At 42.8% G+C, this 57,671-nt stretch carries 61 protein-coding genes (1 of these 61 running past the window's edge); 56 read left to right on the plus strand and 5 right to left on the minus strand.

The window, feature by feature from the left end:
- The 5 genes from R2B72_RS14245 to R2B72_RS14265 all read left to right on the plus strand — a co-directional run.
- On the plus strand, positions 1–956 hold a 956-nt coding region (locus R2B72_RS14245), incomplete at its 5' end, for a transposase (RefSeq protein WP_318617311.1).
- A 171-nt stretch (positions 957–1,127) separates the two neighbouring features.
- A complete protein-coding gene (locus R2B72_RS14250; protein WP_318617312.1) occupies positions 1,128–2,564 on the plus strand; it encodes an ATP-dependent DNA helicase RecQ in 1,437 nt (478 codons plus the stop codon).
- 78 nt (positions 2,565–2,642) lie between these two features.
- Positions 2,643–3,254 carry a LysM peptidoglycan-binding domain-containing protein gene (locus R2B72_RS14255; protein ID WP_318617313.1) on the plus strand — a complete coding sequence of 204 codons (612 nt, stop codon included), beginning with the start codon at positions 2,643–2,645 and terminating at the stop codon, positions 3,252–3,254.
- 59 nt (positions 3,255–3,313) lie between these two features.
- Entirely contained in the window at positions 3,314–4,111 is a 798-nt protein-coding gene (locus R2B72_RS14260; RefSeq protein ID WP_318617314.1) for a metallophosphoesterase, read from the plus strand.
- 8 nt (positions 4,112–4,119) lie between these two features.
- Positions 4,120–5,094: a YpdA family putative bacillithiol disulfide reductase gene (locus tag R2B72_RS14265; protein ID WP_318617384.1), complete on the plus strand. Its 975-nt coding sequence runs from the start codon at positions 4,120–4,122 to the stop codon at positions 5,092–5,094.
- Between the two features lie 68 nt (positions 5,095–5,162).
- On the opposite strand, the gene R2B72_RS14270 is transcribed toward R2B72_RS14265, so the two are convergent.
- The gene (locus R2B72_RS14270; RefSeq protein WP_318617315.1) at positions 5,163–6,101 is read right to left on the minus strand and encodes an asparaginase; all 939 of its coding nucleotides are present in this window, start codon (positions 6,099–6,101) and stop codon (positions 5,163–5,165) included.
- A gap of 59 nt (positions 6,102–6,160) precedes the next feature.
- Between R2B72_RS14270 and prsW the strand changes: the two genes are divergently transcribed.
- The 34 genes from prsW to R2B72_RS14440 all read left to right on the plus strand — a co-directional run bounded on the left by prsW (position 6,161) and on the right by R2B72_RS14440 (position 36,149).
- Positions 6,161–6,844 carry a glutamic-type intramembrane protease PrsW gene (gene prsW, locus R2B72_RS14275; RefSeq protein ID WP_318617316.1) on the plus strand — a complete coding sequence of 228 codons (684 nt, stop codon included), beginning with the start codon at positions 6,161–6,163 and terminating at the stop codon, positions 6,842–6,844.
- Between the two features lie 84 nt (positions 6,845–6,928).
- Complete coding sequence (gene sleB / locus R2B72_RS14280; RefSeq protein ID WP_318617317.1) at positions 6,929–7,720, plus strand: spore cortex-lytic enzyme; 792 nt, start codon at positions 6,929–6,931, stop codon at positions 7,718–7,720.
- A gap of 35 nt (positions 7,721–7,755) precedes the next feature.
- Positions 7,756–9,042, plus strand: a complete 1,287-nt coding sequence (locus R2B72_RS14285) for a PepSY1/2 domain-containing protein (protein WP_318617319.1) — start codon at positions 7,756–7,758, stop codon at positions 9,040–9,042.
- A gap of 106 nt (positions 9,043–9,148) precedes the next feature.
- On the plus strand, positions 9,149–9,787 hold the full coding sequence (locus tag R2B72_RS14290; protein WP_318617320.1) for a flagellar brake protein: 639 nt from the start codon (positions 9,149–9,151) through the stop codon (positions 9,785–9,787).
- 90 nt (positions 9,788–9,877) lie between these two features.
- Positions 9,878–10,555, plus strand: a complete 678-nt coding sequence (gene cmk, locus R2B72_RS14295; RefSeq protein WP_318617321.1) for a (d)CMP kinase — start codon at positions 9,878–9,880, stop codon at positions 10,553–10,555.
- Positions 10,552–11,136 (plus strand): lysophospholipid acyltransferase family protein, encoded by a 585-nt coding sequence (locus R2B72_RS14300; RefSeq protein WP_318617322.1) that lies wholly within the window; start codon positions 10,552–10,554, stop codon positions 11,134–11,136. The genes cmk and R2B72_RS14300 overlap by 4 nt, the downstream gene beginning before the upstream one ends.
- Before the next feature lie 78 nt (positions 11,137–11,214).
- Complete coding sequence (gene rpsA / locus R2B72_RS14305) at positions 11,215–12,363, plus strand: 30S ribosomal protein S1 (RefSeq protein ID WP_318617323.1); 1,149 nt, start codon at positions 11,215–11,217, stop codon at positions 12,361–12,363.
- 126 nt (positions 12,364–12,489) lie between these two features.
- A complete protein-coding gene (gene der / locus R2B72_RS14310) occupies positions 12,490–13,800 on the plus strand; it encodes a ribosome biogenesis GTPase Der (protein WP_318617324.1) in 1,311 nt (436 codons plus the stop codon).
- A 183-nt stretch (positions 13,801–13,983) separates the two neighbouring features.
- Positions 13,984–15,006, plus strand: a complete 1,023-nt coding sequence (locus R2B72_RS14315; RefSeq protein ID WP_318617325.1) for an NAD(P)H-dependent glycerol-3-phosphate dehydrogenase — start codon at positions 13,984–13,986, stop codon at positions 15,004–15,006.
- Positions 15,007–15,089: 83 nt separating this feature from the next.
- Positions 15,090–15,284, plus strand: a complete 195-nt coding sequence (locus R2B72_RS14320; RefSeq protein ID WP_412177860.1) for a DUF2768 domain-containing protein — start codon at positions 15,090–15,092, stop codon at positions 15,282–15,284.
- On the plus strand, positions 15,284–15,997 hold the full coding sequence (locus R2B72_RS14325) for a hypothetical protein (RefSeq protein ID WP_318617327.1): 714 nt from the start codon (positions 15,284–15,286) through the stop codon (positions 15,995–15,997). The genes R2B72_RS14320 and R2B72_RS14325 overlap by 1 nt, the downstream gene beginning before the upstream one ends.
- A gap of 212 nt (positions 15,998–16,209) precedes the next feature.
- On the plus strand, positions 16,210–17,688 hold the full coding sequence (spoIVA, locus tag R2B72_RS14330) for a stage IV sporulation protein A (RefSeq protein ID WP_318617328.1): 1,479 nt from the start codon (positions 16,210–16,212) through the stop codon (positions 17,686–17,688).
- Positions 17,689–17,850: 162 nt separating this feature from the next.
- The gene (locus R2B72_RS14335; RefSeq protein WP_318617329.1) at positions 17,851–18,123 is read left to right on the plus strand and encodes an HU family DNA-binding protein; all 273 of its coding nucleotides are present in this window, start codon (positions 17,851–17,853) and stop codon (positions 18,121–18,123) included.
- A gap of 426 nt (positions 18,124–18,549) precedes the next feature.
- Entirely contained in the window at positions 18,550–19,122 is a 573-nt protein-coding gene (gene folE, locus R2B72_RS14340; RefSeq protein ID WP_318617330.1) for a GTP cyclohydrolase I FolE, read from the plus strand.
- Positions 19,123–19,189: 67 nt separating this feature from the next.
- Positions 19,190–19,411, plus strand: a complete 222-nt coding sequence (gene mtrB, locus R2B72_RS14345; protein ID WP_318617331.1) for a trp RNA-binding attenuation protein MtrB — start codon at positions 19,190–19,192, stop codon at positions 19,409–19,411.
- A 50-nt stretch (positions 19,412–19,461) separates the two neighbouring features.
- Positions 19,462–20,163: a heptaprenyl diphosphate synthase component 1 gene (locus tag R2B72_RS14350; protein ID WP_318617332.1), complete on the plus strand. Its 702-nt coding sequence runs from the start codon at positions 19,462–19,464 to the stop codon at positions 20,161–20,163.
- Positions 20,164–20,173: 10 nt separating this feature from the next.
- Positions 20,174–20,872, plus strand: coding sequence for a demethylmenaquinone methyltransferase (locus R2B72_RS14355; RefSeq protein ID WP_318617334.1), 699 nt, complete (start codon positions 20,174–20,176; stop codon positions 20,870–20,872).
- A gap of 24 nt (positions 20,873–20,896) precedes the next feature.
- A complete protein-coding gene (locus tag R2B72_RS14360) occupies positions 20,897–21,871 on the plus strand; it encodes a polyprenyl synthetase family protein (protein WP_318617336.1) in 975 nt (324 codons plus the stop codon).
- Positions 21,872–21,955: 84 nt separating this feature from the next.
- Entirely contained in the window at positions 21,956–22,402 is a 447-nt protein-coding gene (gene ndk / locus R2B72_RS14365; RefSeq protein WP_318617338.1) for a nucleoside-diphosphate kinase, read from the plus strand.
- A 112-nt stretch (positions 22,403–22,514) separates the two neighbouring features.
- Complete coding sequence (locus R2B72_RS14370) at positions 22,515–23,285, plus strand: protein-glutamate O-methyltransferase CheR (protein ID WP_318617339.1); 771 nt, start codon at positions 22,515–22,517, stop codon at positions 23,283–23,285.
- Between the two features lie 260 nt (positions 23,286–23,545).
- On the plus strand, positions 23,546–24,727 hold the full coding sequence (gene aroC / locus R2B72_RS14375) for a chorismate synthase (protein WP_318617341.1): 1,182 nt from the start codon (positions 23,546–23,548) through the stop codon (positions 24,725–24,727).
- 2 nt (positions 24,728–24,729) lie between these two features.
- Complete coding sequence (gene aroB, locus R2B72_RS14380) at positions 24,730–25,836, plus strand: 3-dehydroquinate synthase (protein ID WP_318617342.1); 1,107 nt, start codon at positions 24,730–24,732, stop codon at positions 25,834–25,836.
- Positions 25,836–26,198: a chorismate mutase gene (aroH, locus tag R2B72_RS14385; protein WP_318617343.1), complete on the plus strand. Its 363-nt coding sequence runs from the start codon at positions 25,836–25,838 to the stop codon at positions 26,196–26,198. Before aroB ends, aroH begins: the two co-directional genes overlap by 1 nt.
- A 22-nt stretch (positions 26,199–26,220) precedes the next feature.
- Complete coding sequence (gene hisC / locus R2B72_RS14390) at positions 26,221–27,321, plus strand: histidinol-phosphate transaminase (RefSeq protein WP_318617344.1); 1,101 nt, start codon at positions 26,221–26,223, stop codon at positions 27,319–27,321.
- Positions 27,318–28,418 carry a prephenate dehydrogenase gene (locus R2B72_RS14395; protein ID WP_318617345.1) on the plus strand — a complete coding sequence of 367 codons (1,101 nt, stop codon included), beginning with the start codon at positions 27,318–27,320 and terminating at the stop codon, positions 28,416–28,418. Before hisC ends, R2B72_RS14395 begins: the two co-directional genes overlap by 4 nt.
- A gap of 20 nt (positions 28,419–28,438) precedes the next feature.
- A complete protein-coding gene (gene aroA / locus R2B72_RS14400; protein WP_412177861.1) occupies positions 28,439–29,731 on the plus strand; it encodes a 3-phosphoshikimate 1-carboxyvinyltransferase in 1,293 nt (430 codons plus the stop codon).
- Between the two features lie 189 nt (positions 29,732–29,920).
- Complete coding sequence (locus R2B72_RS14405) at positions 29,921–31,186, plus strand: tetratricopeptide repeat protein (RefSeq protein ID WP_318617346.1); 1,266 nt, start codon at positions 29,921–29,923, stop codon at positions 31,184–31,186.
- A gap of 1 nt (position 31,187) precedes the next feature.
- Positions 31,188–31,739: a ReoY family proteolytic degradation factor gene (locus R2B72_RS14410; protein ID WP_318617347.1), complete on the plus strand. Its 552-nt coding sequence runs from the start codon at positions 31,188–31,190 to the stop codon at positions 31,737–31,739.
- 59 nt (positions 31,740–31,798) lie between these two features.
- Positions 31,799–32,245 carry a DUF2487 family protein gene (locus R2B72_RS14415; RefSeq protein WP_318617348.1) on the plus strand — a complete coding sequence of 149 codons (447 nt, stop codon included), beginning with the start codon at positions 31,799–31,801 and terminating at the stop codon, positions 32,243–32,245.
- 264 nt (positions 32,246–32,509) lie between these two features.
- Positions 32,510–33,016 carry a ubiquinol-cytochrome c reductase iron-sulfur subunit gene (locus R2B72_RS14420; protein ID WP_318617349.1) on the plus strand — a complete coding sequence of 169 codons (507 nt, stop codon included), beginning with the start codon at positions 32,510–32,512 and terminating at the stop codon, positions 33,014–33,016.
- A 23-nt stretch (positions 33,017–33,039) separates the two neighbouring features.
- Complete coding sequence (gene qcrB / locus R2B72_RS14425) at positions 33,040–33,714, plus strand: menaquinol-cytochrome c reductase cytochrome b subunit (RefSeq protein WP_041074536.1); 675 nt, start codon at positions 33,040–33,042, stop codon at positions 33,712–33,714.
- A gap of 42 nt (positions 33,715–33,756) precedes the next feature.
- The gene (locus tag R2B72_RS14430; RefSeq protein WP_318617350.1) at positions 33,757–34,524 is read left to right on the plus strand and encodes a menaquinol-cytochrome c reductase cytochrome b/c subunit; all 768 of its coding nucleotides are present in this window, start codon (positions 33,757–33,759) and stop codon (positions 34,522–34,524) included.
- A 75-nt stretch (positions 34,525–34,599) separates the two neighbouring features.
- Entirely contained in the window at positions 34,600–35,199 is a 600-nt protein-coding gene (locus R2B72_RS14435; protein ID WP_318617351.1) for a DUF1405 domain-containing protein, read from the plus strand.
- Positions 35,200–35,480: 281 nt separating this feature from the next.
- Positions 35,481–36,149: a zinc metallopeptidase gene (locus R2B72_RS14440; RefSeq protein ID WP_318617353.1), complete on the plus strand. Its 669-nt coding sequence runs from the start codon at positions 35,481–35,483 to the stop codon at positions 36,147–36,149.
- A gap of 54 nt (positions 36,150–36,203) precedes the next feature.
- Here the strand turns inward: R2B72_RS14440 and R2B72_RS14445 are convergent, their stop codons facing one another.
- Positions 36,204–37,076 carry a YitT family protein gene (locus R2B72_RS14445; protein WP_318617355.1) on the minus strand — a complete coding sequence of 291 codons (873 nt, stop codon included), beginning with the start codon at positions 37,074–37,076 and terminating at the stop codon, positions 36,204–36,206.
- Positions 37,077–37,184: 108 nt separating this feature from the next.
- Here R2B72_RS14445 and R2B72_RS14450 point away from each other — a divergent pair, with 108 nt between their 5' ends.
- The 15 genes from R2B72_RS14450 (at position 37,185) to R2B72_RS14520 (ending at position 52,087) form a co-directional block, all read left to right on the plus strand.
- A complete protein-coding gene (locus R2B72_RS14450) occupies positions 37,185–37,520 on the plus strand; it encodes a nucleotide pyrophosphohydrolase (protein WP_318617357.1) in 336 nt (111 codons plus the stop codon).
- Complete coding sequence (gene dapB, locus R2B72_RS14455) at positions 37,517–38,317, plus strand: 4-hydroxy-tetrahydrodipicolinate reductase (RefSeq protein ID WP_318617359.1); 801 nt, start codon at positions 37,517–37,519, stop codon at positions 38,315–38,317. Before R2B72_RS14450 ends, dapB begins: the two co-directional genes overlap by 4 nt.
- Positions 38,318–38,358: 41 nt before the next feature.
- Positions 38,359–39,501, plus strand: a complete 1,143-nt coding sequence (gene bshA / locus R2B72_RS14460; RefSeq protein ID WP_318617361.1) for an N-acetyl-alpha-D-glucosaminyl L-malate synthase BshA — start codon at positions 38,359–38,361, stop codon at positions 39,499–39,501.
- Positions 39,498–40,688 carry a CCA tRNA nucleotidyltransferase gene (locus R2B72_RS14465; protein WP_318617363.1) on the plus strand — a complete coding sequence of 397 codons (1,191 nt, stop codon included), beginning with the start codon at positions 39,498–39,500 and terminating at the stop codon, positions 40,686–40,688. Before bshA ends, R2B72_RS14465 begins: the two co-directional genes overlap by 4 nt.
- Entirely contained in the window at positions 40,666–41,649 is a 984-nt protein-coding gene (locus R2B72_RS14470; protein WP_318617365.1) for a biotin--[acetyl-CoA-carboxylase] ligase, read from the plus strand. The genes R2B72_RS14465 and R2B72_RS14470 overlap by 23 nt, the downstream gene beginning before the upstream one ends.
- A gap of 257 nt (positions 41,650–41,906) precedes the next feature.
- Positions 41,907–42,752 carry a 3-methyl-2-oxobutanoate hydroxymethyltransferase gene (gene panB / locus R2B72_RS14475; RefSeq protein WP_318617366.1) on the plus strand — a complete coding sequence of 282 codons (846 nt, stop codon included), beginning with the start codon at positions 41,907–41,909 and terminating at the stop codon, positions 42,750–42,752.
- A gap of 1 nt (position 42,753) precedes the next feature.
- Complete coding sequence (panC, locus tag R2B72_RS14480; RefSeq protein ID WP_318617368.1) at positions 42,754–43,611, plus strand: pantoate--beta-alanine ligase; 858 nt, start codon at positions 42,754–42,756, stop codon at positions 43,609–43,611.
- Positions 43,612–43,616: 5 nt separating this feature from the next.
- Positions 43,617–44,000, plus strand: coding sequence for an aspartate 1-decarboxylase (gene panD, locus R2B72_RS14485; RefSeq protein WP_318617369.1), 384 nt, complete (start codon positions 43,617–43,619; stop codon positions 43,998–44,000).
- Positions 44,001–44,309: 309 nt separating this feature from the next.
- Positions 44,310–47,087, plus strand: a complete 2,778-nt coding sequence (dinG, locus tag R2B72_RS14490) for an ATP-dependent DNA helicase DinG (RefSeq protein ID WP_318617370.1) — start codon at positions 44,310–44,312, stop codon at positions 47,085–47,087.
- Positions 47,088–47,150: 63 nt separating this feature from the next.
- A complete protein-coding gene (locus R2B72_RS14495; protein ID WP_318617371.1) occupies positions 47,151–47,630 on the plus strand; it encodes a DUF5590 domain-containing protein in 480 nt (159 codons plus the stop codon).
- A gap of 13 nt (positions 47,631–47,643) precedes the next feature.
- Complete coding sequence (locus tag R2B72_RS14500) at positions 47,644–48,837, plus strand: pyridoxal phosphate-dependent aminotransferase (RefSeq protein WP_318617372.1); 1,194 nt, start codon at positions 47,644–47,646, stop codon at positions 48,835–48,837.
- Positions 48,838–48,868: 31 nt separating this feature from the next.
- Positions 48,869–50,164: an asparagine--tRNA ligase gene (asnS, locus tag R2B72_RS14505; RefSeq protein ID WP_318617373.1), complete on the plus strand. Its 1,296-nt coding sequence runs from the start codon at positions 48,869–48,871 to the stop codon at positions 50,162–50,164.
- A gap of 206 nt (positions 50,165–50,370) precedes the next feature.
- Positions 50,371–51,084, plus strand: coding sequence for a DnaD domain-containing protein (locus R2B72_RS14510; protein WP_318617374.1), 714 nt, complete (start codon positions 50,371–50,373; stop codon positions 51,082–51,084).
- A 12-nt stretch (positions 51,085–51,096) separates the two neighbouring features.
- Entirely contained in the window at positions 51,097–51,750 is a 654-nt protein-coding gene (nth, locus tag R2B72_RS14515; protein WP_318617375.1) for an endonuclease III, read from the plus strand.
- Positions 51,740–52,087: a YpoC family protein gene (locus R2B72_RS14520; RefSeq protein WP_318617376.1), complete on the plus strand. Its 348-nt coding sequence runs from the start codon at positions 51,740–51,742 to the stop codon at positions 52,085–52,087. Before nth ends, R2B72_RS14520 begins: the two co-directional genes overlap by 11 nt.
- Before the next feature lie 51 nt (positions 52,088–52,138).
- Here the strand turns inward: R2B72_RS14520 and R2B72_RS14525 are convergent, their stop codons facing one another.
- From R2B72_RS14525 to R2B72_RS14535, 3 genes are all read right to left on the minus strand, one after another.
- Positions 52,139–54,802 (minus strand): PBP1A family penicillin-binding protein, encoded by a 2,664-nt coding sequence (locus R2B72_RS14525; protein ID WP_318617377.1) that lies wholly within the window; start codon positions 54,800–54,802, stop codon positions 52,139–52,141.
- A gap of 15 nt (positions 54,803–54,817) precedes the next feature.
- Positions 54,818–55,423: a Holliday junction resolvase RecU gene (gene recU / locus R2B72_RS14530; protein ID WP_318617378.1), complete on the minus strand. Its 606-nt coding sequence runs from the start codon at positions 55,421–55,423 to the stop codon at positions 54,818–54,820.
- Positions 55,424–55,960: 537 nt separating this feature from the next.
- Entirely contained in the window at positions 55,961–56,809 is an 849-nt protein-coding gene (locus tag R2B72_RS14535; protein WP_318617379.1) for a DegV family protein, read from the minus strand.
- Positions 56,810–57,185: 376 nt separating this feature from the next.
- On the opposite strand from R2B72_RS14535, the gene R2B72_RS14540 reads away from it, so the two are divergent.
- Positions 57,186–57,557, plus strand: a complete 372-nt coding sequence (locus R2B72_RS14540; RefSeq protein ID WP_318617381.1) for a YppE family protein — start codon at positions 57,186–57,188, stop codon at positions 57,555–57,557.
- On the plus strand, positions 57,554–57,671 hold part of the coding region annotated (locus tag R2B72_RS14545; protein WP_318617383.1) for a DEAD/DEAH box helicase (this coding region is incomplete at its 3' end). 1,879 nt of the annotated region lie beyond the right edge of the window; 118 of 1,997 annotated nt are visible. The genes R2B72_RS14540 and R2B72_RS14545, both read left to right, overlap by 4 nt.

Below are 57,671 nucleotides of genomic sequence, written 5' to 3' on the forward strand. Positions count from 1 at the left end.
AGCAAGCGATAAAAGATGCTTGCGGTGCCTACAAAAAATTCTTCAATGGGAAAGCGAAGCATCCAACATTCAAATCGAAAAGAGGAACCGTGCCAAGTTTTTACCAGGATCCATTGAAAATCCGGTTTACAGCAACGCATGTAAAAGTGGAAGGATTTGCTGAAAACAAGCGGAAAAATAAGCAACAGATAAACTGGATTCGACTCGTTGAAAAGGATTGGATTCCTACCGGGAAAGGTGTGAAATATATCAATCCTCGCATTAGGTTCGATGGTTTACATTGGTGGATTTCTGTAGGTGTCATCGTTTACACCTGTCATGAATACCCGAAGAACGAAGGTATTGGGATTGACTTAGGTCTTACCAACTTAGGAATTCGCTCGGATGGCGCTGTCTATCCGAACATTAACAAAACGAAAAAAGCGAGAAAACTGGAAAAGAGAAAGCGGCGGTTACAGCGCAAGGTATCTCGAAAATACCAATACAATATGGAGGGAGAACGTTATAAGAAAACATGTAACATTATAAAAAGCGAGCAACAACTTTTAACCATTTCAAGACAACTAACGAATATTCGTCAAAACTACTTGCATCACATTACTTCTGAAATCGTGAACCGAAAACCAAAGTTTATCGTGTTAGAAGATTTGAATGTAAGTGGGATGATGAAAAACAAACATCTGGCCAAGGCAGTCCAACAACAGAAATTCCGTGAATTTAGAAGACAAGTGGCGTATAAAAGTGAGCGGAATGGCGTTCGATTCATACTTGCGGATAGGTGGTATCCCTCTTCTAAATTATGTTTTCATTGCGGGCAGTTGAAAAAAGATTTAAAGCTGTCCGACCGTCTATACATTTGTCCATGTGGGAACAGGGTAGATCGAGACGTTCAAGCAGCATTAAATCTAAAACGCTACGGTGAAAAGAGTACACCATGTCTGCAAATAGGCATGTGAATACTTGTAGGATATGTACCGATTCGTTAGTCGGGAATGGAAGGCTTTGGAGAGTTATCTCAAATGCAAGTAGCGAAAAAGCGGCGAAAGCAGATTCGATGAAGAAGCAATGAAACGTAAAAGTTAGGTGTTTTATAACTTTTTATAAGTTTTCTGTAACGGAGAGAACTAATGGATATTGATAAAATATTGCATGAAAAGTTTGGTTTTGAACAATTTAGACCGGGGCAAGAAGCGGTGATTCGTGATGTCATTACTGGCAAGGACACGCTTGCCATTTTGCCAACAGGAGTGGGAAAGTCGCTGTGCTACCAGCTGCCGGCCTATGTATTGCCTGGCACAGTGTTAATCGTTTCTCCACTCGTTGCGTTAATGGAAGACCAAGTAGCAATTATGAAAAAGAATGGTGAAAAACGTGTTGTTGCGTTGAACTCATTTCTATCATTTTCAAACAAGAAACGGATTTTGGCTGAACTAGGACGTTATAAATTCATCTTTATTTCACCTGAAATGCTGTTGCGTAAAAATATGGTCATGCTTCTGCGAACGTTGGAATTATCGTTAATTGTCGTCGATGAGGCGCATTGTATTTCGCAATGGGGCTTTGATTTTAGGCCAGATTATTTACGGATAGGCGAGTTGTTTGGACAACTGAATCGTCCAAGCGTTCTTGCACTGACAGCGACAGCGGATGATAAAGTTGTAGCTGACATCATTCAGTATTTGCAGCTCCAATCTCCGGCCATTCATCGCCAGTCGTTGGATCGCCCGAATATTTCCTATTCGATTATTAAAGTGGATAATGAAACTTTGAAAACTGAGTGGATTAAGGAACGAGTGACAGAGACAGTCGGTCCAGGCATCATTTATGTGGCGTCGCGAAAACGTGCAGATGAACTGGCTGTCACTCTTCGGGAGTTGGGGGTATCTGTTGCCTCTTATCATGCGGGGAAGGAACAGGAAGACCGCGCGTTTATCCAAGAGCAATTCATTACAGGGGAAATGAGTTGGATTTGTGCGACCAATGCATTTGGGATGGGTATACATAAAGACGATATTCGTCAGGTTATTCATGAGCATGTCCCTCAAGCAATTGCTGGTTATATTCAGGAGGTAGGTCGGGCGGGACGTGATGGCGAACAATCGGCAGCAACATTACTTTTTACACCGGATGATGAAGGAAGGATGCGTTTCATTGTCCAGGATGATATTCCGCAAGAATGGGAAATTAGGCATTATGAAAGCTGTATCGCAGAAAATATTCCGGCTGAAGAAGCGGCGGAAAGGGCTCAGATTAGCGAAACAGGCAAACGTGTCATAGACTATTATAGAGAACGGATGCCAATCGAAGAGGTTATTCAGCGTATGGCAGAATTAATTCAAGATAAAGAGGTACAACTACAAAAGATATTGCGTTTAGTTCGTTCGGAAAGATGTATTCGGGAAGAAATATTGTTGTTTTTCGGTGAATATTGTGATAGTTCTCCGGAGTTTTGCTGCTCCGTCTGTGGTACAGCCGATGGATTATGGTTAGAGCGACAAAAACCAATTGTTTCAGACAAACCGAAGTTAGATTGGGAGAAAAGACTTACTAAGCTACTAGGTTAACGGGTCTGTTAGCCGTTGATTTTTACGACAAAATTCGTCATAATGAAGGAATAGCACGATGTGATAGGAGAATGTGGTATGAAAAAAGATGATTATAAAACTGAATTTGAAGAACATAGGCAGGAAATTGATCAGGATGGTGATAGTCTTCCTTCGCGTGCCGAGGTGCATAGGAGAGGCCGTAAGTCGAAAAAGAAGCCCAGCCATTTACTGATTAATGTCATCCTAGGATTATTTACACTCATTCCAGTTATTATTTTGGTGTACGTTGTGTCTGATTTTTATAATCCAGGCAGTAACCCGGCAGCGAAAGATGGAGATACGGATGTGCGCTATGAAGAAACAGCAAATAATAAAGCTGATGTACAAAAAGATAATCTTGATAAGGATATAGCTTTGGGTGAGGATGACGAGGAAAAAAGCAAAGATGACGTTGGATCGAAGCCAGAACCTGAAAAAAAACCGGAAACTAAGCCAGTGGTGAACGTCAATCCTACTCCAGAAAAGAAACCAGAAGAAAAACCGCAACAACAGTCAACCGTAAAAACACATAAAGTGGCTAACGGCGAAACGCTTTACCGAATTTCTATCAATTACTACGGTTCGGATGTAGGAGTTGAAAAAATTAAAAGCGCGAATGGTTTATCATCGAATGACATTATGGTCGGGCAGACGCTCAAGATTCCTTGATTAAATACAAAATACAAAAAGGCAAAGGATCCTTTGCCTTTTTCTTATGGGAGGAGGGCATGGTTACGGTCAATAAAATGGTATGGATAGCCCTTTCAATGATGAGTGGATTTTTGGCATTTATGTTTATGAATGCAAGACAAAGAAACGTCATCTACCATGAAATGAATGTTGAAACAGGCAAAGCTGTCGATAAGCAACTCACGTTATTTTTTATCTCTGATATTCATCGTCGTAAAGTTGATGAGAAACTATTGGCGAAAATTCGTGACACTCATGAAATTGATGTTGTTATTATTGGAGGTGACCTTGCAGAAAAGGGGGTCCCACTAGCGAATATCGCTAAAAATGTCGAACATCTGGCACGACTTGGTCCGCTATTTTATGTATGGGGCAATAATGATCGTGAAGTCGGGGAACAAGAGATGAGAGACATTATTACACGTTATGGTGGCAAAATCCTTGATAATGACAGTGTGACCGTTCCCGGACATTCTAGTTGGGGGATATGCGGAACGGATGATCCTTCAAGTCGCAATGTTGATATTGATTCGACACTCCGCAATCATCATCAGTATGAGGAAATGATTGTTGTGACGCATACACCAGCCGTATTTAGAAAAGTGGAGCAGTTCTGTCGTCCTCGGCTGATGCTGGCCGGTCATACGCATGGCGGGCAAATTCGATTGGGGAAGTGGGGTTTGCAGGAAAAAGGTGAATTTCGACTGCATGATGGCCGTGCTAAACTGGTCAGCAATGGCTATGGCACGTCCACGCTGCCGCTGCGCCTTGGTGCCGCACCGGAATGCCATGTAATTACTATCAATTATGCAGAAAGTGTACCAAAGGAGTTGTGAATTTGGAAATGATACGAAAAGATGCAATCGTCGTTGGGGGCGGGCCGTGTGGTCTGTCTGCGGCAATTGAATTAAAGCAGTTGGGACTCGATGTGCTCGTCATTGAAAAAGGCAATATTGTAAACTCGATTTATAATTATCCGACGCATCAAACATTTTTCAGTTCAAGTATTAAATTGTCCATTGGCGATATTCCATTTATCACTGCGATTGATAAGCCGCAACGGAATGATGCACTTGTATATTATCGAAAAGTTACAGAGCTGAAAGAGATTGCCATTAATAGCTTTGAAAAAGTGGAAGATGTTAAAAAGGAAAGTGAAGGCTTTCGTATTGTGACAGATAAAGGCGAATATTTCGCTGGAAATGTGGTCATTGCAACGGGTTACTATGACAATCCAAATCGACTAGGCATAGCAGGAGAAGATTTGCCGAATGTCTTCCATTATTTCAAGGAAGCCCATCCGTTTTTCGGGAAGAAAGTGGTCGTAATAGGCGGCAAGAACTCGTCCGTCGATGCGGCACTTGAATTACAACGTGCTGGTGCATCGGTGACGGTTGTCTATCGCGGTTCCGATTATTCACCAAGCGTCAAACCTTGGATTTTACCTGGCTTTGATAGTCTCGTTCGAGCGGGTGACATTGATATGCATTTTAATGCGCAGGTTGTTGAAATTACAAATTCGACTGTAACGATTGAACAACAAGGGAAGACTTCTATCATCGAAAACGATTATGTTTTTGCGATGATTGGTTATCATCCGGATTATACTTTTTTGGAGAGTATCGGTATTTCTACTGATGAAGAAAGTGGTCGTCCTACTTTTGATGAAGAGACGATGGAAACGAATGTAGAGGGGCTCTTTATTGCTGGGGTTATCGCTGCAGGGAATAACGCAAATGAAATATTTATTGAAAACGGCAAGTTTCATGGGGGTATGATTGCTCGGGCTATCGGAGCAAAACGGACTGTTGTGAAATAATGTAAGGCTACCCTTTGACCTATTGGTTGTGAAGGGTAGCCTTTTTAGAATGTAAAGCTTTTGCTAACTTACCCCGAACAAAGTTCCAGCAGTAGCTTTAGGCGTGCTTTTTGGCCGCTTAACCCGTGCTCAAACCGAACACCCATATCCTTCAGCATTTTACCTCCGCCTTCATAAGCATAAATATCCTGTGCAATGCCATTAAAGCAACGTGAGACGACAATGACCGGAATATTGGCCTTCAGTAAATACTCAATGCCTGTCAGTAATGCTGGCGGTACGTTGCCTTGTCCTAGACCTTCTAGTACGACGCCGTCATAGCCGAGTGTAGCGATCGAATGGAGCATGTCTGATTCCATACCTGCATAGATTTTGAACATGGCTACTTTTTTTCGAATGGCATCCACAGGAAGGCAAATCCGAGCTAAAGGCGCATGGTGGAAATGAATCGCCGATTTGGTCACAATGCCAATAGGTCCATATTGTGGACTTTGAAAAGTTGAGACACTACTGCTATGTGTTTTCGTTACATTTGTCGCTGTATGAATTTCATCATTCAACACAACGAGAACGCCTTTGTCATTAGCATTATCGGCTGCGGCCACCCGGACGGCTGCCATCAGATTATAAACTCCATCCGCCCCGATTTCATTGGAAGAGCGCATGGCACCTGTTAGCACAATGGGAATGGCGTAGTTCGTCGAGAGTTCTAAAAAGTAGGCCGTTTCTTCAAGTGTATCCGTGCCGTGCGTGATAACAACACCATCGAAATGATTCGTTGCGGTTTGCTGTTCAATCATCATTTTCAATGTCAGCATATGCTCGGGTGTAATATGGGGCGATGGTAAGTTAAAAGCCTCCACCTCGGTAATGTTTGCGAACTGCTGAATGTTGTCAATCTCCATTGCTAGGGGATTTGCGGCACTTAAAATGACGCCGCCCGTTTCTGTATTTAACTGCATCGAAATGGTTCCGCCCGTATGGATTAATAGGATATTTTTCTTCAAACTGTAACCTCCTTTGAAAGGTAATTCATGGTATAATAGGTTGGAATGGGGGTGCGCCTATGATCATATTGCTTACTGTGGCAATTGCGCCGGGATTGGCGCTCTTCAGCTATTTTTATTTGAGAAAACAAATTGCAAAAGAACCATCACTTACATTATTTCATACATTCATATATGGTGCTATTATGACTTTTCCAATTATGTTCATTCAGCATGTTTTTGAGGAAGAAAATATTTTTTCTGAATACTTCATACGCAATGTTATTTTTACGAGTGGGCTCGAGGAATTTTTCAAATGGCTTATTCTACTTATTGCGATTTACCGTCATGTTGAATTTGAAGATGCCTATGATGGGATTTTGTATGGTGCAAGCGTGTCACTAGGATTTGCTACCGTAGAAAATATCATTTATCTACTGGCATTCGGTGCTGACGTTGCTTTCATGCGCGCGCTATTACCAGTTTCAAGTCATGCCTTATTTGGAGTCGTGATGGGGTATTATTTTGGCCGTGCAAAATTTGCTGTGGAATCTAATATTAATAAATATTTATTTCTAGCATTTCTCGCCCCATATTGCCTTCACTTTATGTATAACGGAATTTTTGCGATAAATGCTCTCTCCCAGTACTTAATCGTCCCGTTTATGCTATTCCTTTGGTGGTTTGGCTTAACGCGAGTTAAATATGCCCATACTTTCGCCATGCAGCAATTTAGACGAAAAACACGAACAATGACAAAATGATTCGGCTTATGCCGGATCATTTTTATTTTTACATTGCCTATAAATAATTTCGCCGACATTGGACAAACTGAAAGAAAAGGAGGAATGAATTTGAAAAAGCTGATCATTCGAATTATCACAGTCATCCTTCTCCTCGGAGGTGTATATGCTACGTCACCCGTTCAAATCGGAGCATTTAGTTCGCAAGTAGTGACACGCGGTGCTGCTGGCGATGATGTTATCGAATTGCAGTCGCGACTTCAGTACATCGGCTTTTATACGGGAACGATTGACGGTAAATTCGGCTATGGAACGTATTGGGCATTGCGAAATTTTCAAGCCAAGTATGGGCTCCCTATTGATGGAATTGCAGGAACGAAGACTAAAAAGAAGCTAACCGATGTTTCAAAGTATGATGAGAAATTTGTCAAAGATAATTTAAACAAAGGGAATAAATTTACACATTACGGTGGAAAACCACTATCATCCCAAGTGGCACAAGGGACAGGGAAAAAAGATACTATCCAAGCACCTTCCAAGTATTCGGAACGAGATATTCAGTTAATGGCGAATGCTGTGTACGGAGAGGCGAGGGGAGAACCTTATGATGGCCAAGTTGCGGTTGCGGCGGTCATTTTGAATCGGGTAGAGCACTCCGAATTTCCTGATTCAGTAGGTGGCGTTATTTTCCAACCGGGTGCATTTACAGCTGTCGCCGATGGTCAAATATGGTTAACGCCAAACGAGCGAGCAAAAGAGGCGGTCCTAGATGCCATCAATGGCTGGGATCCATCTGAAAATGCCATATATTATTTCAATCCCATTACCGCGACGAGTAAATGGATTTGGTCACGACCGCAAATTAAGAAAATTGGCTTGCATATTTTTTGTAGCTGATACAGGAGTGACGAAAGGAGGCTTTTTGCCGAGTTATGAAAAAATTGATATTTGTCTTAGTTTATTCCATAGCCGCATTATCCATTTTCTCCGTAGGGAAAGCAGCTGAAAATGAGCAACTTTCCATTGCGCTCAGTGGGCAATACGCTAGTAAGATAACAGATGCATCGCAGAAATTGGAGGAGCTTAATACGGCTGTTAAGAAGACGTTATTATTTAACGAATCTGACGGCTCTGAAAAAGCACGTGAAGATATTTGGAGATTGTCTTCTGACATCAAAAATTCCGTTTCATCATTACCATTAGACAACAGTTTTTCTACCTCATGGTTGAATTATCTTGGAAGGCTTGGCAACTATGCGAAAGAGGCTACTCGTGCAGAAGACCACACAGAGTACCACAAAGTTATGGCACAAGCTTCAAAAAATCTCAGTACATTAGCCGATGAATGGGAAGTCGCAACGGTTGGGATGGTCAATGGAAGACTGTCGATGGATGAGTGGAAGAACAGGCTGGACTCTACCGAGAAAGGACATGATTGGGCCGGAATGGGGACTGCGGTAAAGCAATATACGGAAAGTGATTTTCCGTTAACGGCCAGTGAATCGGATTCCATGAAGAAAAAAGATTTGCGTGATATGGCTGATGCTAAAGTGTCCAGTGAAGAGGCTGTTGATCAATTCAAAAGATTATTTCCGTCTGTATCCAATGAAATAATTGGTGTTGAAACGAGTAAGCCAGGATCACCTTATCCTTTTTATCATATTCGTTTTGCGGAAAATCAATCCATTGGCTATGTTGATATAACAGAAAAAGGAGGTCACGTCTTATCTTTCCTTTCTGAAAGGCCTTTCGGCAAGAAAAGCTTGCCATTTGACGATATTCAAAAAAATGCTGAAAAGTTTTTAAAAGATGCGGGGTATAAAGACCTCGTCTATGAAGAATCAAGGGAAAATAATACAGCCTGGCATTTTGTCTATGTAAGAGTTGAGCCAGAATATAAAGCGAAAGTATTTTCCGATGTGATTCATTTAAAGGTTGCCAAAGATAATGGCGGTATCGTTGGACTTGATGCTTCCGAATATATTCGAAAAGAAAAAACGGCACCACAGCCTATTGTGAAAATGGATTGGAAGAAATTTTTCCACTCCAATGTCACGGTTGCAAAGGAAGAGCTGGCGTATGTAGAAAATGACAGATTGGAACAGCGGTTAACGCATTATTTAACAGTTACAGTGGACGAAAATGGGGAAATTGGCACATATGCGGTTATTATTGATACGGAAACGTCTGAAGTGATTAAAACAGAGAAGTTGCAATAAAAAGCCATTGGAATTTCCTACCCTTCATGACATAATGGATAGAGGAATAGCATTAGGAAAGTACCTGATGCTGAACATTAAGACATGAGATGGTAGGTGTTTTGGAATGCTACTTTCGATCGGGACAATCATTGTCATCGACACGGACTTTACAAAAGATAGTGAGAAATATAAAAGTAAAGTAGTTGATATGGGCGACGGGTTTGTAATGGTTGATTATCCGACACATATCAAAACAGGAAAAACTGCATTTTTCTTGGATGGAACACAACTGCTTGTTTCTTTCGTAGACGACTTGAAAATGTCATATGCTTTTCGAACTGAAGTAAATGGTCGGTTAAACAAAGGGATCCCAATGCTTAGGTTAACTTATCCAGGTGACGAACAACTTATCAAAATCCAAAGACGTGAATTTGTCAGGGTGGAAACAGCACTTGATATTGCTGTTGAAAATAATGGCAAGATTAGTCGTTTGGTAGCTGAGGATTTAAGTGCGGGCGGAGTGGCGCTTAACCTTCCTGCAAGAGTCCCTTTCGAGGCAGAAGACATCGTTAATTTGACCATTGTTTTGCCATTCATGAACAAAGAAATAAAATATGTCAAGGTCAATGCAAGAACTATTAGAATTTGGGAAAAAGGCGGCAGAAAAATCGCGTCGTTACAATTTGAGAACATTGAACCGATGGACAGTCAATCTATTATTCGATTTTGTTTCGAGCGGCAGTTAAAAATGAGAAATAGATAAAAAATGATCAAGGGGAAAGTCTGCGTGAAGGGGACTTTTCCCTTTTCTATATGTTACAATGTTGTCGAAATGACTACGGGGGTAGATGACATGACAAGAGTTATAAAAATCGCAATCGACGGTCCTGCTGCAGCTGGAAAAAGTACAATTGCCAAAATGACAGCTGAAAAACTAGGGTATACGTATATCGATACGGGTGCAATGTACCGAGCACTTGCGCATAAAGCGATAAGCCACAGCATAGATACTAGTAACGGTGAAGAACTTCACAGTTTGTTGATGGAGACAGAAATTGTGTTATCTCCGTCTAAAGCAGGGCAAGCAGTTATCGTGGATGGTGTTGATGTAACAAAAGAAATACGATCGCAGCAAGTAACGGCACAGGTATCCGCTGTTGCAGTCCATTCAGGAGTCCGTGAGCTAATGGTTGAAAAACAACGTCAACTTGCGGAAGGGACGGGTGTTGTGATGGATGGACGTGATATTGGGACAGCTGTTCTGCCAAATGCGGAACTGAAGATTTTTATGACGGCATCTGTGGAGGAGAGGGCATTGCGCCGCCATATTGAAAATATTCAGCATGGCATCACAACATCTCTTGATGAATTGAAAGCTGAAATTAGTGAACGGGATCGTGCGGATAGTGAAAGGGAAGTTTCTCCGCTATGCCAAGCACAAGACGCTGTACTGATAGATACGACATCAATGTCAATTGAAGAAGTAGCGAATCAAATCAGTGAACTTGCTGAAAAGAGGATACGTCTATGAACTTATACCCGCTAGGAAAGTTTTTGTGTAGTGCTATCTTTTATCCGCTTTATCGAATTAAAGTGATTGGCAAGGAGAATTTTCCGGAGGAGGGAGGCGTCCTTCTTTGTACGAACCACATTGCAAATGTTGATCCACCAGTTGTGGGGATTACTTGCCCAAGGACGGTTCACTTCATGGCGAAAGAAGAGCTTTTCAGTGCACCTATTCTAAAAAATGTGCTTCCAAGTGTTAATGCTTTTCCTGTAAAGCGAGGTATGAGTGACAGGGAAGCGTTTCGCAAGGCGTTGAAAATCCTTAAAGCAGGAGATGTTGTCGGCTTGTTTCCTGAAGGGACGAGAAGTAAAACAGGTGAATTAGGGGAAGGTCTTGCGGGTGCTGGTTTCTTTGCGCTGAAGGGGGAAGCGGTCGTCATGCCTTGTGCGATTATCGGGCCGTACAAGCGCTTCGCTAAGTTAAAAGTTGTCTATGGCAAGCCGATTGACGTAGCGCCTTATCGTGAAAGACGTGCTTCATCCGAAGAAGTGACCGCGGTCATTATGGATGAAATTCGAAAACTGATTGAACTGCATAAGAAATAAAATAAGTGTAAATTTTTGTTTTTATCAATTGTTTCGAATAATATAGAAGTAGAATTCTTTATAGAGGAGGACTACATAATGACTGAAGAGATGAACTTGGAAACGGTGAACAGCTACAATGAAGGTGATCGGGTTACTGGGAAAGTGACGAAAATTGAAGACAAATCGGTGACAGTTGAAATTACGGGTGCACCGTTTGATGGTGTAATTCCAATTAGTGAATTGTCCAGCCTTCATATTGAAAAAGCTGCGGATGCAGTTGCAGAAGGTGATGAACTTGAATTGATCATCATGAAGGTGGAAGATAACACGTACGTCCTGTCAAAACGGAAAGTCGATGCAGAAGACTCATGGGATTCTTTAGAAGAAAAGTTTAACAACAAAGTAACAATTGAAACAGAAGTAAGAGATGTCGTCAAAGGCGGACTAGTCGTAGACCTTGGTGTACGTGGTTTCATCCCAGCGTCTCTTGTGGAAGATTATTTCGTTGAATCATTTGAAGAGTATAAAGGACGGACGATGACATTTAAAATCGTCGAGATGGACAAAGAGAAAAACCGACTCATCCTTTCTCATCGTGCAGTTATTCAAGAAGAGAAGGAATCGCAAAAAGGGACTGTGTTGGAAAATCTTAAAGAAGGTCAAGTGTTGGAAGGAACTGTCCAACGATTGGCATCATTCGGGGCTTTCGTTGATATTGGTGGGGTAGATGGACTTGTCCATATTTCACAATTATCGCATGATCATATTGACAAAGTGTCAGACATTCTCAAAGAAGGCGACAAAGTGAACGTGAAAATCCTTTCTGTCGACCGCGATTCAGAACGAATTTCATTGTCGATTAAAGAAACATTGCCTGGACCTTGGGAAGGAATTGAACACAAAGCACCAAAAGGAGCTGTGTTGACAGGGACTGTAAAACGTCTCGTGTCATACGGTGCATTTGTGGAAGTATTGCCAGGTGTCGAGGGGCTTGTCCATATTTCACGCATTTCCCATAAACATATTGGCACGCCTCATGAAGTATTAAAAGAAGGTCAACAAGTTGATGTGAAGGTATTAGAAGTCAATCGTGAAGAAAAACGTCTGTCTTTAAGCATCAAAGATTTGATTGAAAAAGAAGACAACAGTAACTCCTCCTATGGGGACTATGAGATGCCTGAAGAAGCATCTGGCTTTTCATTGAGCGATGTAATTGGGGATCAGCTGAAGAAGTTTTCAAACTAATACTGCCATTTTGGACGGTATGTGAACAAATATGAGCAAGTACTTGCATAGATGATGATGCTTTTATAGCATCATCATCTTTTTTGTGTATAATATGAAGAAGATAAGCTGGAAGGATGTATGATTATGACTAAACCAACAGTGGCGATTGTCGGAAGACCAAACGTCGGGAAATCGACAATATTTAACCGAATCGTTGGAGAACGAATTTCGATTGTAGAAGATGTTGCGGGTGTTACTCGTGACCGCATTTATAGCTCGGCAGATTGGCTGAGCCATGACTTTAACCTCATTGATACGGGTGGGATTGATATCGGGGATGAGCCTTTTCTTGAGCAAATTCGTTCGCAAGCAGAAATTGCAATTGACGAAGCCGATGTTATTATTTTCCTTGTGAATGGTCGTGAAGGTGTCACTGACGCGGATGAGCAAGTGGCTAAAATTTTGTACAAAACGAAAAAACCTGTCGTTCTTGCGGTAAACAAGATTGATAATCCCGATATGCGGGATATGATTTATGATTTTTACTCACTAGGATTTGGAGATCCTTACCCGATTTCAGGTTCTCACGGACTTGGGCTTGGGGATTTACTGGATGAAGTCGCAAAAAGCTTCCCAGAACCAGGCGATGAACCTATAGAGGATGATGTAATTCGCTTTTCATTAATCGGTAGACCGAATGTTGGAAAATCATCTCTCGTCAATGCATTTTTGGGCGAAGAACGTGTCATTGTCAGCAGTATAGCTGGAACAACGGTAGATGCTATTGATACCTCATATGTATATGATGGACAAAAATATAAGATTATTGATACAGCAGGTATGCGTAAAAAAGGAAAAGTTTATGAAAACGTCGAAAAGTACGCTGTGCTTCGTGCGTTAAAAGCAATTGACCGCTCCGATGTCGTTCTCATCGTCATCAATGGAGAAGAAGGTATTCGTGAAATGGACAAGCGAATTGCAGGTTATGCAGAAGACGCTGGAAAAGGCGTTATGTTTGTCGTTAACAAATGGGATGCTGTTGAAAAAAATGATAAAACGATGAATAAATATATTGAGGATATTCGTGATAACTTCCAATTTCTTGATTATGCACCAATTTCATTTGTATCAGCAAAAACAAGGCAGCGTGTGACAACATTGTTCGATAAAGTTAAGCAAATTAGTGAAAATCATGCACTACGCATTCAATCAAGCGTCTTGAATGAAGTGGTAGAGGATGCTGTTGCTAGAAATCCAGCACCATCAGAAAAAGGTCGCCGTCTGCGTATATACTATGCGACACAAGTTGCCGTTAAGCCGCCAACGTTCGTTGTCTTTGTCAATGAACCTGAAATTATGCACTTTTCATATGAGCGCTTTTTACAAAACCGCCTTCGAGAATCATTTGGCTTCGAAGGAACACCAATTCGACTCATTACACGAGCAAGAAGCTAAATAGCTTTATCTGAATTCAGATAAAGCTAGGCAACCTAAGTGCGCCACGTCCTGTGGCAATGACTGCATGACCTACAAGGAAGGATGCAATTCAATCCTTTCCCCCTGTAGGCCCCAAGCTCGAAAAAATCCGGACGCAATCACGCCGAGGCGCGATTGATATTAGGAGAAAGGATGTAACCAATGGAGAAAGTATCTGTTATCGGCGCTGGAAGCTGGGGAACGGCAATTGCCTTTGTTCTTGCAGAAAATGGCCATGACTGTCTACTGTGGGCAAGACGCCCCGTCCAATCCGCTGAAATAAATGATGAACATACGAATCATGATTATTTGCCAGGGGTTTCTTTGCCGACAACTTTAACAGCGACATCCGATTTGAAAGCAGCAGCGATGCACGGTGATATCGTGATCATCGCTGTTCCGACAAAAGGGATACGTCAAATATGCTCTGAACTCAATAGTATGGTGATTGGGCGCAAACTCATCGTCCATGTTTCAAAAGGAATTGAGCCAGATTCATTGAAGCGGATATCTGAAATGATTGCAGAAGAGTTGGACCCTGCAAATGTACAGGCCATTGTAGCGCTTTCTGGGCCAAGTCACGCGGAGGAAGTTGTGCTAAGGCACCCAACAACAGTGACAGCTGCTTCAGTCGATTTAGAGTCGGCAGAACGCGTGCAAGACATGTTTATGAATAAATATTTCCGCGTTTATACAAATCCGGATATTGTAGGCGTGGAAATTGGAGCGGCTCTTAAAAATGTCATGGCGTTGGCCGCAGGTATTTCTGATGGACTCGGGTATGGCGATAATGCAAAAGCTGCCCTGATCACGCGTGGTTTAGCAGAAATATCGCGACTTGGTATGAAGATGGGCGCAAATCCTTTGACGTTTTCTGGGCTAACAGGCCTTGGTGATCTCATCGTGACTTGTACGAGTGTTCATTCACGTAACTGGAAGGCGGGCAACATGCTCGGCCAAGGGAATAGCTTAGATGAGGTCGTTTCTGGAATGGGAATGGTCATAGAAGGTGTCAGGACAGCTAAAGCAGCCCACCAGCTTGCAATCCTCCACGATGTCTCTATGCCGCTGGCAGAAGCACTCTATTCTATTTTGTTTGAAGATGTTCCTCCAAAAGAAGCGGTTGACCAATTAATGAACCGGATGAAAAAGCAGGAAGTAGAAGATTTATTTGACCATCGCTGAATTGAATCGGATTGTGGTATCAGTATTTAGCACTGTGCATTCTTTTTTTGATTTTTAAGAAAGGGGGACCTCTCTTGTCCTCGATGGATAAAATGTGGCTGTCCTTTTACGCAATGGGATTCATGGTTATTTCCATGGGTCTTATTTATGCGAGCCGACATAAGCTTCAAAATAAAGTACTTAAATTATTGTTTGCCATCATCGCTTACGCTCTACTTATTTTCTCGTTTTTAGCGATGATTTACCTTGTGTTTAATGGCCCGACAGGAGGAGTATGATGAAATTGACAGTGAAAAAAATGGGGATTGTCTTGCTTTCCTCTATCATGTTACTCCTTTCAGGTTGTATGTATCCAGATGATGAAACGGCGGCTCAACAAACGCCTTATGCAGATCAATTGGAGACCATTCAAAAAGCAGTTAATGCCTACCAGGAAAGTACGGGGGGCTTGTTGCCGATTAAAACAAGGGATCTTGAAACGGATATCTATATTAAATATCCAATTGAGTTTTCCAAAATCGTACCAGCTTACACAGAAAAACTACCCACGAATAGCTATGAAACAGGTGGAATTTATCAATATGTGCTAATGGATGTTGAAACGACCCCAACTGTCAAACTGGTAGATTTACGCTCTGCGGAACGGATTCGTGAATTAAATTTGCGCAAAAATATCAATGGACGTGTGCCATTTAAAGATGCTGTGGGCGAAAATGTCTATGAAATTGATTTTAAAACGATGGGCTTCAAGGAACCGTTAACTGTTCCAAGTCCATATTCGGATACTTTGTTGCCAATTGTCATTGGAGGAGATGGGATATTTTATATCGACTATTCCATTGACTTGAATCGTATACTGCAAGAACAACAACCCGATGTGAAACAAGGAGAAGATATTCGCTATCTATTGTCGGATAATTACCCCGTGTTACCGGCCTATTCACGACCTTATACAGTGAATGAGCAGAACGAACCTATCTTTATGAAATAAATCAAACACGCGCCGGCGTGTTTGCGTCCAGATTTTGAATTGAGCTTGCTCAATTAATTCCTTTCAAAATCTGTGACATCCGCCGGAGGCTTAACTTTATTCAGTGAAGTTGTGAACACTCACTGAATAAAGTTAAAAAACGTTTCGTGCCACGCGCATGAAACGTTTTTTTGATACATAAACTAATATGCGCAGAAAAGGAGGGCGATGGAGTGAAAGAAGAATTGTATGAAAGTTTAGCTAGACGTACAGACGGTGATATTTATATCGGAGTTGTTGGCCCTGTTCGTGTAGGGAAATCTACATTCGTGAAAAGGGTAATGGAAGAAGTCGTCATTCCGAATATGACGGAGGCGTCAGATCGGATTCGAGCACAGGACGAACTGCCACAAAGCTCACCAGGGCCCGTTATTATGACTTCGGAACCGAAATTTGTGCCTGCACAGGGGACATCGGTAGCAGTGGGAGATGGTGAACTGAAATTCCAAATCCGGCTTGCTGATTGTGTCGGCTATGTAATTGACGGTGTGAAAGGTTATGAAGATGAGGATGGCCCGAAATACGTTCATACGCCATGGCATAATGAGCCAATCCCATTTGAAGAGGCGGCACGTATCGGAACAGACAAAGTGATTCGGGATCATTCTACCATCGGTATTCTCGTCACAACGGATGGCACAGTCAATAATATTCCGCGGGCTGCTGCTGAAATTGCGGAAGTTGAAATTATTAATAAATTGAAAGACATTGGTAAACCTTTTGTTATCGTTTTGAACTCTAAGATGCCAGCTAACGATAAAACGGTAGCCCTGAAACACCAGTTACATGAAACGTATGGAGTACCTGTTATCGCAATCAGTGCAGACCAATTGAATGCACAAGAAATTCAACTCATTTTAAAAGAAGCGCTGTATGAATTCCCGATTACGGATATCGATATTCAAAAGCCGGACTGGATGGATGTACTTGGTAGTGAGCATGAGTTAAATGCCAATATCGATAGGGTCATCAATGAAGGTTTTCTCGAAGTATCCAAGATTCGTAAAGTGCAGGAGCTTGCAGAGCGATTAAAGGATGAGAAGTATGTCAGAAACGCTGAAGTCATCGAAGTAGATGCAGGCAAAGGTAGAGCAATTGTGAAAATTGACATGGATGAACAGGCCTTCAGAGAAATTTGTGAAGGCATTACTGGACAGGAAATTGGGACCAAAAAAGATTGGTTGTTATTTGTGAAAGAAGCTGCCAAAGCGAAAAAGTCTTATAATATGTATGCGGAGGCAATTGAAACAGCTAGAAAACAAGGATATGGTGTTGCACTTCCGACGATTGAGGATTTCAATCCTTCTGCACCGGAATTGATTAAACAGAACAACTTTTTTGGTGTACGCATGAAAGCGACGGCACCGTCACTTCATATTATTCGAGTCGATATGGAAGCGGAATTTTCCCCTCTTATTGGTTCCGAATTTCACAGCCATCATCTATTAAAAGAATTAAAGAATGCTTATTTGCATGACAGAGAGGCACTGTGGGAAACTCAACTTTTTGGTACCCCGCTTCATGAGGTTATGAAGGAAAGTATCCGCTTTAAAACGGCTTCTGTTCCACAAAATGCAAGAAAACGTCTACGTGAAACAATCGAGCAAATGGTCAACGACGGTAATAAAGGCATGATTACTTTTATCGTATAAAGGGAAAAGATCCGTCAAAAACGGATCTTTTTCTGCGTTTTTGTGTAGAAAGCGCATGATAATGGGGAAATAACGATAATATTGTTGCGTCGCGGATTTTGTTGTGATACTCTTTTTACAGTATTAAAGCTTGGTGAATTCCTTTGAGGGGAGGTGAATGGTGTGAATAAAACAGAATTGATTAACTCAGTGGCTGAAGCAGCAGGTCTAACAAAGAAAGATGCTACAAAAGCTGTTGAATCTGTATTCGAAACGATCCAGTCTACTCTTGCAAAGGGTGATAAAGTACAACTGATTGGTTTCGGAAACTTTGAAGTTCGTGAGCGTGCAGCTCGTAAAGGACGTAACCCGCAATCTGGGGAAGAAATCGATATTGCTGCAAGCAAAGTTCCTGCTTTTAAAGCGGGTAAAGCGCTTAAAGACGCAGTGAAATAATTTTTTAGCTTACATAGAAGTCCGTCCGGCGTATCTGATTATCAGGTACTTTGGTCGGACTTCTTTCCTTTTACCGCTAAAAAGAAGTAAGTGAACTGTACGGAAATGAGCGAGTATGCTACTATTTTTGTTGGAATAGCTTTATCAGGGAGGAATGCAGTTCGATTCCTCCCTGATAAAGCTTCCGGCGGATGTCACAGATTTTGAAAGGAGCTAAGGAGGGCAGTCTAATTGCGAGATATCTAGAAAGTGCCTTAATTTCTGCAAAGAACACAGAAATACGGCAAATCGAACCCTGCGCAGTTCGATTCGCAACAAGGAAGGATACAGTTCAATCCTTCCCCACTGTAGGCCTCCCGCTCGATTCAAAATCTGGACGCAATTACGCCAAGGCGTAATTGATTTTCGACTTTAGGAGGATTCGTTATGTTAAATGATGTCGATTATAGGAAGATAGAGAAGGCAGTTACAATGATCCTTGAAGCAATCGGTGAAAATCCGAAACGTGAAGGTCTGATCGATACTCCGAAGCGAGTTGCGAAAATGTATGCCGAAGTATTCGAAGGTTTAAACAAAGATCCAAAAGATTATTTTAAAACGGTTTTCCACGAAAATCATGATGAAGTTGTACTTGTCAAAGATATCCCTTTCCACTCGATGTGCGAACATCATCTTGTACCATTTTTCGGACATGCACATATAGCATACATACCACGTGACGGCGCAGTTGCTGGACTTAGTAAATTGGCAAGGGCAGTCGAAACAACTGCCAGAAGGCCCCAATTACAAGAAAGAATTACATCCACAGTGGCAGATGCCATGATGGACATGTTGAATCCAATCGGTGTCTATGTCATTGTTGAGGCAGAGCATATGTGTATGACGATGCGAGGCATTAAAAAACCGGGTGCAAAAACTGTGACAACAGTGGCACGAGGTATTTATGAACAAGACGATGTAAAACGGGCTGAAATTTTGTCACTTATTAAAATGACTTGAGTCCTTTGCGGGCAAGTTCTTTTTTATGATATGATGAGTCAGTATATAACAGACGGGAGCGGTAAATATGACACAACCTGACTATATTGTGATTAAAGCACAAGAGGATGGCGTAAACGTCATCGGATTGACGCGAGGCAATGATACAAAGTTTCATCATACGGAAAAATTAGACCGTGGTGAAGTCATGATTGCCCAGTTTACTGAACATACGTCAGCGATGAAAATACGCGGCAAAGCCGACGTTCATACGGCATATGGTGTTGTGTCAAGCGAAGCGAAAGACTAATTCGTCTATGACACACTCTTCCGGAGACGTCTTTGAATGGAGATCCGACGATGGAAAGACAAAAAATTAAACAGTATATCGAAAAATATAGTAGTGAATTAGAGCGAGCCTTGCACGAGCCCATTGTAGACAGGGACGCTGGGCAGCTACCAATGGACACTGCGAAAGCTTTCTTCCTTCTGTTACCAATGTTGAACGGGGAACGATGGACGGAGCGTTTAAACACAGCAGCAATCGCTGTGGGCGCTGTCCATGCTGCATTTGATGCACACGATACGATTGATGTGTCAGATGCTACATCCAAGCAGCAACAGCTCACAGTACTATCAGGCGATTATTTTAGTGGGGTCCATTATCGACTTCTTGCGTCAATTCCAGAATTAGGCTTCATTCAATCGTTGTCACAAACAATTGGGCGCATTAACGAGGTGAAAACCACACTTCACCAACAGCTACCTGACGAACCTGAACAATTGATTGAGGCTGTTCGAATCATTGAGGCGGGATGTATAACGGATTTCTTGCATACATTCGGTTTTTCACGCTACGTAATGCTTGCTAATGCAGCATTGCCGCTTCTTTGTTTGGAAGATGGAAATGGAGCAAAGACAAGTCATGCGACGCAACTGCTGCATGACGAACTGCGGGAGGCCCTTCAGGCGTCAGATTTTCTGGAGCCATTTTTACAACAGGAAATCCGTAGCCTAGCGTTGCCACTTTCTCGGAAAATCGAATTGACCCTAAAGAAATGAGGAATGCCCCTTGGTAACTTCTAAAGAGCAAAAGGTCCATAAAGTCTTTGAAAAAATATCTGTCGATTATGATAAGATGAATTCCGTCATCAGTTTTAACCAACATAAAAAATGGCGTAATGATATCATGATGCGGATGGATGTTCGTGAAGGATCACAAGTATTAGACGTCTGTTGTGGGACGGCAGATTGGACGATTGCGCTAGCTGATGCAGTTGGAACTACGGGTCATGTAACAGGTCTTGACTTTAGTGAAGGTATGCTAGAAGCAGGTCGACCTAAAACTGCTCAATATCCTAATATTAAGCTTGTCCAAGGCAATGCGATGGAGTTACCTTTCTCGGATAATTCATTTGACTATGTGACAATTGGCTTCGGATTGCGTAATGTACCGGATTATTTGACGGTATTGAAAGAAATGAACCGTGTTCTAAAGCCGGGTGGTATGATTGCTTGCTTGGAGACTTCTCAAACTGAAATTCCAGTTTATAGGCAAGTGTTCCGATTCTATTTTAAGTTTATTATGCCTGTCCTCGGAAAAGTATTTGCGAAAAGCTATAAGGAATATTCATGGCTGCAAGAATCAGCAGATGATTTTCCTGGTAAGAAACAGCTTGCACAGCTATTTACAGAAGCAGGCTTTGCAACAGTGTCCTATAAAACATATAGTGGTGGTGCGGCGGCAGGCCATGTAGGGTATAAACAATAAAGACCGCGGGGGAAGGTAATCGTTTTGGAGAAATTGAAGTTAATGACACTTTATGCCGATTTTCGAAAGGACATCGCATATATAGAAAAGGAACTTGAACGATCCGTCCATTCCTCTTCCCCAATCATCCAGCAAGCATCACTGCATTTACTTCGTGCTGGTGGAAAGAGAATACGTCCTATTTTTGTGATTTTGGCTTCCAAATTTGGTTCCTATTCTTTGGAGGACGTATCGAAAGTAGCAGTGTCTCTTGAGCTTGTCCATATGGCATCTCTTGTCCATGATGATGTCATCGATGATTCAGATATACGTCGGGGCTTTGAGACGGTGAAGGCACGCTGGGATAACCGGATAGCCATGTATACAGGGGATTTTATCTTTTCTCGTGCGCTGACATCCATCGGAGAGATTGAACTACCAGCTGTTCATCAGTTACTTGCAAAGACGATGCTTGAAATTTGCAAAGGGGAAATCATCCAGATTGATCATCAACGAAAAACTGATCAGACAATCCGTGATTATTTGCGCCGCATTAAACGTAAGACAGCACTGTTGCTATCGTCAAGCTGTGAGTTGGGCGCTCTTGTCTCACAAGCAGATTCGGCTGTTGTGGGGAAAATGCGTCGATTCGGTTATTATGCAGGAATGGCATTTCAAATTGTGGATGATATTCTCGATATTACTTCGACGGACAAACAGCTTGGAAAACCGGCGGGTAGTGATTTATTGAACGGACATTTGACGTTGCCTATTTTATACATAAAAGATGACCCTGTCTTTCAACCGTATATGGAGCGTTCGTTTGACGGAACATTAACAGAATGTGAGCGGGATGAGATGCTTGATTATATTCGGGGAACAGGCGCCATTGAGCAAGCGCAACAAGTGAGTGATTTATATTTGCAAAAAGCACTCAATGAATTAGACAACTTGCCTAAGGGAGATGCGAAAAAAGCATTCGTGCAAATTGCTGAATTTATTGGGAAACGTAAATATTAATTGGTTTTTAGTTGAAAGATAAAGCGCTGGATGGTACGATCGACAAGGAGAAATCCGGATACATACAAGAAGGAGTGTTTACACATGGAAAGAACATTTTTAATGGTTAAGCCTGACGGCGTACAACGTAATCTAATCGGTGAAATCGTAGGCCGTTTTGAAAGCAAAGGATTTAAACTTGTAGGCGCGAAACTTATGCAAATTACACCAGAACTTGCTGCGCAACATTACGGTGAGCATAAAGAACGTCCATTCTTCGGCGAACTTGTTGACTTCATTACTTCAGGTCCTGTATTTGCAATGGTATGGGAAGGCGAAAACGTGATTTCTGTTGGTCGTCTAATGACAGGCGCAACAAACCCGAAAGAATCTGCACCAGGAACAATTCGTGGTGACTTCGCAGTTACTGTCGGTAAAAACATCATTCACGGTTCTGATGCACCGGAATCAGCAGTTCGTGAAATCGGTCTTTTCTTCAATGAAGCAGAGCTTGTTTCTTATGATAAAACAATGAATAACTGGATTAACTAATCCATAAATATCCGTAAAAACAGCCTTGCATTCGTGCTCGGCTGTTTTTTTTATTCCGTAATTGCTTCTAATCGGCTATACTAGAAGGAACATATGAACGGGAGGGGTTACATTGCCGGATTATGCCGCATTTATCGGAAATATTAAGAAGAAGACGGGCATCGATTTATCACTGTATAAAGAAGCCCAAATGAAGAGGAGACTTACATCTCTTTATGAGAAAAAAGGTTATCGAAATTTTAAGGATTATTTCGAGGCGATACATAATGATAACGAGTTGCTTGAAGAATTTCTTGACAGGATGACGATCAACGTCTCCGAATTTTACCGCAATGCCCAGCGATGGGATGTGCTTGAAAAAAAGATTTTCCCGAAGTTGCTTGCTCAAAATAAAAAACTGAAAATTTGGAGTGCTGCTTGCTCGACGGGGGAGGAACCTTATTCCCTAGCGATGGTATTATCTTCGCATGTGCCCGTACGTGATATCGCTATTTTAGCGACGGACCTCGATTTAGGTGTTATAGAGCGGGCGAAGGTTGGTCTTTATCCTGAAAGGTCATTGAAGGAAGTACCAGCACCGGTCGTGAAGCAGCATTTTAACAATGATGGTCATTTTTTTCAGGTGAAAGATGAAATCAAGAAGACGGTAACGTTTAAACAGCAAAATTTGCTGGAAGATCGCTTTGATACTGGCTTCGATTTAATTGTTTGTCGCAATGTCATGATTTATTTCACAGAGGAAGCAAAAGATCAAATTTACATGAATTTTTCCAAGTCTTTGAAAACGGGCGGAATTCTTTTTGTCGGGAGTACTGAACAGATATTCAATCCGGCTAAGTATGGTTTCGAGTCTGAAGATACGTTCTTTTACAGAAAAGTATAAGAAAGTTCGAAATATCCGGGTATCTTTCCGGATATTTTTCATATAAACATATAGTCAAACGGACTTTACTCTGGTAAGGTGCTATAAAGTGAAACTTCAGTCAGTGGGGCGTTTTCCCCCCGCTGGCTGTTAGTTGAACCAATCGGGCATTTACGGGCAGTTGAAACTCAGGCTAACCTATTTGTTAATCCGAAGTTTATAGTGAATGCCTTACTGCCCGTTAATGCGGGATAAAACAGATAGTTGGAGGGGGAAATGAAATGAGGTATTTTACAGCAGGAGAATCACATGGTCCGCAATTGACGGCAATTATTGAAGGGCTACCTGCCCAAATGGAATTGACGGCTGAAATGATTAATGGTGAACTGTCAAGACGGCAGGGAGGGCATGGCCGTGGCAGACGGATGCAAATCGAAAAAGATCAGGTTATCATCTCGTCAGGAGTTCGTCATGGCAAGACGTTAGGCTCTCCAGTAACGTTGACGGTGGTCAACGATGATTGGAAGCATTGGACATCCATTATGGGCATCGAGCCATTGCCAGAGGACGTTAAACCAGAAGATGTGAAGAGACAGATTACAAGACCGAGACCGGGTCATGCGGATCTTGTGGGGGGCATGAAGTACGGCCATCGCGATTTACGCAATGTGTTGGAACGATCATCTGCTCGTGAGACAACAATGCGCGTAGCAATTGGAGCGGTAGCGAAGCAGTTTTTGCGTGAATTAGATATTGAAACGGTCGCTCATGTAACTGATATTGGCGGATTCACAACAAACCCAGATACATATGCAGGAAAAGGGGCGCAGGAGTTACGTGACATCATTGAAAATGACCCTGTTTACTGTGCAGACCCTGAAGCATCTAAACAGATGGTGCAGGCCATCGATGATGCAAAAGGCCGTGGAGACACAGTTGGTGGTGTTGTAGAGGTCATTATTGAAGGTTGTCCTCCGGGTATCGGCAGCTATGTTCAATTTGATCGTAAAATGGACGGCAAACTTGCTGGGGCGATGATGAGCATCAATGCATTTAAAGGTGTGGAAATCGGACTCGGGTTTGATATGGCGAAAATGCCAGGCAGTCAAGTGCATGATGAAATTGCTTGGAATGAAGAACAGGGCTATACCCGCAAGTCTAATCGTTTGGGCGGTCTTGAGGGTGGGATGACAACAGGTATGCCGATTGTTGTCAGAGGTGTTATGAAGCCGATCCCTACGCTCTACAAGCCCCTTGAAAGTGTGGATATTGATACAAAAGAGGCGTTTGTGGCTACGATTGAGCGTTCAGATCCTTGTGCAGTCCCAGCAGCTTCCGTTGTAGCAGAGCATGTCATTGCTACTGAAATGGCTAAAGCCATTATGGAGGAATTCCGCTCAGATACGATGGACGGGCTTAAAAAGGAGATTGCACAATACAGACGCTACGTAAAGGAGTTTTAACTATGGGGAAACTGACGGTCAACATTAAGAATCATGAATACGATGTTCATATTGGTCAGCATACCTATGCGTTGTTTGCCACTGATTATGCGGAACTCTTTGAACGTGCGGATCGAATCGCGATCCTAGCAGACGAACAAGTGGCCACCATCCATTTACCGCTCCTGCAACAAGCGTTGACATTCACCAATCGTGACGTTGTCGTGAAAACAGTGCCGGCGGGCGAAAGTTGTAAAACGCCTGCTGTCTATGTTGATTGTCTGTCATTTTTGTTAAATGAAAAATTCACGCGCGACTCGCTAATCATTGCGTTTGGTGGTGGTGCTTGTGGCGATTTAACTGGATTTGTCGCAGCGACGTTTATGCGCGGTATCCGTTTCCTGCAATGTCCGACAACGATTTTGGCTCATGATAGTGCGGTGGGCGGAAAAACGGCGATTAATATGCCGGAAGGGAAAAATATGGTAGGCTCCTTCCATCAACCGTCTGGTGTTTTCTTTGATACGTCTCTTTTTACCACCTTACCAGCGAAAGAAATTCGGTCGGGTATGGCAGAATTATTGAAACATGCTTTGATATCGGATGGAGAGTGGTCGGACGAATTACTGTCCAATCCCTCTTTCTCACAACCTGCTATTGATTGGTTGTCCGCTGAACTGCTGAAAGGCACTGAGGTGAAGGCTAAAATTGTAGCAGAAGATGAATTTGAACATTCCACGAGGAAATACCTTAATTTTGGTCATACATTTGGTCATGCGGTGGAAGCAGCATGTGGGTTTGGCGGCTTGAGCCACGGGGAGTCCGTAATGATTGGTATGGCTTACAGCCTCATTTTAAGCGAGCGACACGGTACGATTGATGAACAATTTACAAAACGCTTCATTGTGTTTTTGGATAAACATGGATATACATTCCAACCGATTTATGATCATACATTCGAAGTATTTATGAATTATATGGAAAAAGATAAAAAAGCTTCTTTTGGAAGGTTGAATTTTGTATTGCTGGACACAGTGGGCAATCCATTTGTCAAAGAACTATCAAAAGAGCAGTGCGAGGAAGCCTTTGAACAGCTAAGGCGACGCGTAGAAGGGAATGGGACACTATGATGGTTAGAGGATTACGAGGTGCAACGACTGTCGAATTAGACGACGAGCAGACTGTTTTAAAGGCGACAGAAGCACTTGTCATTGAAATGGCGGAGGCTAACAAAATTTCACCGAAAGATATCATTTCTGTGCTTATTTCGACGACGAAGGATGTGACATCCGCTTTCCCGGCAAAAGCGGTTCGCACAATTGAAGGCTGGACGTATGTACCTGTTATGTGTACGCACGAGATGGACGTGCCGGGAGCAATGCCACTTTGTATTAGAGCACTTATGCATGTCAATACGGATACCCCACAGCGATTCATACAACATATTTATCAAAATGAAGCGGTGAAATTACGACCTGACTTACAAAAATAAATTGTGTACCGGAGGGATTAAGTTGAACTGGAAACCAGCACTTGAAGGGATGACCCCTTATAAACCAGGTAGATCGATTGAAGAGGTGACGCGCCTCTATGGACTAAAAGAAGTTGTCAAGCTTGCGTCAAACGAAAATCCCTATGGCTGCTCGCCATCTGTCAAAGAATTTATCGCGACGGATGCCATTCAGCATGAAATTTATCCGGATGGTTACGCAAGTTTATTGCGCAGTAAGGTAGCCGCTAAACATGATGTCAGTGAGGATGCATTATTATTTGGCAATGGCTCTGATGAAATCATCATGTTGATAGCAAGGGCGCTTCTGGGCAAGGGAACGAATACGATTATGGCGACAACAACCTTCCCGCAATATGCGCATAATGCAAAAATTGAAGGTGCTGAGATCAAGCAAGTGCAGTTGAAAGACGGGCAGCATGATTTAGAAGGATTTGCTCGTGCTATCGATGATGAAACGTCTGTCGTTTGGGTCTGTAATCCCAATAACCCGACAGGTAATTTAATTCCAAGCGATCAGTTACTCGCTTTCATTGAACAAGTACCAGAAAATATTCTTGTTGTTCTGGACGAAGCTTATTTTGAATATATTACTGCGGATACTCACGTAGATTCGGTTACATGGCTTGGAAAATTTCCGAATATTATCATTCTCCGGACATTTTCAAAAGCCTATGGGTTGGCTTCATCGAGGGTGGGCTATGCCATTGGTCAGCCTGAAGTCATTGCTCATCTCAATAAAGTACGTAGCCCGTTCAATAATAACTCCACGGGACTTGCTGTTGCTGAACGAGCATTGGCAGACCAAGCATTTATCGATCAATGTCGCCAGGTGAATCATGAACAGCGAGCACGATTTACACAATATGCTGCAGATAATAACTTACATGTATTTGATTCTCAAACGAATTTTGTGTTACTAGAAGTTCCTGTTGATGCGGATCAAGCTGCGGAAAAATTATTGCAGCAAGGATTCATCATCAGAAGCGGCAATGCACTTGGAACACCCGGTTATGTCCGTGTGACGATTGGAACAGAACAGCAGAACAGTGATTTCTTCGCTGCATTTGATACGTTGTTAGTCGTGGAAGGTTCAATGAAATGAAACTGAATGTTACAATTATTGGATTAGGTTTAATTGGGGGGTCTCTAGGGCTTGCGCTGAAACGAGACCCCGAACTACATGTTACTGGCTATGACAGGTCGTTTAGTACATTGGATCAGGCATTCCGTAGAGGGATTATCGATACAATCGCCACATCTATTGACAATGCATGTGAACAAGCGGATGTTATTATTTTTGCAACACCGGTGAATACAACAGTCGCAATGATGCAGCAGGCAGTCAATTGGACAGTAAAAGAAGACGTCATCATGACAGACACGGGTAGCACAAAAGGGCCCATCATGGAGGCGGCCAAAGCATTACTGGCCCGTGGCATTACGTTTATCGGCGGTCATCCTATGGCGGGGTCCCATAAAAGCGGAGTGACCGCGGCTAAAGGACATCTGTTTGAAAATGCGTATTACATATTAACACCGGATTCACGAACAGATAGCACCAAGGTAGAGTGCCTGCGTCAATTGCTAGCGCCGACGAAAGGGAAAGTCGTCGTACTAGATGCAGGAGAACATGATAGGATGACGGCCATTGTGAGCCATTTCCCGCATCTTGTTGCATCTTCTCTCGTCGGAAGACTGTCAGCACAGCAACAACAGCAACCATTCGTTAATAAATTGGCAGCTGGTGGATTTCGTGATTTAACGCGTATTGCATCAGCGGACCCTATTATGTGGCGTGATATTACGACACAAAATAGGGCCGAATTGTTAAAGCAACTGGATGGATGGCTAGAGGAAATGGGCCATGTTCGGGACATGCTAATGTCAAATGATCCAGCTGAAATTTATGATTATTTTGCTGAGGCCAAGAAATATAGGGATGATTTGCCGATTACGTCGCAAGGCGCATTTTATACAACGTTCGATTTACATATCGACATTCCTGACCATCCAGGTATTATTTCAGAAATCACAAAAATATTAGCAGATGAGCGCATTAGTTTGACGAATATCCGCATTGTTGAAACAAGAACGGATGTCTTTGGAATTCTGGTCGTCAGCTTCCAGAGTGCTGATGACCGTGAGCAAGCAAAATCTGCACTTGCCAAAGCAGTGGACTATAGTATGCAAATCGTTTAGGGGGGCTTTTCTTGGTGGAAATGAAAAAAGTAGCGTTCGATAAACCAGTATTACAGGGTGAAATTACAGTACCGGGTGATAAATCCATTTCACATCGTGCTGTCATGCTAGGCTCAATTGCCAAAGGAACAACATCAATCTCAGGCTTCCTTGATGGTGAAGATTGCCTACGGACGATTGATATTTTCAAACAACTAGGTGTATCCATTGAAAGAGATGGTACAAATGTGACGGTGGAAAGCCCGGGTATGCATGGATGGCAACAGCCATCTAGTCCGCTTTATGCAGGTAATTCAGGGACAACAGCACGTTTGATACTCGGTATACTAGCGGCTTCACGGGTAACTTCGGTATTAACGGGGGATGAATACTTGTCAAAACGCCCGATGAAAAGGGTGTCACTGCCATTAAGGTCAATGGGCGCATCCATTACAGGTGAGGCTGATAGTAATCTTCTGCCACTGACGATTACGGGGGGGCCGTTGACAGCGATTGATTATGATATGCCTATCGCCAGTGCACAAGTGAAATCAGCCATACTTTTTGCAGGGTTAACGGCTGATGGGGAAACATCTGTTAGCGAACAGACAGTGTCACGTGACCATACAGAACGAATGCTTGCACAATTTGGTGTGGATATTCAGAAGGAAGGCAACAAGGTTCGGGTGAAAGGCGGCAGTGATCTTCATGGCACGCCGGTTCGTGTACCAGGAGATATTTCGTCTGCAGCATTTTTCATGGCTGCGGCAGCGATGGTAGAGGGAAGTTCTGTGACGTTCAAAGATGTGGGGCTTAATCCAACAAGGACTGGCATATTGGATGTATTGAAGTCTATGGGTGCTAAGATTGACATTCTTGAAAAAACGGACGGACCTGGTGAACCGTATGGAACAGTTGCCATTTCACACGATGGATTGCAAGCTACGGAAATTAGCGGTGATCTGATCCCGAGGCTGATTGACGAATTACCTGTCATCGCTTTGTTGGCAACGCAAGCGCAAGGCGTGACGGTTATTAAGGACGCCGCAGAACTGCGTGTCAAAGAAACAGACAGAATTACGGCGGTAACGACAGAACTGAAGAAATTAGGCGCGCAAATCGAAGAGACTGTAGATGGCATGATTATTCACGGACCGACTGCGTTATCAGGTGGCACACTGTCCTCTTATGGCGATCATCGCATTGGCATGATGGCAGGAATTGCAGCACTAGTAGCATCTGAACCAATCACAATTGAGGATCCTTCGTGCATTAATATTTCTTATCCGACTTTTTTCAATGACCTCGAAAAACTTGCCTTTCCTATAAAGTGAAACTCCAATCAGCAGGGAGGCATTATTCCCTGCTGATTGTTTGTTGAACCAATCGATCTTTTACGGGCAGTTGCCCCGTTTATTTATGTTATGATAGTCTTGAATTAAGGGACTTACTGCCCGTTAATACGAGATAAACATTCAGGGATAATAGACGAATGTATACATTGTGAAAGAATAGGTGAAAATATGGGACAGTTACAGCAAGTTGAAAGATATATTCAGGAAGGCGATGTAGACGCGCTTGGTCGGCTCATCGATCAGTTAAATGAGTCAACCGATTTCGATTTGCTATATGAAGCAGCTGGCCTACTCGCAGATTATGGATTTATGGGAGAGGCAGATCGTATTTATGAAACATTGCTTCTTCATTTACCAGATGAAGCGCAGCTGAAAATTGATCGAGCGAGTACGTTGCTTGAACTTGGCGAAGAAGACGAAGCGCTTTTGCTCTTGACAGATGTTGGCCCAGATGATGAAGAGTATGTGCAAGCACTTCTTGCATTAGCTGATTATTATCAGATGTCTGGTATGGCAGAAGCAGCACTTGCCAAGATTAAGGAAGCACATGCACTTGCTCCTGATGAGCCTGTGATCCGATTTGCTTATGCAGAATTGCTCCTTGATTCTGGTAAGTACGGAGAGGCAGTCCGTCTGTATCTTGACTTGCATGAGGAAACAGACGAAATTGGTGGGATTAGTATACTGTCGAGGCTCGCAGAAACATATAGTGCAGGGGCGGCTTACGAAGAAGCTATCCCTTATTATGAAGAAATGCTTCAAGAACAAGTCTTGCCGGATACACTGTTTGGGGCGGCATTTGCCTATTTCCAAAGTGGCAATGCAGAAAGAGCAGTGGCGCATCTTACGGACTTGATTGACATGGATCCTGATTATTTTTCGGCCTATATGTTGGCGGGCCAATCGCTGTCTGTGATAGGTGAGGATCGTAAAGCCTATGAACTATTTAAAGATGGTATTCGAAGAGATGAATTTGATAAAGAACTTCAGTTAGCAGCGGGGAAATCAGCTTTAAAACTGGGCTTAGCGGATGAGGCGGAAGAGCATTTACACGAAGCGCTAGCTCTTGACCCTGAATATATGGAAGCATTGATTACCTTAGCCTCGTTGCATAATGAAAGGGAAGAGGACATTAAATTGTTTGAACTCCTTTCGGATACAAAAGATGAGTGGGACGACCATCCTTTACTGAATGCTTTTTTAGCATATGCCTACGAACGTGAGGAACAATACGACGATGCATACGTATCCTATAGTAAGGCATATGTTGGAATGAAAGAGGATCACGGATTTCTTGAAAGCTTTGCTAAGTTCTTATTGGAAGAAGGAAAGCGCGACGAGGCTCTTGTGATTGTGAAGGAATTAGTTACTATTATTCCTGAAAACGAGTATTGGAGAGCCTACCTGGAAGCGCAAAATGACGAGGAGGTGTGACATGACGGCCATGATTCCTGTCGCTGCTAAAAAGGATTTTGTCCGATGGTTCTTAAAGCAGTACAAATTGAAGCGCCGTGAATGTGTGTGGATTTTGAATTATCTTCTTAGCCATGAACACCTTCTGCACAACGTCCACTTTACAGATGAAGCACATTATTGTCCACGGGCGATGGTGATGTCGACAACGGGGTCAGAAAGTATTCCATTTCGCTTTTACAAAGGAAATTTGATGACCGCTGATGCTGAAAAATCATTTCATGATTTGAGACTTCATCCAGATGATAAAATGTATATCCAGCTTAATTTTCCGAACAGCCATGCTTGTCCACACTATGCGAGTGTCCGTGAAGAGAACCCGTTTCTTCCTACGTACTTGCAAGTGAGTGACAGTGATCGGAAAATTGCACAGCAACTACTTGAAGAATGCATAGTTTCTGCAACGGTGGATACCCTGATGAAAAGAGTCGATGAAGCCCTTGATGCCAATGATAAGGAAAGATTCATTGTATTATCTGCTATGCTGAACGACATGAAGGTAACGAAAGAATGACGACTCCATCTTTCAATATAGATGGAGTCCTTTGCTGATTGATGGGAGGATTTACAGTAATGAACTGGACTGCAAAAGATATGGATACATATTTGCAACAAAAAGATTATATTGATACGCTCATTGTCCCACTTCTTAAAGTGGAAACAGCGCTTGGGGCTATGAAAAATAGTACGTCATCCTCTGAGTTTCTGATGCATCTCGCGACGTTTATCGAAACGCAATTCAAGGGTCGTATGATGCTGATGCCACCATTTGCTTATACACAGTCTATGGATTTGCAAGCGATGGCAGAAACGTTGTCTCGTGATATATCATCCGCATCATTCAAACATGTATTTTTCTTGACGACTGATTCGGCTTGGACAAGTATTGAAATGGGGGGCGAAATCATCTGGTTCCCATCGATTCCGCTTGAAAGTATGGACCCCCAGCTACGCCAAACAATCATTGAAGATCAACTTCGCCAAGTGTTGCCAAGATTCATGGAAAAGTGGTCGCAATAATCAATTATGCTTCGGCGTAATTGTGTCCGGATTTTTATCGAGCTTGTTGCCGCAGGACGCGGCGAAATTAGGTTGCCTTCCTTTCTTCGTTCAGCGGGGGTTTTTACTGAATGAAGATAAAATTCGATATTTGTTCACATTCTTACATGAGTAAAGAAAGCATGATTGAATTTCCTTTAGTATTGATATATCATAGATATGTCCTAGTATTACAATTAGCAAAAATATGTCCGTTGGACTGACCTTTAAGTAAGAGGAGGGAAAATGATGAGCAACAAAGTGTCAAGACGCCAATTCATGAGTTATACACTTATGGGAACTGGTGGATTTATGGCATCTGCAATGCTGATGCCGATGGTTCGTTTTGCGATTGATCCTGTCTTGCAGGAGTCAACTGGTGGAGACTTCATACCGACATCGCAAAAAGTGGACGACCTTACGGATATTCCCGTTCGTGTTGACTTCACAATCAAGGATCAAAAAGATGCTTGGTATAAATCTGACGTATCAAACACGGCTTGGGTTTATAAAGAAGGCGACAAAGTTGTTGCACTTTCACCTGTTTGTAAACACCTTGGCTGCACAGTGAACTGGGCGGGCGACGAGAAGCACCCTGATTTGTTCTTCTGTCCATGCCACGCAGGACGCTACACGAAAGATGGTAATAATGTACCAGGAACACCACCGACAGGACCTCTTGACGAGTATGAAGTTAAAGTCGTAGACGGATTCGTGTATCTCGGAGTAACAAAACCGAACACATTAGTTTAAAATTGTAAGGGGGTACGACCGAAGTGCTAAATAAAATTTATGATTGGGTTGACGAACGGTTGGATATCACCCCAATATGGCGTGACATCGCTGACCACGAAGTACCTGAGCACGTAAACCCTGCACATCACTTTTCTGCATTCATCTATTGTTTCGGAGGACTGACGTTTTTCGTCACGGTTATCCAAATTCTTTCCGGTATGTTTCTTACAATGTATTACACACCGGATATCGAAAATGCATGGAAATCCGTTTATTACCTTCAAAATGAAGTAGCATTCGGTGAGATTGTGCGTGGGATGCACCACTGGGGAGCATCACTTGTTATTGTTATGATGTTCCTACATACGCTGCGTGTCTTCTTCACAGGTTCTTACAAGAAACCGCGTGAACTGAACTGGGTTGTCGGAGTATTAATCTTCGCCGTTATGCTTGGACTTGGTTTCACGGGTTATCTATTACCATGGGATATGAAAGCATTATTCGCTACGAAAGTAGGAATTGAAATTGCGGCTTCTGTTCCATTCATTGGAGAATCGATTAAGATCCTGCTTGCAGGGGATTCAACGATTCTTGGTGCACAAACATTGACGCGTTTCTTCGCGATTCATGTATTCTTCCTACCAGCTGCTTTGCTTGGGTTGCTTGCAGCACACTTTATCATGATTAGAAGACAAGGTATTTCTGGACCTCTATAAGAGGTGAAAGAATTTTAAAGAGATAGTAAAGGAGGGGACACCATGCAACGCGGAAAAGGGATGAAATTTGTCGGAGATTCGCGCATTAAGGCTACCAACAAAATGCCGAACGTCCCGAAAGATTACTCGGAATATCCGGGGAAAACAGAAGCTTTTTGGCCAAACTTCCTGTTGAAGGAATGGATGATTGGTGCCGTTTTCTTAATCGGATATTTAATATTAACGGTTGCACATCCGTCTCCGCTAGAACGTCAAGCGGACCCAACGGATACGATGTATACGCCGGTTCCAGACTGGTACTTCCTTTCTATGTATCAGTTACTGAAGTATGAATTTGCTTCTGGAGCTTTTAATATTATTGGTGCAATTGTTATGCCAGGATTAGCATTTGGTGCATTGATGCTTATGCCATTCTTGGATACTTCAAAGGAGCGTCGTCCATTCAAACGTCCGCTTCCAACAGCATTTATGCTTCTTTCATTCGCAGCTTTGTTCTACCTAACATGGGAATCTGTTGTGAACCATGACTGGGAAAAGCAAGCAGCATTAGGTGCAATTCGCGAGGAAGTTGTATTTGATACGGAATCTGAGGGTTATCAAATCTATGCAGGCGCTTCATGTATCGGTTGTCACGGTGATGCGTTCCAAGGCGCACTTGGTCCGACATTAGTAAACACTGGCCTGACAGCAGAAGAAATTACTACAATTGTTCATGATGGTCGAGGAGATATGGCTCCAGGATTATTTAAAGGAACAGAAGAAGAACTAAAAGTTCTCGCTGATTTCATTGCAGGATTGAAAAGCGAGTAATTAATAGAACGTAAAAAGAGTCAGGAAACTGACTCTTTTTTTGTATACATAATAAGAGTTTTTGGGGAGGTGCCTATGGATTACTTGCAGAGAGCTTGGCTCATACTTTCACATAAATCATTTCTTTGGGTTTTATTATTTATCAATATATTGGGTACGGTGTATGGCTATGCTTGGTATATGTGGCAGCTGGAAATAACTGAGCCGAAGTTTTGGATTTTTGTGCCGGATAGTCCGACAGCAAGCTTGTTTTTCGGGTTGGCAGTTATCGGATGGTTGATTGGCAAGAACTTCAAACTGATTGAGGCACTTGCCCTTATTACACTCGTTAAGTATGGTCTATGGGCAGTGGTTATGAATATCTTGACGCTGATTGAGACAGGTGAACTTCATTGGGTTGGTTGGATGTTGGTTGGATCGCATTTTGCGATGGCTGTGCAAGCTGTACTGTACAGTTCGCTGTATCGCTTTAGCTTTATCCATATTGCGATAGCGGCTGTCTGGACGCTTCACAATGATGTCATCGATTATGTCTTTGGTCAGATGCCGATCTATGGTGATTTGATGAAATACATGAATCAGATTGGTTATTTTACGTTCTGGTTGTCAATTGCCTGCATATTGCTCGCTTGTTGGGTGTGGAGAAGAAGAGTAGCAACTGTTATACGGTTCTAAATCAATTGCGCCTTGGCGTAATTGTGTCCAAATTTTGAATTGTGCTTGAGGCCTACATGGGAGAAGGATTGAACGGCATCCTTCTTTGTAGGTCATGCATCCGTTGCTGCAGGACGCAGCGAATCTAGGATGCCATCCCTAACTCCTTTCAAAATTTGTGACATCCGCCGGAGGCTTACTTTCTTCAGCAGTGCACTTCTGCTGAAGAAAGTAAAAAGTTGCAGTGGCTGTACTCCCGTTATAGAATAGGTCTTATATATATATGAGGGAGGAAATTGTTTATGTTTTGGATTTACTTGGCGGCAATTATTATTTTGCCACTTTATGCCCAGTTCAAAGTAAAGAGTACGTATAAAAAGTATTCAAAAGTCCGTTCAACATCAGGTATGACGGGAGCGGAAGTGGCTCGTCGTATTTTAGATCATAATGGTTTGCAAAATGTTCAAGTTGTGGAAAGTCAGGGTTATTTGAGTGATCATTACAACCCGATGACAAAAATTGTTGCTCTATCATCACAAAATTACCACGAAGCATCCGTTGCGGGTACAGCTGTCGCGGCACACGAGGTCGGACACGCGATTCAGGATAAGGAAGCTTATTCATACCTTCGTTTTCGCCACCGACTAGCACCTGTTGCGAGCTTCACGTCTAACGCATCTTGGGTGTTCATCATGATTGGGGTTATTTTCTCCAGCATGAACTCATTGCTTGGTATCGGGATTGCCTTGCTTGCTGTTGGGGTTGTCTTTCAATTGGTTACTTTACCGGTAGAATTCAATGCATCGACACGTGCGATGAATCAAATTGTTGAACTTAATATTATTCGTAACGAAGAAGAACCACATGCTAAGAAAGTACTCAGTGCAGCAGCGATGACATATGTTGCAGCAGCGGCAGTAGCTGTTCTTGAATTGGTTCGTCTGTTGTCCATATTTACGAGTAGAGACTAAATCTAAAAATCCGTCACTCATTAGAGGGACGGATTTTTTTAGATGTCATGTTAGTTATCGTTCAAGCGGTTGTTTTTGTTCATCTAACGTAAAGCCTTCACCCATGACATCGTGTGCGTCAATAAGCGATACGAACGCGTGTGGATCGATGGAGGTGATGATATTTTTCAAGCGCATGATTTCATTTCTGCCGACAACGCAGTACAGGATTTCTCGATCAGCCTTTGTATAATGACCGTAGCCCCTAAAGACGGTAACACCGCGCTCCATTTCGGCAGCGATTTTTTCTGCAATCTCGTCTTGCGCGTCGGAGATGATGAAAGCACCCCTAGCTGCATAGGCACCTTCTTGAACAAAATCGATGACGCGGGCACCAACAAATAAGGCGACAAGCGTGTACATCATAGAACGGTGATCCAAATAGACGGCCCAGGAAACGAGAATAACAGCAGCGTCAAACATAAACATCGTTTTTCCCATGCTCCAGCCCATGTATTTCTGGGCAAGACGTGCGATAATATCAACACCACCCGTTGTGCCACCATACCTAAAAATGATGCCGAGCCCAATCCCTATGAAAACGCCGGCAAACAAAGCGACAAGGAGCAAATCATCTTTTAGATGGATATCAATCTGATAGACCATGAAGACTTTGATGAAAATAGACACAGCTATCGTTCCAATAACCGTGTAAATGAATACTCGTTTGCCGAGCAACTTCCACCCAATGATGAACATAGGGATATTTAGAACGAGGTTCATAATAGCCGGGTCCCAGTTGAACGCAAATAATAAAATAAGTGTAATTCCTGTAAAACCGCCTTCGGCAAGTTCGTTTTGAATGTTAAAATGGACGAGTCCGAAACTGAAGATGGCAGCACCGAGTATGATGAAAAAGATATTTTTAACTTTAATTCCGTCAAGCATGTACTGCACACCTTTCCTAATCTAACTGAATAGGATTATTATCAGTCATATTTTATATTTTGACAATAGTGGCGTTAATTTATACGATAGGGTAGGGAGTTGAAGCGAATGGAGTCATCAAAGTCGTTAGAAGGACTACAACAGGAAGTCGATTTGTACATAAACAGCTTTAAAGAAGGGTATTTTCCACCGATGGAATTGCTAGCTCGCTTGACTGAAGAGCTCGGAGAATTGTCGCGGGAAGTGCAGCATGTCTATGGGATGAAAAAGAAAAAGTCGACTGAGGCGGTCCGTTCACTGGAAGAAGAGACAGGAGATTTGTTTTTTGTACTTGTCTGTTTCGCCAATTCGCAAGGAATTAGCTTAGAAAAGGCGCTCACGACTGTTCTGACTAAATTTCAGCAGCGTGATGCCGATCGTTGGACAAAAAAGGAGGAACTATGATGATAAAAGTGGCAATAGCAGGAGCGCGTGGCAGACTAGGAAGTGCTGCACTTCAAGCAATTACAGCAGCACCTGATATGGAAGTAGTGGCTGCTCTTGATTATAAATATGATGGACTGTATTTACATAATTCGATGATCACAGAAGAGCCTGGAGGAGTTCCGTTCTATACATCACTAGCTCAGTTGATGACTGATACACAGCCAGACGTCCTGCTCGACGTGACCGATCCGGATGCCGTTTTCAATAATGTAAAAGAGGCCATTGCTTTAGGAATCCGACCAGTCGTTGGGACATCAGGTCTTTCAAAGGAGAAAATTGCGATTTTAACTGAACTGTCAGCTGCTGCCCGAGTCGGTTGTATTATTGCGCCGAATTTCTCAATTGGTGCGGTATTGATGATGAAATTCTCAGTGATGGCAGCACGTTATCTCGGAGATGTTGAAATTCTTGAAATGCACCATGACCGTAAACTTGACGCACCTTCGGGAACTGCAGTGAAAACAGCTGAAATGATCACAAAAGTTAGAGAGCCGCATGTACAAGGGCATCCAGAAGAACAAGAGCATCAAGCTGGTGCGCGTGGTGCCGATGTTGAAGGCATGAAAATCCATAGTATACGCTTGCCAGGGTTGCTCGCGCACCAGCAAGTGTTGCTTGGTGGTGAAGGTGAGCTACTGACCATTCGTCACGATTCATTTGACCGCAACAGCTTTATGCCGGGCATTCTAATGGCAACACGCGAAGTCATAGCAAAAACAGACCTTGTCTATGGACTTGAAAATATTATTGATTAAACAGTAATTTGAAATAAGTAAGGATGTTAGAACGAAAGGAAATGTTGAAATTGGAAAAATTGAAAGTAGGTGTAATCTGCTACCCTTCACTCGGAGGGTCTGGGGTTGTAGCAACCGAACTTGGGAAAATGATGGCGGATAGAGGCCATGAAATGCACTATATTACGTCCGAGAGGCCTTTTCGGTTTCTCGACGCACATCCCAACATCCAATTTCATGAAGTGAAAATTGACGGTTATGCAGTGTTTAAATATCCACCTTATGATATCGCGCTTGCCAATCGTATTGCCCATGTCATTGAAACAGAAAAGCTAGACTTGCTACATGTGCATTATGCTGTGCCGCACGCTGTATCCGCTGCACTCGGTAAAGATATGGCGAATTCAACGATTGGTGTGATTACAACGTTGCATGGTACGGATGTGACGATTCTTGGACATGACCCAGCATTGCGTAATACAGTTCGCTATGGCATTCATAAATCGACAATAACAACGACCGTTTCAGAATCCTTGCGACAAGAGACGCTTGAATTAATTGAGCCGGAAAAAGATTTATTGACCATCTATAATTTTATCGATGAAAACAAATATCGTCCTGTTGATGCAGGAAAGCTAAAAAGTGAACTCGGCATTGAACGACATGAAAAAGTAATCATTCACATATCAAATTTTAGAGCAGTCAAGCGTGTGCCTGATATTATTGAAAGCTTCCGACTTGTTGCGAAAAAAGCTAATGCAAAATTACTACTGGTCGGAGATGGACCGGAGAAAATGGCAATGGAAGAGCTCGTTCATGATTTAGGTCTTCAAGACAACGTCATTTTCACGGGTAAACGTGATGATTTACCAGAGCTACTGGCGATAAGCAATGTTATGTTTTTATTGTCAGAAAAAGAGGCGTTTGGCCTTGTATTGCTTGAAGCAATGGCTTGTGGTGTGCCATCTGTGGCGACGGCTATTGGAGGGATTCCAGAAGTCATTGAGGATAGTGTCAATGGTTTTCTTGTGCCACTTGGGGATACGGCGCTAGCTGCAGAAAAAGCGCTGCAACTACTACAAGATGATAAACTTTATGCGACGTTCAAGGAAAATGGCTTTGCGACCGTATCAGATAAATTCCATTCATCGACTATCGTGACACAATACGAAAAATTGTATTATGAAGTGGCGGGAAGTCAATGACAGCCCTTTTTGCAACAGAGTCGAGTCGTGAAGTCATCCGTTTACTTGAACAAGCGGGCTATGAAGCAGTATTTGTGGGAGGGGCTGTTCGAGATTATGTCTTAGGCAAGCCTGCGATGGATATCGATATTGCCACTTCGGCAAAGCCTGAACAAGTAAAGGCCATATTTCCGATGACCGTTGATGTTGGGGCGGCGCATGGTACGGTTCTGGTGCTGATGGACGGCGAACCGATTGAAGTGACGACGTATCGAACGGAAGGAACGTATAGCGATCATCGTCGTCCTGACGCAGTACAGTTCGTGACATCCTTGCGAGAGGATTTACTGCGCAGAGATTTCACGATGAACGCACTTGCCATGACAAAAGATGGTGAACTGATTGATTTATTTGGTGGGCAACAGGATATGGCGCGCCAACTGATCCGTGCTGTAGGTCATGCTGCTGATCGTTTTAGTGAAGATGCCCTTCGGATGTTTCGAGCAGTGCGTTTTGCAGCGGTTCTCAATTTTGACATTGAAGAAGACACCTTTAAAGCCATTCGTAGCCATGCACCACAGATTCAGCATATTTCAGTGGAACGATTAAAAGCAGAAATGGATAAGCTATTTAAAGGTTCTAATCCCGTGAAAGCATTTCACTTCATTCAACAAACAGCACTGGCTAGTCACTTGCCTTTATTTCCGGAAAACGTTGACAAGCTGGGTCAAATGGTACCTTACGAAACGGCAATCGAAGGGTGGTCTTGCTTGATGGTGGCAGGCGATTTTACCCCGGGGGCGGTTGCTAAAGCGTACAAGCTGTCGAATGCTGAGAAATCATTTTTACTGTCTGTGCAACAAGCTTATACGCGAAGATCCACAGAGTTGTTCACGCTCGACGATTTGTATAAGTTTGAGCTAGCTGTTTTGCAAGTAGTTGAAAAATTGGTTCATGTAATGGGGGATGCGCGTCAAGTATTGTCAAATTTAGACATAACTTCTATGAAACAAGCATTACCGATTCAATCGATTGCAGATGTAGCTGTAACAGGCAAAGATTTGATGATGTGGACGGGGTTACGTGGTGGTAGATGGACGGGTGAATGGATGAGTAAAATCACGAGGGCTGTCCTTCATGGGCGATGTGATAATCATCCAAACAACATAAAGGAATGGTTTCTTGATGAATTCAAGCGTGAAAAATGAATTACTGAGAAGATTGTTTGAAGCAAACGGCGGACCTGTATCTGGACAGGAAATTGCCGATGAGTATGGCTTGTCCAGAACAGCTATATGGAAATATGTCAAGGAGCTCGAAAAGGAAGGCTATGAAATTGGGACCATTCGCAAGAAAGGTTATACGCTGATGGCCTCACCTGATCGAGTGAATGCAGCAAATATCCAACAGCATCTGACGGCAAAAAGTTACGGTCAACACATTCAGTATTTTGAAACATGTGCGTCAACCCAGATTATCGCTCACGAAGAAGCGCAATATGGCGCAGCTGATGGCACTGTAATTATTGCGGAGGAACAGACGGCAGGAAGGGGACGCATGGCGCGTCCATGGAGTTCTACATCTGGCAAAGGGATTTGGATGAGTGTCATTTCACGTCCGTCACTGACGCCGCAACAGGCGCCGCAGATGACGCTCGTTGCGGCAGTTGCGGTCACGCGTGCCATTGAAGAAATCACGGGCATTGAGCCAACGATTAAATGGCCGAATGATATTTTAGTGGATGGTAAAAAAGTGACTGGTATTTTGACGGAGTTACAAGCAGATCCGGACCAAGTAAAAGCGATTATTCTTGGGATTGGCATGAATGTCAATCAGGAGCTAGCCGATTTTCCAGAGGAATTACGGGATATTGCTACATCTCTACAAATTTTGATGGATAAACCTGTTGACCGAGCACGACTAATCGCAAAAATTCTTGGGTTTCTTGAACTCTACACGGCTATGTATGTGAAACATGGTTTTGGTCCCATTAAACTGTTGTGGGAAGGTTATTCCAATACTACGGGCAAACGAATTCGTGCGGTCATGCTGAATGAAACAGTAGTGGGGACGGCACTCGGTATTTCCGAGGAAGGCGTATTGGAACTGAGATTGGATGATGGCTCGATACGTGGCATTTATTCTGCGGATATTGAAGTTTCGGGTTAATGTGTCAAGTTTTTGACTTCGATTTGTATACATGTATCTGCCAATTTGTTATAGTAGTGTCGAAGGGCGGTATCGTTTTGTGAACTGCACCTGTTAGGAATACGTTGAAAAAACAAAAATTCAATAAGATCTGCCTTGATCTTACCAAAGACAGGGACGGAGGAAACCATCACAAGATGATACAACCCTTCTGTCCATTTTTGGACAAAAGGGTTTTTTATAGTCGGTTTTCTCCCGAGGAAGGGAGCACAAGTAAAATGAAAAGCACACTGGATTTTATCAACATGAAAAAAGAGGGCGAGAAAATCGTCATGCTGACGGCTTATGATTATCCATCTGCCAAAATTGCGGAGGAAGCGGGGGTAGATGTCCTGCTCGTTGGCGATTCGCTTGGTATGGTTGTTCTAGGCTATGATTCGACAGTTTCTGTGACGGTGGATGATATGATTCATCACGGAAAAGCTGTAACAAGAGGGGCGAAGGATACGTTTACGGTCGTAGATATGCCATTCGGTTCCTATCATGGTTCCGACGATAGAACGCTTGCGACGGCTGTTCGCATGTTCCAACAGACGGGTGCACAGGCGTTGAAAGTGGAAGGTGCAGGGAAAGTGATTGATACGATTCGTCTGCTGACGGGCGTTGGCATTCCAGTCGTTGGACATCTTGGCTTACTTCCCCAATCGGCGGCAGTTGTCGGAGGCTATAAAGTGCAGGGCAAGACAGCGGAAGCGGCACATCAACTCATTGAAGATGCGCGCGCAACTGAAGCGGCTGGTGCTTGTATGATTGTGTTGGAATGTATTCCATATCAGCTGGCGGACGAAGTTTCAGCTGCGGTATCTATTCCGGTCATTGGAATTGGTGCGGGTGCTGGAACAGACGGACAAGTACTCGTTTTCCATGATACTGTCACATATGGTAGTCACCGCGTTCCAAAATTCGTCGAAGCATTTGCGGACGTTGGAACAGTCATTGGTGAAGGAATCGGCAAGTATGTCAAGGCTGTAAAAGAACAATCATTTCCCGCAGAGCATCACCGTTTCACGATGAAAGAAGAAGAGCTGGTGGCGTTGTACGGCGGTGAAAAGGGTGGCGAATGATGTGAAGGAACTAACAATCGTTCATACGATTCAAGAATTACAGGAATTGCTTAATGGTCATCGCCGGCAAGGGTTAACAGTTGGTTACGTCCCGACAATGGGCTTTTTACATGAAGGACATTTATCGTTGGTGGAACAGGCCCGACAACATAATGATCTTGTTGTTATGAGTATTTTTGTCAATCCAGCGCAGTTTGGGCCAGGGGAAGATTTTGAAGCGTACCCTCGTGATGCACAGCGTGATGCAGGTCTGGCAGCTGAAGCAGGCGTTGATATTCTCTTTATGCCATCAGCGGAAGAAATGTATCCACAAGAAGGCGGCATCCGGATTTTACCAGGGGCTCAAGCAGCCGAACTTTGTGGGGCATCCAGACCAGGTCATTTCGATGGTGTGTTGAAAGTCGTCTTGAAGTTGTTTAACATCGTTGACCCAGATCGCTCGTATTTTGGGATGAAAGATGCTCAACAGCTAGCGATTATTGAGACGTTTGTCCGTGATTTTAATCTAAGAACCGCAATTGTCCGCGTGCCAACAGTTCGTGAGCAGGATGGCTTGGCGAAAAGTTCTAGAAATGTTCATTTAACTGAACTGGAGCGCATGGAAGCACCAGCAATTCAACGGGCACTTCAAAAAGGTGCGTTGTTAGTTGCTGAAGGTGCGAAGGTGAAAGATATTGAGCAACAAGTGGCAGATGCTATTGTCAAAAATAGCTCTGGCAGTATTGACTATGTGTCATTACTTGCCTATCCGGCATTAACTAGGGACATCGACAACACAAATGAAGTAATCATTGCTTGCGCTGTGAAATTTAGCAAAACACGATTGATTGATAATATTATTATTCCACTAAAAGGATGAGTGTTATGTTCAGAATGATGATGAATAGTAAATTGCACCGTGCAACTGTCACGGAAGCAGACTTAAATTATGTTGGAAGTATTACCATTGACAGTGATTTGTTGGATGCTGCGGGTATGTTGCCGAATGAGAAAGTCCATGTCGTCAATAACAATAACGGCGCACGTTTTGAGACGTATATTATTGCTGGAGAGCGTGGCAGTGGTGTCATCTGTGTCAACGGCGCGGCGGCAAGACTTGTTCAGCGTGGAGATGTTGTCATTATCCTGTCGTATGTCTATATGACGAACGAAGAGGCGCAAACGCATGAGCCAACCGTTTTGATTATGGATGAAAAAAATGGCGTGAAAGAAGTCATTAAAGAAAAACAAGGGATGACGTGTTCATAATACCCTATTTACGGCACTCCTATGGAATCGATACACGATGATTTCATAGGGGCTTTTTTGTTTTTCACCAGCTGAAATGTGATACAATTTACCTTAGTATGTTAAGGTCATTCAGCGGGTAAAGAAAGCCCGCTGAATGACGTTAACGCCTACGGCAGATGCCACAGATTTTTTAAGGCGAGGAAAGGCAACTTAAGTTCGCTGCGTCCTGCGGCGACAGTTGCATACCTGCATCCTGCAGGCACAAGCTCGATAAAAATCTGGGCCAAATACGCCGAGGCGTATTTGATTAAGAAAGTTGATGATTAAGTGGACAACAAAACGTATGCAGTTGTTGATCTTGAAACGACTGGTCATTCACCGGTCAAAGGAGACCGGATTATTCAGCTGGCAATTGTGTTTATTACAAATGGGGAAATTGGCGATACGTATGTCCGTTTTGTTAATCCCGGACAAAAAATTCCTGCTTTCATCCGTCAGTTGACGGGGATTGCGGATGAAGACGTAGCAGATGCACCGTATTTTGAGGAAATTGCCGAGGAAGTAGCCCGTTTGTTAGAAGGTACGGTATTCATTGCCCATAATACAGATTTTGATTTGTCCTTCTTGCAAAGTGAGTTCAATAGATGTGGCATTCGTAAATGGGTGGGCAAAAAAATGGATACAGTTGAACTGTCAAAGATCATGTATCCCTCTGCTGCAAGCTATCGATTGCAGGATATTGCGGAAGATTTAGGCATATCACTGGCATCTGCTCACCGCGCAGATGACGATGCAGCGGCTACTGCCAAGCTGTTTTTGGCTTGTATGGAAAAAATGAGTAGTTTGCCAGAAGATACCCTAAATCTGCTACATCGTCGATCATTTCGTTTGAAATCGGATCTATCAACACTTTTTTACACAGCGTTAAAGCAAGCGCGGACATCCAGAAGGGAACAGGGATTTTCAGCTTTCCGTGGAATTCCGTACCGCGTGATTCCTGTAACAATCGCTAATCATTTTGAGACGCCCGCATATCCAATTGATGAGCAAGAGAAAACGGTTTTATTGACAAAAGCATTTCCAGCATTTGAACGCAGAGAATCCCAGTTTGGCTTCATGGATACGGTGTGGGGCGCACTGTCGAACCAGTCTGAAATGATTGCTGAAGTTCCGACTGGAATCGGTAAGACGGCTGCCTATTTGTTGCCAGCAGCCATCCATTCCATTGCAACAGGGAAACCTGTCGTGATTAGTACATTTACCAACCATCTTGCCGATAAAATTAGGGACGAAGAATTGAGTAAGATCAGTATCATGCTCGGATCTACTGTCACGGCAACTGTCTTAAAAGGTAGGGAGCAGTACATTTCACTTGGTAAATTTGAAGAACTCCAGCGCATTACCGATGAGTCGTATGATGAAACATTTTCCATTATGCAAATTCTTGTCTGGCTAACGGAAACGGTGACAGGTGATTTGGAGGAATTGAATGTTTCGGGTGGGGGACAGTTGTTTATCGACCGTATTCGAAAGCGTTCCAACATACTCGCCCCTGATGAGCAAGTGGCTGACTATCACTACAAGTTGCTGAAGACGTGCGGACAATCTAATATCATTATTACCAACCATGCGATGCTGCTGTCCGACTTAAATCGTGAGCAACTCATTTTTAATTCACTAGCGGGGCTCGTAGTTGATGAAGCCCATCAATTCGTGCAAACAGCGTCTCGATTAAATGAAACCGTATTTTCTTATACCAATTGGAAGTATGTTATGGGGCAAATGGGTTCCGACGCAACCGGACAATTATTACATCAGGTAAATAATCTTAATAAACGAAGTGGTATGGTCGGCCGATTACAAGGGAAAGACCAATTGGATGAAGCATTTATCAAATTTACTGCTTTGTTTGATCGAGCTATAGGAGTGCTCACTGCCTTTCATCCGCCTCGTCAAAAACAACAAGGCAATCGAGTCGTTTATCCCCTTGATAAATTAGCAGACGGCAAGAGTCATTTTTCAAAAGTGGCGGAAGCGATGGCGGCTTATATTAGTAAAGCCGAATCATTTACCAATGGGTTATCGAACCAACTGGATAATTTAACACGCAAAGAGCAAGCCATTGTCGCAGAATGGGATTTTTGGGTTCGTGAAATGACCATTAAGGCCGGCGAATGGGTGGAGATTTTTCTGGATAATGATTCGGAAGACTACACAGTTTGGATGGAAAAAGATCAGCGTAGCATCCCGGGAAGTTTGACAGTTATCAAGCGTTCGCTCGATAGCTCGCCTATGATTCGGGCGTTTATCGACAGACTAAAAGAGGAAAAGACAGGGATTGTTTGGACATCGGGGACGTTAGCCATTCAAGACAATGAGCGTTTCATTGCTAGACAGCTTGGTATTGATGATTCCATTCCGCTCCTAACGTTTGACGCACCCGCGCATTTCTATGAAGGGGCAGAAATATTTATAGTCGATAATATGCCAGACATTCAGCAGGTTGCGCAGTCAGACTATATTGAAGCAGTTGCAGATGCTGTCGTTCAGACGGTACTCGCAACGGGGGGCAGGCTGTTCGTGCTATTTACTTCACAGGATATGTTGCGGAAAACCTATGATTTGATTACGGAAAGTGAGCAATTAGAAGACTATGCACTTTTTGCACAGGGTATTAGCTCGGGCAGTCGCATTCGATTATTGAAGTCTTTTAGGCAGTTTAATAATTCGGTTCTTTTTGGCACGAATAGTTTTTGGGAAGGCGTGGATGTACCTGGGGAAGCCTTATCCGCAGTTATCGTCGTCAGACTACCGTTTACATCACCAGATGAACCGGTATTTAAAGCTAAAGCGGCTAAGTTAACAGCTATCGGTGTGAATCCATTCAACGAGTTTGCTTTACCCGAAGCTGTTATGCGTTTGCGACAAGGGTTTGGTCGACTAATTCGTTCTTCAGCTGACAAAGGTTTTTTCATTATTTTGGATCGACGGATTGAAACAAAGTCTTATGGTCAGCGTTTTCTAGCGTCGTTACCCAATGTACCTGTGAAAAAAGTATCGCTCGAACATATGGTGAATGAACTCGAAAATTGGTATACTAAATAGGTGTAACATAGAGTACTTGATGTGGAAAAAAACGTCTTTTGGACGTACAGGACGTGGAGCAGTATGGTAAATTGGATTAAATTCATCGTCGTTTTCCTGTTAGCGTTAACCGCAGTCATTACGGTTACAGTTTTGTACAATGCTGGTAAGCCTCCTTCAGTAGCCAATAAGACGGCTATCGAAACTGTGCTGAAGTCGGGGCAGCTTGTTTCCGTAGATTCTGCCGAATCCTTCAATGGTACAGTTCCGATGGTCACGGTATTTGGTGTAGACGCGGAGGGAGAGGAAAAAGCTGTTTTTGTTGGTGGGCAAACGGAAGGTGACTTCGAGGAAGTGAAGTTGGCAGATGGCATCTCGGCAGAAAAAGCTGTTGCAAACGTTAAAGAGGAACTGCAAGTGAAAAAAGTCCTTCATGTCACGCTTGGACTTGAAGCGGAAGGACCAGTTTGGGAAGTTGCATTTACAAGCGACAATGGCAAATTGAATTACGTTTATGTGTTTTTCGAAAATGGGCAATGGTGGAAACGAATTTTAAACCTATAAGGGAGCGATACAGTTGACGAAACGATTAGCATCTAGGGTGAATACACTTTCACCATCCACAACGCTTGCCATTACGGCGAAAGCGAAAGAAATGAAAGAATCTGGCATTGACGTAATCGGTCTCGGTGCGGGAGAGCCAGATTACAACACACCAGATAATATCATTGAAGCGGCTTATAGGTCCCTGAAAGAAGGAAAAACGAAGTATACGCCGGCTGGCGGACTACCAGCACTCAAGGATGCTATTATTGACAAATTGCAAAACGATCAAAATCTAAGCTATGCACGCAACGAAATTATGGTTGGAATTGGTGCAAAACACGTCTTATACACGATGTTCCAAGTCATGCTTGATCCGGGCGATGAAGTGATTATTCCAACGCCTTATTGGGTTAGCTATCCCGAACAGGTCAAGTTGGCGGGCGGAGTACCTGTACATATTGAAGGGACTGCAGCAGCTCAGTTTAAAGTAACTGCGGACCAAATTCGTGAGGCAATTACGAGCAAAACAAAAGCAATTATTATTAATTCTCCTGGAAATCCGACAGGGATGATTTACTCAAAAGAGGAATTGCAACAAATCGCTGAGGTTTGCCAAGAGAAGGATATTTGGATCGTATCAGATGAAATTTATGAGAAATTGATTTATGGTGAAGAGAAGCATCATTCCATTGCGCAAGTTTCTGATGATGCGAAACAACGGACACTGATTATTAATGGTGTGTCGAAATCACATTCGATGACGGGCTGGCGGATTGGCTACATTGCAGGAAATGCAGAAATGGTTAAAGCAATGACGGACCTTGCCAGTCATTCGACATCTAATCCGACGACAACATCGCAATATGCAACGATTGAAGCTTATAATGGACCACAGGATACTGTTGAAACTATGCGCAAAGATTTTGAATCACGGTTGGACCGAGTGTATCCGCAATTATGTGCCATCCCTGGATTTAATGTCATTAAGCCACAGGGCGCTTTTTATCTATTGCCAGAAGTTTCAGAAGCCATTGCGAAAACTGGTTTTGCCAATGTGGACGATTTTGCCGCTGCATTACTGACACAAGCCAATGTGGCTGTTATTCCAGGATCGGGTTTCGGTTCTCCAGGCACGATTCGTCTATCTTATGCAACATCTATTGATTTGCTAGAAGAAGCGATTCGTCGCATTCATGCATTTGTAGAAGCAAATTGGAAAGAATAACAATAGAGAACATTAACTTTCGGAGGTACCTATGAAAACAATTATGATACATGAAATGCCAAACCACGCAGGCGAAACAGTGCGTATCGGTGGATGGCTTGCTAATAAACGTTCAAGCGGAAAAATCGCTTTTCTACAATTACGAGATGGTTCAGGATTTGTCCAAGGTGTTGTTGTCAAAGAAGAAGTCGGCGAAGACATCTTTGCGAAAGCAAAATCGATTACACAAGAAAGTTCACTTTATATTACTGCTGAAATAACGGTCGATGAGCGTTCATCATTCGGTTATGAGCTACAAGTGAAAGACATTGAAGTCATCCATGAAGCAGTAGATTATCCAATTACACCTAAAGAACACGGTACAGAATTTTTAATGGATCACCGCCATTTATGGCTACGTTCACGCAAGCAGCATGCCATTATGAAAATTCGTGACGAAGTTATTCGTGCAACATATGAGTTTTTCCATATGAATGGCTTTGTCAAAGTCGATCCACCTATTTTGACAGGTTCTTCACCAGAAGGGACATCTGAGCTGTTCAAAACGAAGTATTTCGATGAGGACGCATTTCTATCTCAATCAGGTCAGCTCTACATGGAAGCTGCGGCAATGGCACTTGGAAAAGTGTTCTCATTCGGCCCGACATTCCGTGCAGAAAAATCGAAAACTCGTCGTCACTTAATCGAGTTTTGGATGATTGAGCCAGAAATGGCATTTATTGAATTCGAGGAGAGCTTGGAAGTACAGGAGCAATATGTCACGCATGTTGTTCAATCTGTTTTGCAAAACTGCTCAATAGAGTTGGAAAGATTAGGTCGTGATTTGTCTAAGCTTGAAAAAATTCAAGCACCATTCCCACGTATTTCGTATGATGATGCTATCAAATTCCTTAATGACAATGGCTTCAACGACATTGCATGGGGAGATGACTTCGGAGCTCCACATGAAACAGCGATTGCCGAAAGCTATGATATGCCGGTATTCATTACACATTACCCAATTGGCATTAAGCCATTCTATATGCAGCCACATCCGGACCGCGATGACGTTGTTCTGTGTGCGGATATGATTGCGCCAGAAGGCTATGGTGAAATTATTGGTGGTTCAGAACGTGTCTATGACTATGAGTTGATGAAACAACGTATTAAAGAGCATAATCTGGATGAATCTGCTTACGCTTGGTACTTAGACCTTTGTAAATACGGTGCTGTGCCACACTCTGGTTTTGGACTTGGCCTTGAGCGTACAGTTGCATGGATTTCTGGTGCAGAACACGTACGTGAAACGATTCCATTCCCACGTTTGTTGAACAGATTGTACCCTTAACTTGAATCAGCAGAACCCTTGCTGATTCAAGTTAAGGGGCCTCCGGCGGATGTCACAAATTTTGAAGGGAGCGGGAAGGCAACCTAAGTTCGCCGCGTCCTGCGGCAATGGTTGCATACCCACATCCTGTGGGCACGCAAGCGCAATTCAAAATTTGGACGCAATTACGCCGAGGCGTAATTGATTAATAGAGAGGAGTTCGGACAATGCAACACGAAGAACGGCTCCGGATTTGGATTGAGCAGGGGAATGTAACTATTCCCCAGCTTTTTTTTCAGCATTATAAAAGCCTTGGCATACAGGATTTAGATGCGATGTTAATCATGCATATGACGGCTTACGCATCCGTAGGGAATCATTTTCCGACCCCTACTGATTTTGCTAGCCGAATGCATTTAACTGAAAACGAAGTGTCAATGATTTTACAACGTTTGATGCAACATGGTTTTCTCCAAATTAGCCAAAACGAAGATCAACATGGTGTATTGCACGAGACATTCTCTTTGCAATCTTTATGGAATCGATTGCTTGACCATATTGCGGTTGTGGCAAATGAGGCTGAAAAAAAGAGCCAGCAGAATGCAGAAGGTGAAATATTTTCGTTATTTGAACAAGAATTTGGCCGCTTTTTATCTCCAATGGAATGTGAATCCATTACGATGTGGCTGGATGAAGATGGACATTCTGTTGAAGTCATTCGTGCAGCATTGAAAGAAGCGGTTCTGGCACAAAAAATTAGTCTTCGCTATATTGATCGTATTCTTTTTGAATGGAAAAAGAAAAATGTCAGGACGATGTCTGATGTTGAAAGACAAACGAAGTCGTTTAGGACTGTTGGTATTCGTCCAACACAGCAGCAACAAAAGACCGTTTCAGTCAAACGTGTCCCTTTCTATAATTGGTTAGAAGAACGAGATTAGGAGGGGGAGTACATGCTAACCAAAAAACAATGGGAAGTTTGCCTTGAGCAATTTGGCATCATGTTCCCAGATGCACATTGCGAGCTTGTCCATGATAATCCTTTTGAATTGACAATAGCGACGCTACTATCTGCCCAATGTACGGATGTTCTCGTCAACCGGGTGACAGCGGAGTTATTTAAAAAATATAAAACGCCAGAGGATTACCTGGCGGTTGATATCGAGGAGTTACAGACGGATATTCGTTCGATTGGACTCTTTCGTAATAAGGCAAAAAACATTCAAGCATTGAGTCAAATGCTCATTGATCAGTTTGACGGGGAAGTACCCGCCAATCGGGATGTGATGATGACGTTGCCAGGCGTTGGCCGAAAAACGGCAAACGTTGTCGTATCGAATGCATTTGGCATACCAGCCATTGCCATTGATACACATTTAGAACGTGTAGCGAAGCGACTCGGTATGAATACATGGAAAGATTCTGTGCTAGCTGTTGAAGAAAAGATTATGCGTTGGACACCCATTGAAAAATGGACAGATACGCATCATCAAATTATTTTTTTCGGAAGATACCACTGCAAAGCACAAAATCCTGGGTGCAATGTTTGCCCGCTTCTGCCATTATGCAGGGAAGGGAAGAAGAGGATGAAAGCCGATGCCAAGTGATAAAAATCGATTTGATAAAGAGTTATTCACACCTTATTTTGACCAATGGCAACTAGTGCGTGACGAAATTGAAGCCTGTTATGAACAGAAAGATCGGCGAGCTGTCGAGCTGATGAAGACTGCGATTGACAATTATAGTGAATTGCTCGAACTTGGTGGAACTGCTTTTGATGAACGTACAGGGAAAGCCATTTTTGTTTTACTGCCGTTAAACGGGGTAGAGCGTTTTGAATTTATCAAAGATAAAATTTCCAGTCATTATGCATTTGTTCAACTAGATGCGCTTGTTACAGAGACAAGAAAGAAAGTAGCAAGACTCGCGATACAGAACAAATAAACAAAAGCCCCTCCAGATAAATGCTATCTGGAGGGGCTTTTGGGTCAAGTATTAAGGAGTGCCATCATCAGTGGTTCCATCATTGCTGCTTCCGCTTGTATCAGTTCCGGTGCCATCATTACCCGATGTACCATCGTCTGGAGGAGTACCAACACCACTCGTGCCATCTCCGTTATTGCCATTGTTTCCATTGTTGTCGTTGTTGTTATTTCCACCGTTATTATTGTTGCCATTATTCCCGTTATTTCCATTATTGCCGTCAGTCTCGCCGCCCCAATTGCCATCATCGGGATTCCAAGACTCGTCTTCATCTGGAATAACCTCTGGAACTTCTTCAATCACTTGTTCAATTTGAAGTGATGTAGTTGCCGGGGGACTTTCCAGTTCACCAAGTTTAGCAACAACGGAGAACGCATAGGCTCTACCAGGTTCAACGCCTGGGAATGTCAGAGACAACTCCTGTGTCGTAGTCATTTCCTGCATTTCGCCACCGTCAACACCTGCAAAGACTGTAAACTCGGTAATGCCCTTGAGTATATCAGTATCTGGTGCGTTGTGAGCCCAACTCAATGTAATGGAGTTGGTGTCAATATCGTATTGGGCTGTTAAACCATTCGGTGACTCGAGCTCAATCACTACTTCTTCAGCCATTTCCGTCGGTGTAGTCCCTCTCACGAATAATTCCGTACGTTTCAACCTATCAGGCGTTGTCTTGCTAGCGAGAACGAGGGGATTCGAGCCGTATTCGATTGTCGCCTCTTCGACCGAGTTAGGCTTTTTGAATCGTGCAGTATTTTTGCCAGACGAAATATCACTCATTACCATTTTGAAAAGATTTTGAGGCACATATCTACCTTTGTCATATGTTTTAATAGGTGTTGTGTATTTTTCATAACCACCCCAGACAGAAATTGTATAATCCGTCGTATAGCCTGTAAACCATGAGTCAGGAACGTCAGTGTTTTTCATACCGTTTTTCTTAATAATTTCAGATGGGTAGTTGGTTGTACCCGTTTTTCCTGCGATATCTAATCCGGATACATTGGCTCTCTGACCTGAGCCAGCTGTCATGACATCGCGTAGGATATCCGTCACCATATAGGCTGTTGAATCTTTCATAGCCATGACGGAATCTGGCACCTTATTGTGCACAGATTTACCATCTCTAAAGATAATTTTCTGAATGGCATGTGGTTTTGTATAAATCCCATCATTGCCAAATGCTGCATAGGCACCAGCCATTTGAACAGTAGAGAAATCATATTCTCCGCCACCAAGCGCGTTGGACGAATTCAGCTTATCGTATGGAAGCCCTAGGTCTCTTGCAAAGTTTCCTGCTTTTTGGGTACCAACTTCTTCAAATATCTTTATTGCAGGGATATTACGAGATTTGTATAGGGCATCTCGAATCGTCATGGCTCCTAAGTACTTGCCGTCAACGTTACGGATGGGTTGTTTAGTTCCTTTATAGTTGTATGGCTCGTCTACAGTCGTATAACCGGTAGACCAACTAAAGTGCTCGATTGCTGGCCCGTAGGAAAGAATCGGCTTGATAGTGGAACCTGGTTGACGCTTCTGATCGGATGCGAAGTTCCAATCGAGTCCTGAATAATTTCGACCTCCACCGACTGCAACAATGGCACCTGTTTTCGTATCGACGACTGTCATAGCGGCTTGCATGTCATCCGATTCAAATAAGTCGGATGTGCTTAACGCATTTTCAACCGATTGTTGGGCTGATGGGTCTAGTGACGTTTGAATTTTCACACCTTCAGAAAGTAAGTGTGTCATGTTGGCTTCTTCCAATTCAGCTAAAACAAGATCGACATAGGCGGGATATTTTGTTTTGCTAACCTGTCTTTTATCCTCAGAAAGCAGGGTCGAAGTGATGGGGATGAGCTTCGCTGCTTCCATTTCCTCTTTTGTAATCTTTTTATGCTGATACATGAGACCCAAAACAATATTACGACGTTTTTCAGCCCGCTCTGGATTTTTATAAGGGTTGTAGCCGTTTGGACTTTGTGGCGTACCCGCTAATAAAGCAATTTCATGTAATTCAAGTTCATTTATACTTTTACCGTAAATCTCTTTGGAGGCTGTTCCAATTCCATAAATGTTGCCACCCATTAGGATTTTGTTGAAGTACATTTCAAATATTTCTTCTTTGCTATACTTTCGTTCAAGTTGGAAGGCAAGCCAAGCTTCTTGTGCTTTTCTTTTTAAAGTTTTTTCATCCTTCAAGAAAGAGTTTTTAATCACTTGTTGCGTGAGGGTACTTGCTCCTTGAGAACCAAATCCACTCTTGAAGTTGGCGAGGACTGCACCGCCCAGTCGCCAGAAGTCCATTCCGTGGTGGGAAAAGAAACGTACGTCTTCAGTTGCTAAAATAGCATCTTTGACGGATTCAGGAATGTCCTTATATGCGACGAATTCACGCTTTTCAGCACCAGATTTCATAAAGACATCGCCGTTAACATCTAGCAATTCAGACGATAGAGGGTCTTTCAAAAGACTCTCATCGAGGTCCGGAGCAGAACTTGCGTAAAAGGCAAATAATCCAGCCCCACCAATTAGTCCGGCTAAGCCAATTAGCACAAGCGCAAGAAAGATTTTCTTAATGATGTTTTTTGCACCTTTTGGCTTGTTACTTTTCTTTTTACTACGTTCAGCTTCGATTTTTTTTCTTCCCGTTCTTGACTTTATATTATCACTCATATTTCTCCCTACCTTTCAATCGCTTACTATAATGGAAGACATGGCTTGTAAATAATCAAGTCTGGGATTGAAACCGGGTGAAATTTCCACGGCCACTTCCTCAAACTCTGCCAATGTCATTGATTTTCTTCCGCCCGTCTTCATTCTTTCCCAATAATTCTCGAAACTATCATAAGAGATGATGAAATAGCGGTCAAGTGTAGTGAATTTGATGATGAAAAAAACAATTCCCGCTTGCTCTGACACACTTTTCATATGCTCGACCTGATGCTCATGAATATTTTGCAATGGGAAAGACGTTACGCTTTTGGTTTCCTTTGCTTCAAAATCAATGTACTTGCCCTGCCATACGCCGTTGAAATCTGTTGTAGACGGTGTCCTGAAATAAGCTTCGGTAATGACAGCAGCACTTCTAGCAGGATACTTGACGTTGACGATTTGAACGGGCACGGGCTTTTTATGGATGACAGCGATGCCGCGGCTCAAGTAGAACTCATTCGTGTCATTCAATTCATCTTCTAATGACTTTCCCCGGTTGCTGAATGACAGATCAATTTTTTTCGGCAAGCTACTCTTCTGAACGGCTACATATTTCTTACCGTTCGGATAGCGTATTGTCATAGGTACCACCTCGCATCTCACTATCATACCATAATAATTGGACGAATAAGGGGTTCGAAAGTTTCAAAAAGGATGTGTATCCCCGCAATAATCCTCTGTACTTTACAATAATCTCGCAACACCTTGTCCCAGCCGTTTAAAACAAAGTCCTGTACCCAAAATCCCTGAAACCCTTGTCACTACTCTCTTTCTTCAATCTCGAACGTAAAGAACTTCTTTTTAAACCGAGAAAAACGTGAACAAAAAGCGTGAGAAAAGCAGTGAAAAGTGGTCAAAACGTGAACAAAAATGTGTGAAAATGAGGGAAAGGTATGGGGACTTTATTATAAAGAAACGCCAAGAATGCGGGTTGGGGTGGGGTGAAGGTGCAGGGGTATTTTTTAAATGGACAGATGAACAAGGCTGTGCTACGTTCGATAAAGTCGAAGGCATTCATCAACCAAAATGAAGCTGAATTTTTTTAGAAGGGTCCCTAAACAGTCCGTCAAAAACAGCCATCCTCTTTAAGGATGGCTGATGGTGTATGAAAATATTATCTTAGTACCTGACCCAGCTCAACCCAGTTGTCCCTTCGCCTGCATGGACACCAACGCACACACTTAGAGGAAGTACTTGAATTTTTAAGTTTGGAAATTCCTGCAATAGTTCGTCTTTCCATGTACTCGCGTCATTCGTGTTATTGCAGTGAATGACTGCGATTTCCGGAATGCTGCCTTTTTGCATGTCATTGCGTAGTAAATCAGTTATATTTTTTTTAGCTCGTTTATAAGCCCGCACTTTTTCTTTCATCACTGGCTTACCATCCTTAAATGTAATGATCACTTTGATGTTTAGTAAATTGCTTAAAAATGCTTGTGTGCCGGAGACGCGACCACTTTTATGTAGCTGTTTTAAATTGACGGGGATAAATGCTAGTTGGGTATTTGCGGTCATCTTTTTGATAGAAGTCACTACTTCTTCCACAGTATGACCTTGTTCAATCAGTTCACTACCAATCTCAATCATTTTAACCATCGGGTAGGAACCAATTTTTGAATCGATAGGATAGACCTTGAAGTCTACCATCTGTGCAGCCGATTGTGAACTGTCAAACGTACCCGACATGCCACTAGACACATGCAAAGCAATAGCGCAGTCATAGCCTTCTTGGTGTAACTTTTCATATAAAGCTACCATTTCACCAATGGCAGGTTGAGAAGTTTTAGGTGGCGTTTGTGTCACATTCAATTTGTAATAAAACTCGTCCTGCGTCAAATCAATGCCTTCCCTAAAAACGCCATCTTCAAATACGACGCTTAACGGTAAAATATGTACGTTGTGTTTTTGGATAAAAGCCTCGTCTAGCTGCGCAGCGGAATCTGTAATCCAAGCAATTTTCTTCGTCATAATCAAACGACTCCCTCTATGATGCTTATTTTAGCGTTGTCACTAGCGTTCTATTATCGCTAATGTACACCACCCATGAAAAGAGCACTAGTGTTAATTGTCATATAAAGTCGAAATTTCGCTGATGATGACTTAATTTGAACATAACTTGAGTCAGCGGAAGTGCAAAACCTCCGCTGGTTCAAGTTTGCCTCCGGCGGATGTCACAAATTTTGAGGGGAGTTAATTGCGCGAGCGCAATTCAAAATTTGGACGCAATTACGCCAAGGCGTAATTGATCTTGTGCCAAGAACAAGGAATATACGTTCTTGCCGAGATGGTGCATCTCAGTCATTTCTGCTAAAATAAAAGAAACGTCCGGAAAGGGTGTATATTATTGAATCTACAACAAAAAACTGAGAGATTACTTGCAGTTTGCAGAGAATGTTTCGAACGTCATGCACAAATGAGGGAACTCAATCGAGAACCTGATTTTTTTATAGAAGTAAAACCATATGCCGATCAATACCACACATTATTGGATGAATGGACGGGAGAAGTGTCCGAATTTATTAAGACAGAGAAGCCGAAATATGTTCATCCTGTTCAAATTGAATCGTTAAATGATTCGATGAAGCAGTTTATTGTCCAGTCCTTCTATCAGAAGACAGGAAAAAAACGTTTCGTGTTATCGATCAATTCGGCGGAATATACGTTTAAGACGATTTTGGATGCGATTGAAGTGGCGGACAAGGAGAAGAGAACATGATAAAGCAGCCGGCTATTCACGAAGTGCTCGAAAAACTGCGCCAGGATCCCGATTTTTCAACAAATGTTGCCCATTATAAAACGATTGCAGGCAAAGAGGCAGTTTACGCAGATT

Source organism: Sporosarcina sp. YIM B06819 (assembly GCF_033485175.1).
GTDB lineage: Bacteria > Bacillota > Bacilli > Bacillales_A > Planococcaceae > Sporosarcina.

What these genes read in the sequence shown, in the direction of transcription:
- aroH (WP_318617343.1), top strand. Translation starts at nt 25,836, where the DNA reads ATGGTTAGAGGATTACGAGGTGCAACGACTGTCGAATTAGACGACGAG.
- R2B72_RS14285 (WP_318617319.1), top strand. Translation starts at nt 7,756, where the DNA reads ATGAAAAAATTGATATTTGTCTTAGTTTATTCCATAGCCGCATTATCC.
- dapB (WP_318617359.1), top strand. Translation starts at nt 37,517, where the DNA reads ATGATGATAAAAGTGGCAATAGCAGGAGCGCGTGGCAGACTAGGAAGT.
- bshA (WP_318617361.1), top strand. Translation starts at nt 38,359, where the DNA reads ATGTTGAAATTGGAAAAATTGAAAGTAGGTGTAATCTGCTACCCTTCA.
- R2B72_RS14325 (WP_318617327.1), top strand. Translation starts at nt 15,284, where the DNA reads ATGAAATTGACAGTGAAAAAAATGGGGATTGTCTTGCTTTCCTCTATC.
- nth (WP_318617375.1), top strand. Translation starts at nt 51,097, where the DNA reads ATGCTAACCAAAAAACAATGGGAAGTTTGCCTTGAGCAATTTGGCATC.
- R2B72_RS14420 (WP_318617349.1), top strand. Translation starts at nt 32,510, where the DNA reads ATGATGAGCAACAAAGTGTCAAGACGCCAATTCATGAGTTATACACTT.
- aroC (WP_318617341.1), top strand. Translation starts at nt 23,546, where the DNA reads ATGAGGTATTTTACAGCAGGAGAATCACATGGTCCGCAATTGACGGCA.
- sleB (WP_318617317.1), top strand. Translation starts at nt 6,929, where the DNA reads ATGAATTTGAAAAAGCTGATCATTCGAATTATCACAGTCATCCTTCTC.
- R2B72_RS14450 (WP_318617357.1), top strand. Translation starts at nt 37,185, where the DNA reads ATGGAGTCATCAAAGTCGTTAGAAGGACTACAACAGGAAGTCGATTTG.
- R2B72_RS14470 (WP_318617365.1), top strand. Translation starts at nt 40,666, where the DNA reads ATGAATTCAAGCGTGAAAAATGAATTACTGAGAAGATTGTTTGAAGCA.
- R2B72_RS14415 (WP_318617348.1), top strand. Translation starts at nt 31,799, where the DNA reads ATGAACTGGACTGCAAAAGATATGGATACATATTTGCAACAAAAAGAT.
- mtrB (WP_318617331.1), top strand. Translation starts at nt 19,190, where the DNA reads ATGACACAACCTGACTATATTGTGATTAAAGCACAAGAGGATGGCGTA.
- recU (WP_318617378.1), bottom strand. Translation starts at nt 55,423, where the DNA reads ATGACAATACGCTATCCGAACGGTAAGAAATATGTAGCCGTTCAGAAG.
- R2B72_RS14320 (WP_412177860.1), top strand. Translation starts at nt 15,090, where the DNA reads ATGGATAAAATGTGGCTGTCCTTTTACGCAATGGGATTCATGGTTATT.
- panB (WP_318617366.1), top strand. Translation starts at nt 41,907, where the DNA reads ATGAAAAGCACACTGGATTTTATCAACATGAAAAAAGAGGGCGAGAAA.
- R2B72_RS14265 (WP_318617384.1), top strand. Translation starts at nt 4,120, where the DNA reads ATGATACGAAAAGATGCAATCGTCGTTGGGGGCGGGCCGTGTGGTCTG.
- R2B72_RS14520 (WP_318617376.1), top strand. Translation starts at nt 51,740, where the DNA reads ATGCCAAGTGATAAAAATCGATTTGATAAAGAGTTATTCACACCTTAT.
- aroA (WP_412177861.1), top strand. Translation starts at nt 28,439, where the DNA reads ATGAAAAAAGTAGCGTTCGATAAACCAGTATTACAGGGTGAAATTACA.
- R2B72_RS14510 (WP_318617374.1), top strand. Translation starts at nt 50,371, where the DNA reads ATGCAACACGAAGAACGGCTCCGGATTTGGATTGAGCAGGGGAATGTA.
- folE (WP_318617330.1), top strand. Translation starts at nt 18,550, where the DNA reads ATGTTAAATGATGTCGATTATAGGAAGATAGAGAAGGCAGTTACAATG.
- R2B72_RS14300 (WP_318617322.1), top strand. Translation starts at nt 10,552, where the DNA reads ATGAACTTATACCCGCTAGGAAAGTTTTTGTGTAGTGCTATCTTTTAT.
- ndk (WP_318617338.1), top strand. Translation starts at nt 21,956, where the DNA reads ATGGAAAGAACATTTTTAATGGTTAAGCCTGACGGCGTACAACGTAAT.
- R2B72_RS14410 (WP_318617347.1), top strand. Translation starts at nt 31,188, where the DNA reads ATGACGGCCATGATTCCTGTCGCTGCTAAAAAGGATTTTGTCCGATGG.
- R2B72_RS14395 (WP_318617345.1), top strand. Translation starts at nt 27,318, where the DNA reads ATGAAACTGAATGTTACAATTATTGGATTAGGTTTAATTGGGGGGTCT.
- der (WP_318617324.1), top strand. Translation starts at nt 12,490, where the DNA reads ATGACTAAACCAACAGTGGCGATTGTCGGAAGACCAAACGTCGGGAAA.
- panD (WP_318617369.1), top strand. Translation starts at nt 43,617, where the DNA reads ATGTTCAGAATGATGATGAATAGTAAATTGCACCGTGCAACTGTCACG.
- prsW (WP_318617316.1), top strand. Translation starts at nt 6,161, where the DNA reads ATGATCATATTGCTTACTGTGGCAATTGCGCCGGGATTGGCGCTCTTC.
- R2B72_RS14535 (WP_318617379.1), bottom strand. Translation starts at nt 56,809, where the DNA reads ATGACGAAGAAAATTGCTTGGATTACAGATTCCGCTGCGCAGCTAGAC.
- R2B72_RS14495 (WP_318617371.1), top strand. Translation starts at nt 47,151, where the DNA reads ATGGTAAATTGGATTAAATTCATCGTCGTTTTCCTGTTAGCGTTAACC.
- cmk (WP_318617321.1), top strand. Translation starts at nt 9,878, where the DNA reads ATGACAAGAGTTATAAAAATCGCAATCGACGGTCCTGCTGCAGCTGGA.
- R2B72_RS14250 (WP_318617312.1), top strand. Translation starts at nt 1,128, where the DNA reads ATGGATATTGATAAAATATTGCATGAAAAGTTTGGTTTTGAACAATTT.
- R2B72_RS14350 (WP_318617332.1), top strand. Translation starts at nt 19,462, where the DNA reads ATGGAAAGACAAAAAATTAAACAGTATATCGAAAAATATAGTAGTGAA.
- R2B72_RS14430 (WP_318617350.1), top strand. Translation starts at nt 33,757, where the DNA reads ATGCAACGCGGAAAAGGGATGAAATTTGTCGGAGATTCGCGCATTAAG.
- R2B72_RS14435 (WP_318617351.1), top strand. Translation starts at nt 34,600, where the DNA reads ATGGATTACTTGCAGAGAGCTTGGCTCATACTTTCACATAAATCATTT.
- R2B72_RS14525 (WP_318617377.1), bottom strand. Translation starts at nt 54,802, where the DNA reads ATGAGTGATAATATAAAGTCAAGAACGGGAAGAAAAAAAATCGAAGCT.
- rpsA (WP_318617323.1), top strand. Translation starts at nt 11,215, where the DNA reads ATGACTGAAGAGATGAACTTGGAAACGGTGAACAGCTACAATGAAGGT.
- R2B72_RS14290 (WP_318617320.1), top strand. Translation starts at nt 9,149, where the DNA reads ATGCTACTTTCGATCGGGACAATCATTGTCATCGACACGGACTTTACA.
- R2B72_RS14445 (WP_318617355.1), bottom strand. Translation starts at nt 37,076, where the DNA reads ATGCTTGACGGAATTAAAGTTAAAAATATCTTTTTCATCATACTCGGT.
- R2B72_RS14260 (WP_318617314.1), top strand. Translation starts at nt 3,314, where the DNA reads ATGGTTACGGTCAATAAAATGGTATGGATAGCCCTTTCAATGATGAGT.
- R2B72_RS14315 (WP_318617325.1), top strand. Translation starts at nt 13,984, where the DNA reads ATGGAGAAAGTATCTGTTATCGGCGCTGGAAGCTGGGGAACGGCAATT.
- R2B72_RS14440 (WP_318617353.1), top strand. Translation starts at nt 35,481, where the DNA reads ATGTTTTGGATTTACTTGGCGGCAATTATTATTTTGCCACTTTATGCC.
- R2B72_RS14405 (WP_318617346.1), top strand. Translation starts at nt 29,921, where the DNA reads ATGGGACAGTTACAGCAAGTTGAAAGATATATTCAGGAAGGCGATGTA.
- R2B72_RS14255 (WP_318617313.1), top strand. Translation starts at nt 2,643, where the DNA reads ATGAAAAAAGATGATTATAAAACTGAATTTGAAGAACATAGGCAGGAA.
- R2B72_RS14465 (WP_318617363.1), top strand. Translation starts at nt 39,498, where the DNA reads ATGACAGCCCTTTTTGCAACAGAGTCGAGTCGTGAAGTCATCCGTTTA.
- aroB (WP_318617342.1), top strand. Translation starts at nt 24,730, where the DNA reads ATGGGGAAACTGACGGTCAACATTAAGAATCATGAATACGATGTTCAT.
- asnS (WP_318617373.1), top strand. Translation starts at nt 48,869, where the DNA reads ATGAAAACAATTATGATACATGAAATGCCAAACCACGCAGGCGAAACA.